The sequence below is a fragment of the Candidatus Arthromitus sp. SFB-turkey genome (assembly GCF_001655775.1).
GTDB lineage: Bacteria > Bacillota > Clostridia > Clostridiales > Clostridiaceae > Dwaynesavagella > Dwaynesavagella gallinarum.
On sequence record NZ_LXFF01000015.1, the window covers coordinates 1 to 57,671 of the forward strand.

General features: G+C 23.8%; 56 protein-coding genes, 7 tRNA genes, 1 other RNA gene and 2 pseudogenes (1 of these 66 running past the window's edge). 30 read left to right on the forward strand and 36 right to left on the reverse strand.

The features are described from left to right. Positions 1-2 precede the first annotated feature (2 nt). From recR to A6P36_RS02355, 5 genes are all read right to left on the reverse strand, one after another. Positions 3-602 carry a recombination mediator RecR gene (recR, locus tag A6P36_RS02335; protein ID WP_066760623.1) on the reverse strand — a complete coding sequence of 200 codons (600 nt, stop codon included), beginning with the start codon at positions 600-602 and terminating at the stop codon, positions 3-5. Positions 603-655: 53 nt separating this feature from the next. After that, on the reverse strand, positions 656-991 hold the full coding sequence (locus tag A6P36_RS02340) for a YbaB/EbfC family nucleoid-associated protein (protein ID WP_066760624.1): 336 nt from the start codon (positions 989-991) through the stop codon (positions 656-658). 64 nt (positions 992-1,055) lie between these two features. Beyond that, complete coding sequence (gene dnaX, locus A6P36_RS02345; protein WP_066760625.1) at positions 1,056-2,546, reverse strand: DNA polymerase III subunit gamma/tau; 1,491 nt, start codon at positions 2,544-2,546, stop codon at positions 1,056-1,058. Between the two features lie 74 nt (positions 2,547-2,620). Next, positions 2,621-2,885, reverse strand: an RNA gene (gene ffs / locus A6P36_RS02350) — signal recognition particle sRNA large type. A gap of 4 nt (positions 2,886-2,889) precedes the next feature. Beyond that, positions 2,890-2,979: transfer RNA gene (locus A6P36_RS02355), tRNA-Ser, on the reverse strand. A 260-nt stretch (positions 2,980-3,239) separates the two neighbouring features. On the opposite strand from A6P36_RS02355, the gene A6P36_RS02360 reads away from it, so the two are divergent. Further along, a complete protein-coding gene (locus A6P36_RS02360) occupies positions 3,240-3,677 on the forward strand; it encodes a nucleoside deaminase (RefSeq protein WP_066760626.1) in 438 nt (145 codons plus the stop codon). Positions 3,678-3,691: 14 nt separating this feature from the next. Here A6P36_RS02360 and A6P36_RS02365 read toward each other — a convergent pair whose 3' ends face one another. The 3 genes from A6P36_RS02365 to A6P36_RS02375 all read right to left on the reverse strand — a co-directional run bounded on the left by A6P36_RS02365 (position 3,692) and on the right by A6P36_RS02375 (position 5,852). Further along, positions 3,692-4,954: an HlyC/CorC family transporter gene (locus tag A6P36_RS02365; RefSeq protein WP_066760627.1), complete on the reverse strand. Its 1,263-nt coding sequence runs from the start codon at positions 4,952-4,954 to the stop codon at positions 3,692-3,694. A 158-nt stretch (positions 4,955-5,112) separates the two neighbouring features. Continuing rightward, positions 5,113-5,187, reverse strand: a tRNA-Arg gene (locus A6P36_RS02370). Between the two features lie 65 nt (positions 5,188-5,252). Beyond that, complete coding sequence (locus A6P36_RS02375; protein ID WP_066760630.1) at positions 5,253-5,852, reverse strand: hypothetical protein; 600 nt, start codon at positions 5,850-5,852, stop codon at positions 5,253-5,255. Positions 5,853-5,951: 99 nt separating this feature from the next. Between A6P36_RS02375 and proS the strand changes: the two genes are divergently transcribed. From proS to A6P36_RS02410, 8 genes and pseudogenes are all read left to right on the forward strand, one after another. Next, positions 5,952-7,391 carry a proline--tRNA ligase gene (proS, locus tag A6P36_RS02380; RefSeq protein WP_066760632.1) on the forward strand — a complete coding sequence of 480 codons (1,440 nt, stop codon included), beginning with the start codon at positions 5,952-5,954 and terminating at the stop codon, positions 7,389-7,391. A 15-nt stretch (positions 7,392-7,406) separates the two neighbouring features. Continuing rightward, positions 7,407-7,892, forward strand: coding sequence for a DUF4358 domain-containing protein (locus tag A6P36_RS02385; protein WP_066760634.1), 486 nt, complete (start codon positions 7,407-7,409; stop codon positions 7,890-7,892). A 55-nt stretch (positions 7,893-7,947) separates the two neighbouring features. Continuing rightward, a complete protein-coding gene (locus A6P36_RS02390; protein WP_066760636.1) occupies positions 7,948-9,093 on the forward strand; it encodes a DUF4358 domain-containing protein in 1,146 nt (381 codons plus the stop codon). 14 nt (positions 9,094-9,107) lie between these two features. After that, positions 9,108-10,481, forward strand: coding sequence for an MBOAT family O-acyltransferase (locus A6P36_RS02395; RefSeq protein WP_066760639.1), 1,374 nt, complete (start codon positions 9,108-9,110; stop codon positions 10,479-10,481). Between the two features lie 120 nt (positions 10,482-10,601). Continuing rightward, a pseudogene (locus tag A6P36_RS08335) lies at positions 10,602-10,742 on the forward strand (DHHW family protein); the annotation flags it as partial. Between the two features lie 9 nt (positions 10,743-10,751). Further along, a complete protein-coding gene (locus A6P36_RS02400; protein WP_242861629.1) occupies positions 10,752-11,630 on the forward strand; it encodes a DHHW family protein in 879 nt (292 codons plus the stop codon). An 81-nt stretch (positions 11,631-11,711) separates the two neighbouring features. After that, positions 11,712-12,182 (forward strand): chromate transporter, encoded by a 471-nt coding sequence (locus A6P36_RS02405; RefSeq protein WP_242861631.1) that lies wholly within the window; start codon positions 11,712-11,714, stop codon positions 12,180-12,182. 78 nt (positions 12,183-12,260) lie between these two features. Next, a complete protein-coding gene (locus A6P36_RS02410; protein ID WP_242861632.1) occupies positions 12,261-12,725 on the forward strand; it encodes a chromate transporter in 465 nt (154 codons plus the stop codon). Between the two features lie 38 nt (positions 12,726-12,763). On the opposite strand, the gene A6P36_RS02415 is transcribed toward A6P36_RS02410, so the two are convergent. From A6P36_RS02415 to A6P36_RS02425, 3 genes are all read right to left on the reverse strand, one after another. Beyond that, a tRNA-Arg gene (locus A6P36_RS02415) sits at positions 12,764-12,840 on the reverse strand. A gap of 47 nt (positions 12,841-12,887) precedes the next feature. Further along, positions 12,888-13,718 (reverse strand): DUF1189 family protein, encoded by an 831-nt coding sequence (locus A6P36_RS02420; protein WP_066760647.1) that lies wholly within the window; start codon positions 13,716-13,718, stop codon positions 12,888-12,890. A gap of 18 nt (positions 13,719-13,736) precedes the next feature. Next, positions 13,737-14,696 carry a 3'-5' exoribonuclease YhaM family protein gene (locus A6P36_RS02425; RefSeq protein ID WP_066760648.1) on the reverse strand — a complete coding sequence of 320 codons (960 nt, stop codon included), beginning with the start codon at positions 14,694-14,696 and terminating at the stop codon, positions 13,737-13,739. A gap of 82 nt (positions 14,697-14,778) precedes the next feature. On the opposite strand from A6P36_RS02425, the gene A6P36_RS02430 reads away from it, so the two are divergent. After that, positions 14,779-15,966 carry a CCA tRNA nucleotidyltransferase gene (locus A6P36_RS02430; protein WP_066760649.1) on the forward strand — a complete coding sequence of 396 codons (1,188 nt, stop codon included), beginning with the start codon at positions 14,779-14,781 and terminating at the stop codon, positions 15,964-15,966. Here the strand turns inward: A6P36_RS02430 and addA are convergent. The 17 genes from addA to dnaA form a co-directional block, all read right to left on the reverse strand. Next, complete coding sequence (gene addA, locus A6P36_RS02435; RefSeq protein ID WP_066760650.1) at positions 15,956-19,576, reverse strand: helicase-exonuclease AddAB subunit AddA; 3,621 nt, start codon at positions 19,574-19,576, stop codon at positions 15,956-15,958. The two genes, A6P36_RS02430 and addA, sit on opposite strands and share 11 nt — an antisense overlap. Positions 19,577-19,578: 2 nt before the next feature. Continuing rightward, positions 19,579-22,959 (reverse strand): PD-(D/E)XK nuclease family protein, encoded by a 3,381-nt coding sequence (locus tag A6P36_RS02440; RefSeq protein ID WP_066760652.1) that lies wholly within the window; start codon positions 22,957-22,959, stop codon positions 19,579-19,581. 57 nt (positions 22,960-23,016) lie between these two features. Beyond that, positions 23,017-23,107, reverse strand: a tRNA-Ser gene (locus A6P36_RS02445). 20 nt (positions 23,108-23,127) lie between these two features. Further along, positions 23,128-23,218 (reverse strand) — tRNA-Ser (locus tag A6P36_RS02450). Between the two features lie 78 nt (positions 23,219-23,296). After that, positions 23,297-24,907, reverse strand: a complete 1,611-nt coding sequence (locus tag A6P36_RS02455) for a hypothetical protein (RefSeq protein WP_066760653.1) — start codon at positions 24,905-24,907, stop codon at positions 23,297-23,299. Between the two features lie 32 nt (positions 24,908-24,939). Then, positions 24,940-26,235, reverse strand: a complete 1,296-nt coding sequence (gene serS / locus A6P36_RS02460; RefSeq protein ID WP_066760656.1) for a serine--tRNA ligase — start codon at positions 26,233-26,235, stop codon at positions 24,940-24,942. A 20-nt stretch (positions 26,236-26,255) separates the two neighbouring features. Next, positions 26,256-26,543, reverse strand: coding sequence for a DUF1667 domain-containing protein (locus A6P36_RS02465; RefSeq protein WP_197487211.1), 288 nt, complete (start codon positions 26,541-26,543; stop codon positions 26,256-26,258). A gap of 10 nt (positions 26,544-26,553) precedes the next feature. Continuing rightward, positions 26,554-27,702 carry a hypothetical protein gene (locus A6P36_RS02470; protein ID WP_066760658.1) on the reverse strand — a complete coding sequence of 383 codons (1,149 nt, stop codon included), beginning with the start codon at positions 27,700-27,702 and terminating at the stop codon, positions 26,554-26,556. Between the two features lie 95 nt (positions 27,703-27,797). Beyond that, on the reverse strand, positions 27,798-28,142 hold the full coding sequence (locus tag A6P36_RS02475; RefSeq protein ID WP_242861630.1) for an HD domain-containing protein: 345 nt from the start codon (positions 28,140-28,142) through the stop codon (positions 27,798-27,800). A gap of 134 nt (positions 28,143-28,276) precedes the next feature. Then, positions 28,277-28,352, reverse strand: a tRNA-Ala gene (locus A6P36_RS02480). A gap of 1 nt (position 28,353) precedes the next feature. Beyond that, positions 28,354-28,430: transfer RNA gene (locus A6P36_RS02485), tRNA-Ile, on the reverse strand. A 73-nt stretch (positions 28,431-28,503) separates the two neighbouring features. Further along, positions 28,504-30,933 carry a DNA gyrase subunit A gene (gyrA, locus tag A6P36_RS02490; protein WP_066760661.1) on the reverse strand — a complete coding sequence of 810 codons (2,430 nt, stop codon included), beginning with the start codon at positions 30,931-30,933 and terminating at the stop codon, positions 28,504-28,506. An 11-nt stretch (positions 30,934-30,944) separates the two neighbouring features. Continuing rightward, positions 30,945-32,861, reverse strand: coding sequence for a DNA topoisomerase (ATP-hydrolyzing) subunit B (gene gyrB, locus A6P36_RS02495; protein WP_066760663.1), 1,917 nt, complete (start codon positions 32,859-32,861; stop codon positions 30,945-30,947). A gap of 34 nt (positions 32,862-32,895) precedes the next feature. Then, positions 32,896-33,153: an extracellular matrix regulator RemB gene (gene remB / locus A6P36_RS02500; protein WP_066760665.1), complete on the reverse strand. Its 258-nt coding sequence runs from the start codon at positions 33,151-33,153 to the stop codon at positions 32,896-32,898. A gap of 13 nt (positions 33,154-33,166) precedes the next feature. Continuing rightward, entirely contained in the window at positions 33,167-34,264 is a 1,098-nt protein-coding gene (gene recF / locus A6P36_RS02505; protein ID WP_066760668.1) for a DNA replication/repair protein RecF, read from the reverse strand. 67 nt (positions 34,265-34,331) lie between these two features. Beyond that, entirely contained in the window at positions 34,332-35,438 is a 1,107-nt protein-coding gene (dnaN, locus tag A6P36_RS02510; RefSeq protein ID WP_066760669.1) for a DNA polymerase III subunit beta, read from the reverse strand. Positions 35,439-35,675: 237 nt separating this feature from the next. Further along, positions 35,676-37,034, reverse strand: a complete 1,359-nt coding sequence (gene dnaA, locus A6P36_RS02515) for a chromosomal replication initiator protein DnaA (protein WP_066760670.1) — start codon at positions 37,032-37,034, stop codon at positions 35,676-35,678. 424 nt (positions 37,035-37,458) lie between these two features. Between dnaA and rpmH the strand changes: the two genes are divergently transcribed. The 7 genes and pseudogenes from rpmH to rsmG all read left to right on the forward strand — a co-directional run bounded on the left by rpmH (position 37,459) and on the right by rsmG (position 42,974). Next, positions 37,459-37,593, forward strand: a complete 135-nt coding sequence (gene rpmH, locus A6P36_RS02520; protein ID WP_066760671.1) for a 50S ribosomal protein L34 — start codon at positions 37,459-37,461, stop codon at positions 37,591-37,593. Between the two features lie 139 nt (positions 37,594-37,732). Beyond that, positions 37,733-38,002 (forward strand): annotated as a pseudogene (gene rnpA, locus A6P36_RS02525) (ribonuclease P protein component); the annotation flags it as partial. Continuing rightward, positions 37,989-38,204: a membrane protein insertion efficiency factor YidD gene (yidD, locus tag A6P36_RS02530; protein ID WP_066760673.1), complete on the forward strand. Its 216-nt coding sequence runs from the start codon at positions 37,989-37,991 to the stop codon at positions 38,202-38,204. The pseudogene rnpA and the gene yidD, both read left to right, overlap by 14 nt. Before the next feature lie 70 nt (positions 38,205-38,274). Continuing rightward, positions 38,275-38,958, forward strand: coding sequence for a membrane protein insertase YidC (yidC, locus tag A6P36_RS02535; RefSeq protein WP_066760675.1), 684 nt, complete (start codon positions 38,275-38,277; stop codon positions 38,956-38,958). 57 nt (positions 38,959-39,015) lie between these two features. Further along, a complete protein-coding gene (gene mnmE / locus A6P36_RS02540; protein WP_066760677.1) occupies positions 39,016-40,386 on the forward strand; it encodes a tRNA uridine-5-carboxymethylaminomethyl(34) synthesis GTPase MnmE in 1,371 nt (456 codons plus the stop codon). A gap of 7 nt (positions 40,387-40,393) precedes the next feature. Beyond that, entirely contained in the window at positions 40,394-42,271 is a 1,878-nt protein-coding gene (gene mnmG / locus A6P36_RS02545; RefSeq protein ID WP_066760679.1) for a tRNA uridine-5-carboxymethylaminomethyl(34) synthesis enzyme MnmG, read from the forward strand. A 1-nt stretch (position 42,272) separates the two neighbouring features. Next, on the forward strand, positions 42,273-42,974 hold the full coding sequence (gene rsmG / locus A6P36_RS02550; RefSeq protein ID WP_066760681.1) for a 16S rRNA (guanine(527)-N(7))-methyltransferase RsmG: 702 nt from the start codon (positions 42,273-42,275) through the stop codon (positions 42,972-42,974). A 30-nt stretch (positions 42,975-43,004) separates the two neighbouring features. Here the strand turns inward: rsmG and A6P36_RS02555 are convergent, their stop codons facing one another. Next, the gene (locus A6P36_RS02555) at positions 43,005-43,715 is read right to left on the reverse strand and encodes an N-acetylmuramoyl-L-alanine amidase (RefSeq protein WP_066760684.1); all 711 of its coding nucleotides are present in this window, start codon (positions 43,713-43,715) and stop codon (positions 43,005-43,007) included. Between the two features lie 135 nt (positions 43,716-43,850). Here A6P36_RS02555 and A6P36_RS02560 point away from each other — a divergent pair, with 135 nt between their 5' ends. Next, positions 43,851-44,249, forward strand: coding sequence for a hypothetical protein (locus A6P36_RS02560; protein ID WP_066760685.1), 399 nt, complete (start codon positions 43,851-43,853; stop codon positions 44,247-44,249). On the opposite strand, the gene A6P36_RS02565 is transcribed toward A6P36_RS02560, so the two are convergent. From A6P36_RS02565 to A6P36_RS02575, 3 genes are read right to left on the reverse strand one after another with little or no spacing between them, the layout of a single operon-like run. Continuing rightward, the gene (locus A6P36_RS02565) at positions 44,246-45,121 is read right to left on the reverse strand and encodes a ParB/RepB/Spo0J family partition protein (RefSeq protein WP_066760686.1); all 876 of its coding nucleotides are present in this window, start codon (positions 45,119-45,121) and stop codon (positions 44,246-44,248) included. The two genes, A6P36_RS02560 and A6P36_RS02565, sit on opposite strands and share 4 nt — an antisense overlap. Continuing rightward, a complete protein-coding gene (locus tag A6P36_RS02570; RefSeq protein WP_066760688.1) occupies positions 45,118-45,894 on the reverse strand; it encodes a ParA family protein in 777 nt (258 codons plus the stop codon). Before A6P36_RS02570 ends, A6P36_RS02565 begins: the two co-directional genes overlap by 4 nt. 54 nt (positions 45,895-45,948) lie before the next feature. Continuing rightward, positions 45,949-47,124, reverse strand: a complete 1,176-nt coding sequence (locus A6P36_RS02575) for an aminotransferase class V-fold PLP-dependent enzyme (RefSeq protein ID WP_066760690.1) — start codon at positions 47,122-47,124, stop codon at positions 45,949-45,951. Positions 47,125-47,185: 61 nt separating this feature from the next. Between A6P36_RS02575 and A6P36_RS02580 the strand changes: the two genes are divergently transcribed. The 4 genes from A6P36_RS02580 (at position 47,186) to rpsR (ending at position 48,533) form a co-directional block, all read left to right on the forward strand. Continuing rightward, positions 47,186-47,419 carry a DUF3343 domain-containing protein gene (locus A6P36_RS02580; protein ID WP_066760692.1) on the forward strand — a complete coding sequence of 78 codons (234 nt, stop codon included), beginning with the start codon at positions 47,186-47,188 and terminating at the stop codon, positions 47,417-47,419. Positions 47,420-47,515: 96 nt separating this feature from the next. Continuing rightward, a complete protein-coding gene (gene rpsF, locus A6P36_RS02585; RefSeq protein ID WP_066760694.1) occupies positions 47,516-47,800 on the forward strand; it encodes a 30S ribosomal protein S6 in 285 nt (94 codons plus the stop codon). An 8-nt stretch (positions 47,801-47,808) separates the two neighbouring features. Next, on the forward strand, positions 47,809-48,243 hold the full coding sequence (locus tag A6P36_RS02590) for a single-stranded DNA-binding protein (RefSeq protein ID WP_066760696.1): 435 nt from the start codon (positions 47,809-47,811) through the stop codon (positions 48,241-48,243). Between the two features lie 20 nt (positions 48,244-48,263). Beyond that, positions 48,264-48,533 (forward strand): 30S ribosomal protein S18, encoded by a 270-nt coding sequence (rpsR, locus tag A6P36_RS02595; RefSeq protein WP_066760697.1) that lies wholly within the window; start codon positions 48,264-48,266, stop codon positions 48,531-48,533. Positions 48,534-48,549: 16 nt separating this feature from the next. On the opposite strand, the gene A6P36_RS02600 is transcribed toward rpsR, so the two are convergent. Together A6P36_RS02600 and A6P36_RS02605 are read right to left on the reverse strand one after the other, a co-directional pair. Next, positions 48,550-49,533: an ATP-binding protein gene (locus A6P36_RS02600; protein ID WP_066760698.1), complete on the reverse strand. Its 984-nt coding sequence runs from the start codon at positions 49,531-49,533 to the stop codon at positions 48,550-48,552. Next, on the reverse strand, positions 49,526-50,515 hold the full coding sequence (locus A6P36_RS02605; protein ID WP_066760700.1) for a DnaD domain protein: 990 nt from the start codon (positions 50,513-50,515) through the stop codon (positions 49,526-49,528). The genes A6P36_RS02600 and A6P36_RS02605 overlap by 8 nt, the downstream gene beginning before the upstream one ends. Positions 50,516-50,661: 146 nt before the next feature. Between A6P36_RS02605 and A6P36_RS02610 the strand changes: the two genes are divergently transcribed. Next, on the forward strand, positions 50,662-51,846 hold the full coding sequence (locus A6P36_RS02610) for a M23 family metallopeptidase (RefSeq protein ID WP_066760701.1): 1,185 nt from the start codon (positions 50,662-50,664) through the stop codon (positions 51,844-51,846). A 27-nt stretch (positions 51,847-51,873) separates the two neighbouring features. Here the strand turns inward: A6P36_RS02610 and A6P36_RS02615 are convergent, their stop codons facing one another. Further along, positions 51,874-53,064 carry a S8 family serine peptidase gene (locus tag A6P36_RS02615; RefSeq protein ID WP_066760703.1) on the reverse strand — a complete coding sequence of 397 codons (1,191 nt, stop codon included), beginning with the start codon at positions 53,062-53,064 and terminating at the stop codon, positions 51,874-51,876. A gap of 74 nt (positions 53,065-53,138) precedes the next feature. Then, complete coding sequence (locus A6P36_RS02620) at positions 53,139-53,645, reverse strand: hypothetical protein (protein ID WP_066760705.1); 507 nt, start codon at positions 53,643-53,645, stop codon at positions 53,139-53,141. A gap of 132 nt (positions 53,646-53,777) precedes the next feature. Between A6P36_RS02620 and A6P36_RS07925 the strand changes: the two genes are divergently transcribed. From A6P36_RS07925 to A6P36_RS02650, 7 genes are all read left to right on the forward strand, one after another. Then, positions 53,778-53,936, forward strand: coding sequence for a DUF1540 domain-containing protein (locus A6P36_RS07925; RefSeq protein WP_082917568.1), 159 nt, complete (start codon positions 53,778-53,780; stop codon positions 53,934-53,936). A gap of 254 nt (positions 53,937-54,190) precedes the next feature. Further along, positions 54,191-55,477 carry a UDP-N-acetylglucosamine 1-carboxyvinyltransferase gene (locus A6P36_RS02625; protein WP_066760711.1) on the forward strand — a complete coding sequence of 429 codons (1,287 nt, stop codon included), beginning with the start codon at positions 54,191-54,193 and terminating at the stop codon, positions 55,475-55,477. Positions 55,478-55,506: 29 nt separating this feature from the next. After that, positions 55,507-56,286: an MBL fold metallo-hydrolase gene (locus A6P36_RS02630; RefSeq protein WP_066760713.1), complete on the forward strand. Its 780-nt coding sequence runs from the start codon at positions 55,507-55,509 to the stop codon at positions 56,284-56,286. A 5-nt stretch (positions 56,287-56,291) separates the two neighbouring features. Continuing rightward, a complete protein-coding gene (locus tag A6P36_RS02635; RefSeq protein ID WP_082917570.1) occupies positions 56,292-56,471 on the forward strand; it encodes a CxxH/CxxC protein in 180 nt (59 codons plus the stop codon). A 24-nt stretch (positions 56,472-56,495) separates the two neighbouring features. Continuing rightward, positions 56,496-56,993: an SEC-C metal-binding domain-containing protein gene (locus A6P36_RS02640; protein ID WP_066760715.1), complete on the forward strand. Its 498-nt coding sequence runs from the start codon at positions 56,496-56,498 to the stop codon at positions 56,991-56,993. Continuing rightward, positions 56,978-57,382 (forward strand): 23S rRNA (pseudouridine(1915)-N(3))-methyltransferase RlmH, encoded by a 405-nt coding sequence (locus A6P36_RS02645; protein WP_066760716.1) that lies wholly within the window; start codon positions 56,978-56,980, stop codon positions 57,380-57,382. Before A6P36_RS02640 ends, A6P36_RS02645 begins: the two co-directional genes overlap by 16 nt. Next, the coding region annotated (locus A6P36_RS02650) for a hypothetical protein (protein ID WP_066760717.1) crosses the window boundary (this coding region is incomplete at its 3' end): on the forward strand, positions 57,382-57,671 show 290 of its 379 nt. The annotated region continues 89 nt past the right edge of the window. The genes A6P36_RS02645 and A6P36_RS02650, both read left to right, overlap by 1 nt.

Genomic DNA, 57,671 nt, shown 5'->3' on the forward strand with positions numbered 1-57,671 from the left:
AATCATATTTTTTGTCTAAAATCTAAAGCTTTACTTAAAGTTATCTCGTCTACATACTCTAAATCACTACCTAAAGGTACTCCATATGCTAATCTTGTTATTTTTAAATTTTCACCAAATAACAATTTAGATATATACACACTTGTTGCTTCTCCCTCTAAAGTTGGACTAGTCGAAAGTATTATTTCTTGAATTTTTTCCTCTTTAATTCTTTTAATAAGATTATCTATATTTAAACTATCTGGTCCAATCCCTTTACTTGGTGAAATAACTCCATGTAAAACATGATAAACCCCATTAAAATTTCTAGTTTTTTCAAAAGCATATATATCTTTTACATCTTGTACAACACAAATAATCGAAACATCTCTAGACTTATCACTACATATAAAGCAAAATCTTTCTTCAGAAAAATTTCCGCACTTTTCACAATATTTTAAATTTATTTTACAATTTTTTATAGCATCAGAAAATTTCATAACATCTTCTAAATTTTTATTTATAACATACATACTTAAACGAACTGCTGTTTTATATCCAATTCCAGGTAATTTTGAAAATTCAGCTATAATATCTTGTAAATATTTTGGATAATCATTCATAATTTAATCTCCTATAAAATTTAAGGCACGGTACAATTTACCATGCCTTTAAACTAAAATCCCGGTATATTAAATCCACCAGTTAATTTAGACATTTCCTTATTACTTTCTTCATCAACTTTTTTATAAGCCTCATTTATACAACTTATTATCAAATCTTGAAGCATTTCAATATCTTCTGGATCAACTACCTCTGGCTTTAAATTTAATTCTAAAATTTCTTTTTTACCATTCATTTTTACAGAAATAACTCCACCTCCTGAAGTTACCTCAAATTCTTTTTCTTCCAAATTTTTCTTAGCTTCTTCCATATCCTTTTGAAGCTTTTGAGCTTGTTTTAAGAGGTTATTCATATTACCTCCACCAAATCCTCCAGGAAAACCTTTCATAAATAACTTCTCCTTATAAAATCTTAATTATTTAAATTATATATAACATTTTAGTTTTAAACAATTATTTATTTTCTATTTCAATATGATCTCCAAAAACTTTTTTAACTCTATCTTCTATAGATTCATCATTTTGCTCCATTTCTGAAAAAACTTCAAAAATTAAAGGCTTACCAAAAAAACTTTTTAAATTTTCCTCAATCTGCTTTATTGTGTTCATATTTTTTAATCTATTCATTATTCCAATAGTATTACATTTAAACAAAACTTTATCATTTTGAAAACTTTGTACACTACCATTTTGAAGTAGGGAATAAAGCACCATAAAACTTGATTTTCTTAAATAATCTAAAAAATCTTTCCAAACATTTAAATCAACCATTTCTTCGTTAGAATTAAAGTTTGGATTTTTATCTAAAACTTCTGGTTTCTCAAAATTATTTTTTATATGTTTTACTTCTGTTAAAAAACTATTTTTACAAAATTTTACCATAAACATTTCCAAATATATTCTGTATTCAATCTCACTAGAAAAACTTCTATCATTTATATCATTTATTTTATCTATTATAAAAGTTAGCTCATCTACATTTACTTTTTCACATAACAGTTTCATTTTATCAATATTTTTATTATTTTTTTCAACTAATAAATCACAATTTATTTTATCGAATTTCAAAAAAATTAAATCTCTTAAAATATTTCTAAAACTATTTATAAACCCTCTTATATCCAGACCATCTTCAAAAATTTCATTTATTAATTTAAGCCCATTATGTAAATCTTTTTCAAAAATAAATTTCAAAAGTTCAAATATAAATTCACTTGAAGTTATTCCAAGTATTTCTCTTACATTTTCAATTTTAATATTTTCTGTATAAAGCAAAACTCTTTCTAAAATACTTATAGAATCTCTCATTGAACCATTTCCCATATAAGAAATAAGTTCAAGTGATTCATTATCTATATTAATTTTTTCACTATCAGCTATGTATTTAAGTCTACTAACAATATCCTGGATTTCAATATTTTTAAATTCAAACTTTTGACATCTAGATACAACCGTTTGAGGGATTTTTTTTATTTCCGTAGTTGATAAAATAAATATAACATTTTTAGGAGGTTCCTCGAGGGTTTTAAGAAGTGCATTAAAAGCATTCATAGATAACATATGAACCTCATCTAAAATATAAACTTTATAACCTCCTACAAAATTTGAATATCTAAGCTCCTCAATTAAACTTTTAATTTGATCAACACTGTTATTAGAAGCTGCATCTAGTTCAATTACATTTAAAATGCTAGTATTTTCCTGATTACACATACTACATTCATAACAAGGATTTCCATCAGTATTATTAAGACAATTTATTGCCTTGGCAAAAATTCTAGCACAAGTAGTTTTACCTGTACCTCTAGTTCCTGAAAATAAATAAGCATGAGTAAATCTTCTACACTTAATTTGATTTTCAAGAATTTCAGATATATATTTTTGGCCATAAACATCATAAAATTTTTTGGGTCTATATTTTGTATATAAAGAATCGTTAACCATAAAAATACCCCTATACAAAAAGCATTCTACAGAAATAGAATGCTTTCAAATACTAATTATTAATTAATTTAAAGTTGTGCATCTCCCGTCGATAAATTTTCCCAAAGCGGAAGAATAAATCTTCAACTCAAATTAAGTGATTCCATATCACTTAAAAGATACTACTTACCGTTGCTATCTTCCGATCCTGGCGGGGTTTGTAGGCTTTTAATGCATGGAGCTTAACTCTCAACGAATCCAATTTACCTCAGACCTTCAGAAAAATAACCTAAGGGAGCCTTCGACTCTGCTGTAGCGGATTGCAGATACAGGGCACCGCTAGTTCCCCATCTAGCACAACAAGTGGCGGAAAGAGAGGGATTCGAACCCTCGATAGAATTTCTCCTATACATGCGTTCCAGGCATGCCTCTTAAACCACTCGAGCATCTTTCCATACATTCAGATTATATATTATACAATTTATATTTGCAACAAATAAACATTAAACATTTTTAAAAATCTAAACAACAAATAAAATAAAAAGCTTAGAATTAAATCCAAGCTTTTTAAAATATTCCTGTAACAGTCTACTTATACACCAATTGTACTATAAAATAAAAAAATATAAGTTTTAAATATAATTTTAAAATTTTATTATGTTATTTTATATGTTATATTTACAATAAAAAAATACAAAAGGAATATTTTTATCTATGAATAAATTTTTTATAAAAGAAACAATTAAGGAAGCTCTTTATTCTTATAAAATAAATGAAATTCCAGTAGGATGTATAATTACAAAAAATGATACAATTATAGCACGAGGACATAATTTAAAAGAACAAACAAACATTTCAACAAATCACGCAGAAATTATTTGCATAAATAATGCGTGTTCTTATTTAAAATCTTGGAAATTAAATAGTTTATCTATGTATGTATCATTAGAACCTTGTATAATGTGTGCAGGTGCTATTTTTGAAAGTAGAATTCAAAATTTATATATAGGAACATCAAACCCCTTTAATGGTTTTTTTTCATGTAATTATCATAAACCTAATTTAAATCTAAATATTACTTGGCTTAATAATAAAACCTGCGAACTTTTAATAAATAAATTTTTCAAAAAACTAAGAAAAGGTCATGAATAAATTCATCACCTTATTTAAACATCATTATCAAAATAAACTCTAAGACCTTTAATTCTATTTTTTCCTATGTTCTCAATTTTAAATTTAACATTATCAACTTCAACAATTTCTCCATTTTGAGGAAGTCTTCCAATTTTTTCAATTATATACCCACCAATAGTCTCAAACTCTGATTCTATATTTATACCTAACATATCATTTAACGTATCTATCTTTAAGGTTCCTACTATCAAATATTCTTTTTCATTAACTACTTGTATTTCTTTATCAACAACTTCATCATACTCATCTTCAATATCTCCAACAATTTCTTCAATTAAATCCTCAATTGTAACAAGCCCTATAGTTCCACCATACTCATCTCTTACAATTGCCATATGATTCCTTTTCTTCTTCATTTCATTAAATAAATCTCTAATTTTTTTATACTCATGAGTTGAATGAACATCTCTTATATATTTATCAATTACAAAATCATCTTCTTTATCTATAAAAAACAAATCTTTTATATTAATAACTCCAATAATATTATCTATATTATCTTTATAAACAGGTACTCTTGAAAATCTCTCGGTTTTAAAAACAGAAACAATCTCATCATAAGTTGAATTTTTAGATAGTGTTATCATATCAACTCTTGGGATCATAACATCTTTTACCTTTAGATCTCCAAACTCAAAAACATTATATATAAGCTTCTTATCTTCTACCTCTAAAACTCCTTCTTCTTGACTAAAACTAACTATAGATTTAAGCTCTTCTTCAGTAATGTTTGTGTGTAATCCTTGTTCTTTTATACCAAGTATTAACATTATAAATTTAGATATTTTGGAAAATATAAACACAATAGGTTTAAGTAATACAAGAACTAATTTCAATGGTTTATATAATGCAAATGCAAGTTTTTCAGCCTTAATTACAGCAATAGTCTTAGGAGTAATCTCCCCAAAAATTAAAATAACTATAGTCAAAACCAAAGTTGACACAGAAGTAGCAACAGCTGTACCAAATCTATCAAGTAAATTTATAAAAATAACTGTAGAAACAGAGGAAGCTAAAATGTTTACAATATTATTACAAACTAGTATTGTACTCAAAGTTTCACTAGGATTATCAGTAATTTCCTGAATTTCCTTAGATCCCTTAACTCCATCTTCAACCAATTGTTTAATTTTAATTTTGTTTAAAGACATAAGCGCTGTCTCAGCAGCTGAAAAAAAACCTGAAAGTAAAATTAGAAATACTAAAAATACCACAAGCCAACCATTCGATTCCAAAAAATAACCACTCCTAAAAATAATCTTGTATAAATCTTTAATTCATACTCTCATCTCATATTATAATATTTTATTTTTTATAATACAAATTCTTTAATACATAAATATTTTTAAATTAAAAAAAATAGTGTCACATAAAACATATGACACTATCTAACTGGCACTCTCAACAGGAATCGAACCTGTATCTACTCCTTAGGAGGGAGCTATTCTATCCATTAAACTATGAGAGCAAATAAATACAACAAACCACACACTAATTCTATTAAATTTTAATAATATTGTCAAACAATATAAATTATATATATTCTTTTAAATATTTGAAAATATTTTTGTGAAAACCACTTTTTACCAATCCATAATTTTTAAACTTAACATAAATTTCTTCAAAATCTTCTATGCAAAATAAAAAAGAATTTATGTTTCTAAGTCTAATATTTTTAATGTACTCATCATTTATCTTCAATCTATCAAAGTTATTAATAATTACTATATTACTTCCTATTTTGTTCAATCTATACTTCAAAACTCTAGAAATATGTTTCGAATTTATTATATCAATTATTGATGTAATAAACAAACTGTTTTTAAACTCATGACTTCCTATTAGTTTATATATATTTTTTAGAGATAAATAATCCCCTTCTATTAAAACTCTGTGTGGTTTATACATATTTATCAAGTAATTAAGTTTTTTTTCATTTATTTCAAAAATTGAGTTAAACATTTTAACTTTTATATATACATTTTTAAACTTGTTTTCTAATTTAGTATTTCCATTCCCAACTATTATTAAAAGTATTCTCTCTTCTTTAACATTAGTTATTTCCAAATACGTATTTAAAAATAATGTTTTTCCACTATGATTTAATCCCATTATTATTTCAACTTCACTCATAAAACCTCAATAAATATAATTATTCCCAAAAATATATATTGATGTTATAATTTATTTATTACAGAAGATTCTTTAAATAAGTTTATAGGAGTTTAAATAATGAAAAACGAAAAAAAATTAGTCAAAGAAATTACCTCAATGAATGATGATTTTGCTAAATGGTATACAGATATAGTTAAAAAATCTGAACTTGTTGAGTACTCAAGCGTAAAAGGATGTATGATAATTCGCCCTTATGGATACAAAATTTGGGAAAATATACAAAATTACTTAGATAAAAAATTCAAAGAAACTGGTCATGAAAATGTATATATGCCTATGTTTATACCTGAATCTTTACTAAAAAAAGAAAGTGACCATGTAGAAGGATTTTCCCCAGAAGTTGCATGGATAACTCATGGTGGAAATGAACCTTTAAATGAAAGACTTTGTGTTAGACCAACTTCTGAAACTTTATTTTGTGAACACTATTCAAACATAATTGAATCTTACAAAGATTTACCTAAACTTTATAACCAGTGGTGTTCTGTTGTAAGATGGGAAAAATCTACTAGACCTTTTCTAAGAACAACAGAATTTTTATGGCAAGAAGGTCACACAGCCCATGAAACAGAAGATGAAGCTATAAAAGAAGCTTTAAAAATGTTAGATGTTTATGGAGATTTTTGTGAAAATGTATTGGCAATTCCTGTTATTAAAGGTAAAAAAACCCAAAAAGAAAAATTTGCAGGTACAAAAGATACATATACAATTGAAAGTATGATGCATGATGGAAAAGCATTGCAAAGTGGAACAACTCATAATTTTTCAGATATTTTTTCTAAAGCATTTAATATAACTTTTTCTGATAAAGATGGACTTCGGAAAAATGTTTTTCAAACTTCATGGGGAGTTTCTACTCGTTTGATTGGGGCAATAATTATGGTTCATGGTGATGATAGAGGACTTTGTCTTCCTCCTAGAATAGCTCCTATTGAAGTTATGCTAATTCCTATAAATACTAAAAATGAAGATGTCATGGAAAAAATTTCATCAATTTATGATTCTTTAAAAAATAATTTTAAGTGTAAACTTGATACATCAAGTAAATCTGCTGGTTGGAAATTTAATGAATACGACATGAAAGGTGTTCCTGTAAGACTTGAGCTTGGAGCAAGAGATTTGGAAAATAACTCTATTACACTTTATAGAAGAGATACTGGTGAGAAAAAAGTTATATCTCTTGATTTAAATTTAGAACATATTATAAAAGAAACTTTAAACTCAATCCATGAAAATTTATTTAACAAAGCATTAAACAAAAGAAATGAAAAAACTTATTCTGCTAAAACAATGGATGAATTTAAAGAGATATACAAAACTAAAGATGGATTTACAAAAGTTATGCTTTGTAGTAATCCTGAATGTGAATTAAAAATTAAAGAAGAAATTGGAGTTTCTTCAAGATGCATTCCATTTGTTCAAACCAAAATAACAAATACATGTATTTGTTGCAATAAACCAACAGATACTATGGTTATATTTGGAAAATCTTATTAGAATTGAGGCTTTTTAGTGAAATTTTTTAAATATATATTTGTTGTTTTTATAATTAGTTTTTTTACTTCATGTATTAATACTGATTATTTAAATACAACTTCCAACTCGAATACCGTAAATTTATCATCAAATGAAATATTTAACACCATAACTAAAGAATTATCACTTCCTAATTTTAAAAGTTTAAATGAAAATGAACTTCTAGACTTATATGCTATTGATCCAAAAATTTTATTAGATTATGTAGCAAATATACCAAACGATAATATTTCAGGTACAGAAATTTCTATATTTAGATTAAAAGATAAATCAAATACTACTGAAGTTGTTTTAGGTATTGAAAGAAGAATCGAAGAATTAAGAAATGATTTTATGATTAACAAACAAAGTGAATACGACTTAATTAAAAACCCTTATATTAAAGTTTTTGATAACTATGTTGTATTTGCATTACATAAAAATACAGACACAATAGATAAAATTTTAAACGAGATATTTTAAATTTAACCGGAGGATATTTTATATATTCTCCTTGTATTTTATTTAGGAGGTTTATATGAATAAATTAAATAAACTATACGTTACAATTTCTTCTCTACTTTTAATTAGTTTAACTTCTTGTACAAATTCAAATAACAAAAATTCCACTTCTCCTGAAGATACAGAACAAAATATATATACAAGTACAAGAACAATATCAGAAAATGATACTGTAAACATTATTAATGAAGATTTTTCTTCAAAAACATATGACCATACTTCAGGTGTTTCTACATATCCTCCAATTGGAGAAATTAAAGAAAATGAAGAAATTTCTAGTGATACTAATCAAAATGAAACCTTATTTACATTAAAAGATGTTCAGCAAATTACTAATGATTTAGCTAATGAATACAATTCTCACCTAGAAGCCACATCGAGTGAATACGAAAATTATATAAGTGCTCTAACTGAAGATTACGTAGCACTTGAAAATGATTATATTGGACTTTTAAATGATATTTCAAGTATTATTGATCTTTCTGAACCTGAAATTGAAAACAATAACACAAATACATCTGAACAGCCTGAAAATTCTGAGAATATTTCTCAAAATACAACAAATAAAGAAGATAGTTCTCAAAATACAAATAATGAAAATAATTTTGAAGAAAAACCTGAAAATATTCCTCAGACAAGAGAAGAAGAGGTTGATCTTATATATAACAAAGCTTTAGATACTGCTTCTAAAAACCTTGATGAATTCGAACCAATACAAGGACAAGCTCCAAATGTTACAAATGAACAAATTAACAATTCAACTGAAACTCCTCAAAATAATGAATCTGAAAAAATAGACGCAGAAACTATTTTTCAAATAATAAAAGAAAATGTTTCACTTCCTAGTTATTCAAATAAAGATATTAATTTTTTAACAACTAACTATAATTTAACCTCAGATAAAGTTAATGATTTTAAATTAGTATCATCGGATTCTTCTCAAAATTTCTTTGAAATGCTAATAATAAAAACATCTAACATAAGCGAAGAAGATTTAATAAATAAAATACAATTAAGAGTTGATAACATTTTAAATAATATTTCAGAAATTGATAATACTAATATTAATGATAAACTACTTTTAATTAATATTGATGATTACATATTATTTTGTTTTTCAGATATAAGTATGGATATATTAAATTTTCTTGAAAGTATATAAAGGATGAATATTAAATGGTTTTTTCTAGTTTACTATTTCTCTTTTTTTTCCTACCTCTGGTTTTAATAATCTATTATATATCTCCAAAAAATATTAGACTTGCTATATTATTCATAGCAAGTTTAATATTTTATGCTTGGGGTGAACCAGTATATATTATCTTAATAATATTTTCAACACTTGTAGATTATTGTATTGGTTTTCTCATATATAAATTTTCCAATTCAAAATTCAAAAAAATATTTCTTTTAATTGTTTCAGTAACAATAAATTTATCTTTATTGGGTTTCTTTAAATACTCAAACTTTCTTATAAATATCATCAATTATATTTTTAAAACTAATTTTAATATGCTTGATATTTCTTTACCTATTGGAATTTCTTTCTACACTTTTCAAACATTATCATACACAATAGATATTTTTAGAAATAAATTTAAACCTCAAAAAAACATTATAGCATTTGGTGCATATGTATCTTTATTTCCTCAATTAATAGCAGGTCCAATAGTTACATATGAAAGTGTAGAAAATGATATAAACAATAAAAATCGTGAAAATATTTTGAAATTCAATGAAGGTGTTTGTAGATTCATTGAAGGTTTATCAAAAAAAATAATACTAGCAAATAATTTAGGGTATTTATTTGAAACTTTAAAATCTTCTGATTTAACAACTATGTCTACAATGACATCATGGCTTTGTATATTATCATATTTTTTTCAAATATATTTTGACTTCAGTGGATACTCTGATATGGCAATAGGACTTGGAAAAATGTTCGGTTTTAATTTTAATGAAAATTTTAATTATCCCTACATTTCAAGAAGTATATCAGAATTTTGGAGAAGGTGGCATATATCTCTTGGAAGTTGGTTTAAAAACTATTTATATATACCTTTAGGTGGTAATAAAGTAAAATTCAAATATTTAAACTTATTAATCGTTTGGATATTTACAGGACTTTGGCATGGTGCTAACTTAAATTTTTTACTTTGGGGACTATACTTTTTTATAATAATAATGATCGAAAAATTATTTTTAATTAAATATTTAAACAAGTACAATATACTATCTAGAATATATACTTTATTTTTAATTTTAATTGGTTGGTGTATTTTTGTATTTGAAGATATAAATTATTTAATTTTATTTTTGAAAAAAATGTTTTCAGTTAATTTATTTATAGATAATTATTTCCTATACTATTTTAAAAATTTTTTATTATATATTTTAATTGCATGTTTATTTTCTACTCCTATTATGAAAAACCTAAAACTAAAACTTCCCCAATTTATATCAAATACATTTTTAATTTTAATTTTTATAATAAGTATATCTTTTATAGTTAATTCTTCATTTAACCCATTTTTATATTTCAGATTTTAAAAATTTAGGAGGTGGATATCTATTTTTAATAAAAAATATTTTATAACATACCTATTCTTATTAATAATTTTTTTATTTCCAATACTTCATATAACAATTAAAGACAATGATTTTTCATTAATTGAAAATAGATATTTAGAAAAATTTCCAAAATTTACTTTAGATAATTTTTTATCAGGAAATTTTTCTGAAAAATTAAATAACTATCTTGAAGACCACTTTCCTTTTAGAAATCAATTTGTATCTTTAAATTCTTATTTTGAAATTATTATGGGAAGAAACGATATTAATGAAGTGTATTTAGCTAAAAATAACTACTTAATTGACATGTTTAACAAAATAGATTTAAATATTACAGATAGAAATATTAATCTAATAAATAAATTCTCCAAAAATATGAATGTAAGCCTTATGCTAATTCCTACTTCTACGGAAGTTTTAAAAGATTATCTTCCAAAATTTTCTGTAAACATAAATCAAGAAGAATATTTAAATTATGTAGAAACCAATCTTAATAAAAATATTAACTTTATTAATCCCTTGCATATTTTAAAATCTAAAAAAAATGAGTATATCTACTACCGTACAGATCATCATTATACAACCTTCGGTGCATACTACTCTTACTTAAAATTTTGTGAATCTTATAACTTAACTCCTCTTAAAATAAATGACTTTAAAATAACACAAATATCAAATGATTTTTTAGGATCACTTTTTTCAAATGTTAATCTAAATCACCAAAAAAAAGACTCTGTATACATTTTTGAACCATTAACCAAAAATGATTTAACAGTTTATTACGGTGACAGAGTAACAAACTCCCTTTACGAATTTTCACATTTACAAAATAATAGAAGTCACTATAATATTTTTTTAGATAACAATCATCCTTTAATTAAAATAAAAACATCTATAAAAAATGGTAAAAATATAGTAGTTATAAAAGATTCTTATGCAAATTCTTTCATACCATTTTTAACAAAAAATTTTGAGGAAATACATGTAATAGATTTACGATTTTACAATTCAAATATAAATGCTTACTTAAATGAAAATAATTTAAAAGATATACTATTTTTTTATAATGTTAAAAACTTTTCAGAAGAAAACAATTTAATTTTTATAAACAAATTAGAGGAGGATTAATTTTTGAAAAACAAAAATTTAATAATTCTTTTTAATACATTTTTTAAAATTGGTTTGTTTACTTTCGGTGGAGGATATTCTATGATACCTTTTATTGAAAAGGAGATAACTCAAAAACATAAATTCATTACATCAGATGAACTTTTAGATATTTTTTCAATTTCGGAATGTACTCCCGGTCCAATCTCTATAAATTGTGCAACTTTTATTGGATATAAAGTTTGTGGTTTTTTAGGTTCTTTAATATCAACCCTTGGAATTGTATTACCATCATTTATTATAATTTTAATTCTTTCATTATTTTTTAATTCCCTAAAAGAGTTTTCAATAATAGTTAAATTTTTACAAGGAATTAAAGTCGGTGTTGTTATACTTTTAATTTCTTCAATTATAAAAATAAATTCCAAATCACAAAAATCAAAATCCTATTATGTAATAATATTTTCAGTCCTTTTGTTATGCCTCTTAACAAACATTAGTACTATAACAATTTTATTTTCTTCAATACTTCTATACTCTTTGATATTTACCATAAAACAAAAAAGGAGATAAAACAACTTGAATATATTCTTTACATTATTTATAACATTTTTCAAAATCGGTCTTTTTACAATAGGTGGAGGATATGCCATGATTCCTCTAATAAAAGAATATATTTTTAAATATTCATGGGCCACCAATGAAGAACTTTTAGAATTTATTGCAATTTCTGAATCAACTCCTGGACCATTTGCAATTAATATTAGTACATTTATTGGTTTTAAAACTGGAGGATTTTTAGGAGCTCTCCTATCAACTCTCGGGGTTGTATTACCTTCATTTATAATTATTTTAATAATCATAAAATTCTTAAACAAATTCAAAAAAAATAAAACATTACAATATGTTTTACAAAATTTAAGACCAATTATTTTATCTCTTTTAATTTACTCTGTATTAACTATATCTTTTAAAGTATTCTTTAAAGACAACATTATAAATTTAAAACACATTTTTATATTCTTAATATTATCAATATTAAATTTAAATTTTAAATTTTCTCCAATAAAACTTATTTTAATTTCTGGTTTTCTAGGGGTTTTATTATTAAATTAAAAAAAGAGCTTTTATTTTAAAAATAAAAGCTCCTTTTTTGGTGCACAGGAGAGGATTCGAACCCCCGACCAACTGGTTCGTAGCCAGCTACTCTATCCAACTGAGCTACCTGTGCACATCAATTACATTCTACCAAATCAATGAAATTTTTTCAATTAGTTTTTATCTTCTATTATTTAAACTTTTCTTGATTTTATCTTTTTTAATTGAAAATATACTTATTAAAAATACCATTAATGTTAAAAACTCAAGTATATGTGATGGGAACAATACACTAACATTATTAAATTTAGCTATTATCTCAAATATAGAAATTATTAAAAATGGAATTCCTTGAGCAAACAAAATCATTTTATAAACCTGACTAAATTTCACTTTAAATCTAGTAATAATTGAACAAAAAAATGCAAAGAATGAAGTTAGAAATGCAAGAAAGAAAAAATTAAATATCATAAATAATGGTAAAATTACATACACCAAATATTTAAAAGTGTTTGTAATTGAATCTATAAACATAAATATTATATCTTTATTAAGTACACTATCTTTAACAACTAAATCAATCATTGAAAAATCAGAATACTTAATCTCAAATTCTTTAAGGTTATTTTTTAAAATAAAAGAATTCTTTAGTAAAACAACTGAAGTTTTATAATTATCGTATTCACTAAATTCATTTATATTAAATTCTTCCCTAGTATCTCCTATTAATAAAAAATCTCCACTTTTAAATATAACAGGTGAATTTTGTATATGAAGTGTGCCATTTGAATAACTAATATCTTCAAATATTTCATATTTACTTTTATTAAAATCATTTAAAATTTTTATATCTCTATTTAAAAAAAGAACATAAAATAAACTTATTAAAAAAACAAACAACACTCTATTTAAGGTAACTTTTAAAAAAGGCATATCAATAAATTTTCCATAGGATTTAAAATCAAAAGCTGATATACGCAGTGTTTCAAAAAAACCTAATTCCTTTTTCAAAAAAATCACACTCCTAATTTAAAATTTAGGTTTATATACTTTTCTATTATTAAGTGAAAAAATCCTCTCAGAAAAATTCCCCTCATCTACTCCATCTAAAATCTTTTTCATATCATACATTCTAGCATCTATTACATCTATATAATGAAGAAGTTCCGCTTCAATTATCATAGGTTTAATTGGACTTCCATACTCAGGTTCATAATGATGAGAAAGAATCATATGTTGAAGAAGCATTCTAATTTCACTAGAAGCCCCAACCTTACTAGACACCCTGTCTACCAAAGTAATACCTTGTATTAAATGAGAAAGTAGTTGTCCTTCAACTGTATATGTACTTACTATTCCTAATTCACTAGAATTCATCTCTTCGGTTTTTTCAATATCATGGAGTATTATTCCTGCAAAAAGTAATTCTTTATTCACAATGGAGTATAGTTCACATATTTTCTCTCCAAGCTTTATCATACTTAAAATATGATATAAAAGCCCTCCTTTTATTGAATGGTGATTACTTTTAGCTGCTGGATAATACAAAAGTTTTTCCTTTTTAATACTGAGTATTTCAAGTAAAATATTTCTTATATCATCATTTTTAAAAGATGAAACAATTTTATGAAGTTCATTAAACATTTCATTTGAATCAATTGGAGCGCACTTAACGTAATCGGAAATATTTATATTTTCTCTATCAAAATCATTTGAAATACTCTCAAGCTTAAGTTGCATAATACTTTGCCAACTTAACACGCAACCTTTTACACAAACTAAAGTATTTTCTACAAACTCATTATTATTAAAATCCTCTTTTAAATCCCATAACTTTGCATTAATATCACCTGTTTTATCTGAAAGAGTAATATCTAAATATTTTTTATTATTAGAATTAGTAATTTTAACAGCTATACTTTTTATAAGATATACTCCCTTTATTCTCTGACCAACTTTAAAATCTTTTATATTTACATACTCTAACATTAAACACCTCAATTATGTAATAAATACCTACTCTAAATTATTTTATATAAAAATGAAAGGAATTACAATTATAATAATTAATATGAATATTTTTTTACCTAAACAAATAAAAAAAATAATTAAAATTTTTGAAGATAATAATTTTAAATGTTACGTAGTTGGTGGCGCTATTCGTGATAGTTTACTTAATTTAACACCAAATGAATTTGATATATCCACAAATGCTCTTCCTTGTAATATAAAATCCTTATTTAAAAAAGTTATAACTATTGGAGAAACTTATGGGTGTATTAAAATATTTTTTGAAAACACATGGTTTGAAATAACAACTTTTAGAATTGAAAATAATTACACAGACTTTCGGCATGCAAAATTTATAAAATTTATAAACTCTCCTAAATTAGACGCATTAAGAAGAGACTTTACTATAAACTCAATTTACTTTAATGGAAAATCCTTAATAGATCCTTTTAATGGAATAGAGGATTTAAATAAAAAAATCATACGTTTAATAGGAGATAAAAATTTAAAATTTTATGAAGATCCTTTAAGAATCCTCCGTGCTTTAAAATTTAAATCAAAACTTAATTTTAAAATAGAATTTTTAACACTACTTTCTTTAAAAAACAATTTTTATTTAATAAAACACCTAAGTAAATACAGAATACATGAAGAATTACATAAAATATTTGAAAATTTATATTCTTATGATTCTATGAAAATTTTTTCAATACTAAATGGATTTCAAATTATTTTAAACTCTAAATTTAAAATTTTTAACTTTGAAAAAATACTTAAACTAACAAATAAATTTCATATAAGACTTTTTTGTATACTATATTTTCATTCTGACATAAATAAACTTTTAATTCCTGAGATACTAAAAAATCATTTAAATTTTAATAAAACAGAATTATACGAAATTAATTTAATTTTTAAAATTCTTCAGGAAAAACTTTTTGAAAATAACAAAGGTTTTATTAAATTTTTAATTTTCAATTATGATTATAATTCTACTTTTTTTATATTAAATGTATTAAATACTTACATACCTTCATGTACAGATATTTTAAATAAATTTTTTAAAATCAAATGGGGTTATGAACCTATAAAAATAAAACATTTAAATATACAATTAAGAAAGATTTTAAAAAACAAAAAAAATGTTACCAAATACAATAAATATTTGATAACACTTGTTCATATAAATCCAAAATTAAACAAAAGAGATTTATTAATTCATTTATTAAAAAATAAATTTAAATTCTAATTTCTTCTGATATTTCAAAAGAATATATATATTTTTCCTTAACTTCTTTTTTAAATATTTTTTCAAGTGCAAGTTTATAATACTTAAGTTGTTCTTTATATTTTAAAGGAATTTGTTTATTATTTTTAAAAATCATTTTGTCTGTTTTATAGTCTACTAAAATTAATTTATCATCTTCAAAGAAAAATAAATCTATTATACCTTGAATTCTAATACTTTCATTTTTACATATTTTATCAACTTTATGTTTCATTAAAAACTCAAATTCTCTATAAATTTTATTTTTGTTATCATTTAAACATTTAATTAATCTAATTCCAAGATTAGTGTTAAAAAATTTTAATATTTTATGAGGATTTAAATAATTTAAATCTTCATTTTCTAATATTTGAGTATTTATCATTCTATTTATTTCACTATTTATATAATCAATATCTATTTTAGATTTTAATTCCATATTTTGCATAAACAAATGATATAAATTACCTATATCAATACTTGTATAAATTTTTTTATTATCCTCATTTAAAAAATTCGGCTTTTTAAAAAATACATTTACATCATTCTTATGTTCATATGATAAAATTTCTGAAACTGAAACATTCATTGGAGTATCTATAACATCTTGAAATTTATAGTTAAAATTCAAAATTTCTTCAACTTCCTTTAAATACTTTGAATCTCCATTTAAAATATTTTTAAAATCATTAATATCACTTACTTTTAACTCTTTATCTTCACTAATTAAATCCATAGAATTAAAAATTTCAATAAAAACTTCACACTGATTTTCTAAAACTTTAAAATCCTGTTTTTCACTTTTATCTCTAAAATAGTTTCCCTCTTTATGGCTCATTAAAGCATTACATATAAAATCTAAATAACTTTTACATTTATAAAGATCATAAACTCTTTTAAAAACCCTCTCATCTTTATAAGTTCCTGTTATAAATAATTTTTCCTTAGCTCTAGTAAGTGCAACATATAAAATTCTTAATTCTTCAGAAACAATACTTCTTTTTAATTTGTGTTTAATAGCTATTTTTATTAAACTATCTATCTCTAAATTATTTTCATAATCTATATAATTAATTCCAATTCCTATTTCATCATCTAAAACAATAGGAGAATTTAAATTTTTCATATTAAATGAACTTGAGGTATTACAAAGAATTACAACTGGAAATTCCAGTCCTTTACTTTTGTGAATACTCATAATTCTAACTACATTTTCATTTTTAGAAATATTTTTAGGAACTAATATATCATCTCCAGATTTCTTAGAATTTTTTAAATATTCTATAAAATTAAATAATCCTGAAAAACTAGCTATTCTAAATTCTTTTGCTTTATTAAATATAAGTTTTAAATTATTTTGACGATTTAATCCATCATCTTTAATAGATACATTAAAATAATAATTAGTATCTACATACAAATACCATATAAAATCATCAATTTTCATAAAAAGAGATTTTTCTCTATACTCATTTACTTTATGTAAAAAATTTTTGCATTTATTATATAAATCAAAAAACTCTTCATAATTTAAAAAGAACTCTTCATTTAAATAAAATTTTTCATTATCATTTACATTAAAATCACAAACAAATTTAATGTTATTATATAAATAATCTTCATTATTTATAATTCTTAAATATGCTAAATCATTTTCAGAAAATTTAAAAATATCACTTCTTAAAATAGTTAACAAATCAATATCATCTAATGGATTATCAATAACTTTTAATAAGCTAACAACAACCATAACCTCTATTGAATCAAAAAACGTATCTCCCCCATCAAAATAAACAGGTATATTATTTTTAAGTAAAACTTCTTCTAATGTAGAAGACTTTATAGAAGCTTTAACATTTCTCATTAAAATTACTATATCTCTATATTCAATTTTTCTATATTGTTTTATATCCTTATCAAAAATTTTGTGTTCAATATCATTTGAGGAGATTAAATCTTTTATGTACTTAACAATTAAATTACATTCTCCTTCATCTATCTCATCTATTATAACCTCATTTTCATTTAACTCTTTAAAATCTTTACCCTCTTTAAGTACAACTCCAAGTTTCACTTCTCCAAAATAAGATTCACCATTTTCTTTAGATGTTTCATAATCACCCATATAATTTAAATGCTCTTCTTCTGTATACTCTATATCCGAAATATCTTTAACCATTACATTTCTAAAAATATAATTAATAAACTCTATTATCTCTTTTCTACTTCTGTAGTTATCATAAAGTAAAATTTTATTTTCTCTATCATTACATTCATTTAAAGAATTCACTTTGTTAAAAAGCTTATATTTTTTATGAAATAAATCTACCTTAGCTCCTCTAAAAGAATATATACTTTGTTTAATATCTCCAACCATAAATACATTTGGTTCATCATGTCTTTTTATTTTATTAATCAAATGTTCTTGAATATAGTTTGTATCTTGATACTCATCTATAAAAATATATTTAAACTTATTTCTAAAGCTCTCTGACACAAATTTATCTTCTAAAAGTTTTAAAGTTAAATGCTCCATATCATTAAAATCTATTAAATTTTGATTTCTTTTCTTTGAATCAAATACATTTTTAAACTCATATACAACTTCAATAAGCGTATTAATTACTTTATATAATTCTTTTATATTACTTCTTACTACTTCTTCTCCATTAAAAAATATATCTTTTTTAAAAGTTTCAAATACTTTTTTAAGTTTTACTCTATAATCTTTATACTCCTCAAAATCATCACCTAATTTTGATGGAAATCTTAAAAATTTAACTTCTTCTAAAAATTTACTACATTCTTTATATCCCTTATTTATTTTATAAATAAATTCCTCAACTATGGATATATCATTCGAAATAACCTCATATACTTTTTCTTCTCTATTTATTAATTCTATAAAATTAAGAGCATAATTTTTAAATTCTAAAATCTGAAAAATACACTCATTTTTCAAAATATTTCCCCAAAAAGTATTTAATATTTCTTCATTATCATTTAATTTATATGTATTTAAGATTTCTTCTTTAAACTCATCCATATTAGGCTTTGTTTGTATAAAATTATAAATCAAAATTATAAATTCTCTTAATTTTTCATCTGAATATTTACCACCGTATTTATTTACAAGAGATATAAATTCTTCATGATTTTTCTCATAATAACTTAGAAAAACTTCCTCAATTACCTCATTTATTAAAATTTTTCTTTGACTATCTTTTAGTATTTTTAAATTCCCACTTAAATTTAATTTATAATAATTATTTTTCAAAATTTCTAAGCAAAAAGCATGAAATGTTTGAATATTAGCATTTGATATTAAAAACATTTGCTCTTCTAACAAGCTTTTATTTTCATCATTTATTTTACTTTCAATAACATTTAAAATTCTTTCACTCATTTCAGAAGCTGCAGCATTTGTAAATGTAATAATTAAAATTTCATCAATAGATACTCCATGATTTAAAATTAAATTTATTATTCTTTCAACTAATACTGCTGTTTTTCCTGATCCAGCTGAAGCTGAAACTAATAAATCTCCCTTAATTAAATTTATAATGTTTTCCTGATTAAAACTCCAATTCACAATTAAGTTCTCCTCTTTATTAAATCAAAAAATCCTATTTTATCTAAATCACTTAACACTTCAAAAGAATTTATATTTTTTGAAAATTTGCATACTCCTAAATAATCACAATTGGTACACTTTTTAGAAGAGTAAGTTTCAAGAATAGGATAAACATAAAAATCTCCACTAAAAATTTTCTTAAGTTTAGCCTTTATAGAATTATTTACAAACTCTAAAAGGTCACTAAATTCATCATCATTTAAAATTCTATCTGAAGAAGCATTTTTATAAAATTCACCATTTTTATTAACCTTTAAAGGTAAAATATTTGAAGTATTATCAAATAAATTCTTATCAATTAACATTAATTTGTTTATATCATTTGTAAAAATTCCCTCATATTTATAATTTTTTTGAATTTCACTATGTAAATCTAAATTATATTTATTTTTAATATTTGGACTATGTAACGTAAAATAAAATATACCACAAGGGATAATACTTTCTTCATAAATATTTTTATAAATTTCCAAAATATATTTCATATAGGCAATTGTTTGTATATTTAAATTTTGATATATTTTTCCATAATCAAAACTTCTTACACTTGATTTATAATCAACTATATTTACAAAAGTTTCTCCATTATGGGTGCAAAAATCAACCCTATCAATTTTTCCTACAAACTCAACTTTTTTCCCTTCAAAAACCTCTATTTGAATTTTTGATTTTTTGTTTCCAATTTCAAATTCATAAAACTTATGAAAAAATTCTGAATTAAGAAGATGTCTCGCAGTAAAAAATATTGAATCATTTATTATCTTTTTTATTTTGACTCCAAATACTTTAAATTTAAAACTGGTATTTAAAATATAGTTTTCATTTTCATCACAAAAAATATTTTTTTCAAAATAAGAATCTACAAATTTTTTTATTTCCTCTCTAGATGCATTTTTAAAATCATACAATTTATTTATATCTTTACATATATTTTCCATTAAAAAATGCATAAAATTACCACAATCAAGAGGATCAAAAGAATATATTTTCCTTCTTTTAACTCTTATTATGTAATCTATAAAATATTTAAAAGAACATTTAGCGTATGTCTCTATACTAGAAATTGAAAATTTTGAATTATAATATAAATGGTCTATTAACTTGGTGTTTAACTTCTCACAAGAATTCATAAAATTTAGATTATCAAAAAAAACATCCATATTTTTACTATATTTGTCATGATTTTTATAAAAATTATATAAACTAATTAAAACTTCATTACTTTTATTATTATTAAAATCTTCTCTAAGCTTCACCACTAAATTATTTAATGTAGCTTTTTTAGATGATATATCTTCTAATGAAAATTCCTTTGAGATAATATTAGAATTTTTTTCAATTAAATGAGGGAAAATATATTTTATTTTAGAAATCATTATGGAAGGAGATAAAGACATACTATTCATATCAGAAATTGGATAACTTAAATACAAAAATTCTCTAGATATATTAATAATAGAGTACATCAAATACCTTTCCGATAAATTTTTATCTACATTAGTTCCTGATAATTCTATTCCCTTATTTCTCAAATATTTTTTATCCATATCACTTAAAAGATCTTCTTTTTTATAACTTTTAGGAAAGTTTGATGATATACATCCTATAACAAACAAAGCTTTATAATCACCAATCATTAACCTTGAAACATCCCCAATCATAACTTCATCTACTCTCATAGGAACGTGAGATATTTCAATTTTTGAGATTGAATCCATTAAAATTTCTCCAAACTCAGAAAAACTCATTACCTCATCTTTAAAAACATTATTTATTTCATCAAATACATTAAAAATATCATTAATAGTTTGGTTAAGCTCATCTGCATAAATAAAATTCTTCTCTTCATTAAATTTTTTACACATATCATATAAATTTTGTACAATAGAGTTGTTTTCAAGAAAATTATAAAATTCAATTATAAAATAATTTACATTATTTTTATCTTTGACTTTATTAAATAATTTTAATAATGGAGAAACAATTCTATCTCTAATTGAATTTATATAATCTAATTCCTCATCAAAATCATTTTCTAACTTTTTCATGGAATATTTTATCTTTGTATTTTTCTTAAACTCTTCTTTCCATTTATATCCTGTTATACCATTTTCTAAAGCAAAATTTTCAATTAGAAAAATTTCATCAAAAGTCAAATTAATAAGACCACTTTTTATATATTTAAATAAAGAAACATAGGAAAAATTATAATTAAATATTTCAAATATGGAGGTTAAAAAAATTACAAAAATATTAGATTTTATATCATTTTTTTTATCTATAAAATATGGGATATTAAATTCATCAAAAGAAACTCTTATAAAATTCTCATATGAATCAATATCCCTACATAAAACACCAATATCTTTATACCTATATCCTCTTTGTCTAACAACCCTTCTAATATTTTTACAAAGTTCTTCCACCTCATAAAAATTATTTAAACATTTATTAATGAAAATATTTTTAGGCTCATCTTTATATGTTAAACATTTATAATCCAAATAATTTTCATCTAAATATTTAAGTTCCTTATCTTTATTTACATTCTCTAAAAAAATCTCTTCTATATCGTAACATTTTTTATCAAACAATATTTTTAATATTTTATCTTTTATAGTTTTTATATGAGAATAAATCAAACTATCTTGATTTTTATCTAAAGTTAAGGACAAATTTATTTCTCTTGTTCTTTCAATAATTATTTTTAAAAATTCATATTGGTAATAAGTTAAAATTTCAAATCCATCTATGTAAAATTTATATCCTGAAAATATATTTTTATCGTTTTTTATAATAGAATTAACAATAATCATTTCATCTAAAGGATCTAAGTATTTTTCATTTAAATATTTTTCATATATATTATTTATAAACTTAAAATCATGTAATTTTTTATACAACTCATTATTTTCTTCTAATTCATGTAAAACTTCATTAATCATTGAATCTTTAAAATTAAAATTCTTAAAATCTATTAACATCGATAATATATCATCAGAAAAATCAAATCTATTATTAACATTAAAATATTTTAAATTCTTATTATTATTTCTTAAAATATAATTAATCAATAAATTTTTTCCAATGTCTGAAATTCTTTTAGTTTTAAAGCCTTTATATACATTAAGCAGTCTTGAAGTTAATTTTTTAAAATCCATAACTTCAACTCGTGAAAATATTTCTTCTCCAAAATAATCAATCAATCTATTTTCAATCATAAACGTATTATGACTAGGAACAAAAATTATAATATTATTTTCAAATGACTTAGAAATATCTTCGAAAATATATTTTGTTTTTCCATAACCTTTTTTAGAATGAATAAATTTAAATTTCAACCTTATAATCTCCTTAAAATTATAAAAAAAATACCTAGTTAAAACTAGGTATTAAACTGGCGGAGAAAGAGGGATTTGAACCCTCGCACCGGTTTCCCGGTCTACGCCCTTAGCAGGGGCGCCTCTTCAGCCACTTGAGTATTTCTCCAAAAATATACTTATATAAAATGGCGGAGAGAGTGGGATTCGAACCCACGGTACGCTATCAACGCACGCCGGTTTTCAAGACCGGTGCCTTAAACCACTCGACCATCTCTCCATAATTACAGAACTATTATATCAGTAGTATGCTTAAATGTCAACATTTTTATTCTACTAAATATAATAGTTTTTAAATTTAATTAATTATAGATTTCACTTTAAGTATATAACTTTGATCAAAATAATTTTCACTATATTTTTCTCTATAATGTCTCTGTTTTTCTATAGGTATTAAAGTAAAATTAAGCTGTTCAATCATAATATTTTTCATTTTATCTTGTAAATTTAAATTTGTATCTTTTATAATTTGTTCAACTTTTTTAATGTAAATTTCTCTAAAATAATCACTAAAAATATTATCTAAAACCTCTTTATTAAGTGCAAACTCTTTAAGGGAATCAATATCTTTTATTTCATCATACAAAAAACCATAATATCCTGGAGCATACTTTATTCTTTCATTACTTTCCTCTAAAACTTCAATCTCTCCATATTTTTCCCTCATTTTTTCTAACTGCAACTCATCTACAACAACAAATGCATTTTGAATTTCAACAATCATATCATTTTTCTTCTCATAATCAATATCTGAATCATTAATTATTATATTTACAAAATTTTCGTAAACATTTTTATATCTCTCAGGAATGTTATATAAAAGATCATCTTCATAAAAAGCCAAAGAATATAAATTAGCTGGATAATTAAACAAATCAAATAAAAATTCATGATTTATTCTAAAAGTTTTTCTATTATCATTAATAATATTTAAATTTTTAATTCTCTCTATCCTTAAAGCAAAATCTTCCCTTGAAGTTGGTTTATACTTAGAATATAAAATTTGTTTTAAAAGTATAACCTTATCTTTTAATGAATACTTTTCATTATTTATAATATTAAATACATCCTTAACATAACTTTTATATAAATCTTGAGAAATTTCCTGAAGTATAAAATCATGAAATGCAAAATCAATTAAATCTTCATTACTCTCTATCTTATTATACAAATATCCATAATCATCGCCTTTATATATGTAATAAGATACATTTTTCTCAATATTTTCATTTTGCTTAAATTCATTAGCATAATAAATATTATCTCCAAATTTAATAACAAAATCATTATTCTTAGTTCTATAAATCCTAATTTTTATATAAATATCCTCATATATCTTATTAGGTATTCTTATTTCATAAGCAAATTCAGACAAATCATGTTTTACCCCATCATAAATTCTATCTTCTGAATTATTTCCCAAAACTATATCTCTAATAATTTTGCTTTCATTTTCAGATAATGTAAAACTTTTAGGTTCAACATTTTCATCACTGGATATTTCCTTATAATACTCATTAAAATTAAAAGTACTTAAAAATTCCTTATAATAAGCTTCCTCTACATATATTCCTCCATATATGTAAATTTCTTCCTCATTTTGATAATATTGAAACGGATCTATATAAATTACTTTATCTTTATCTACATTATAAATTTTTATATTATCTTTAAAATAATTATTTTCATTTAAAAAAGCACTATTTTCATAATTACTGGTATTTAAATTTATAAAACTAAAATCCTCATTATAAAGTTTAGTATATTTTAAATTTTCTATATTAATTATTCCTTTATTATAAAAATATACATCCTTTCTTAAATCATCTAAGTTCCATAAAACTGATAATATAATAAACACAATAACTGTTACTATAATTATCAAAATATTTATAGTACTTTTTTTCATTACATAAAAATCCTCCTTAATAATATAAATAATTATTTTTTAGATTGTACCTTACTTAACCCTCCAAAATACTTTCTTAAAACCTCTGGTATTATAACACTACCATCTGGTTGTTGAAAATTCTCAAGTATAGCAGCAAAAGTTCTACCAACCGCAAGTCCAGATCCGTTTAACGTATGTACAAACTTAGGTTTATCATTAATTTCCTCTTTATATCTTATATTACAACGCCTACTTTGAAAATCTTCAAAATTACTACAACTTGAAATCTCAACATATCTTTTATAACTAGGCATCCAAACTTCTATATCATACTTAAATGCTTGAGAAAATCCTAAATCTCCCTTACAAACTTTTACAACTCTATATGGAATACCCAATTCAATAAGTAACCCCTCTGCATCATTAACAAGTTTTTCTAATTCACTATAAGAATATTCCTCTTTACAAAATTTAACAAGTTCAACCTTATTAAACTGATGTTGTCTTATAAGACCTCTAGTATCTCGTCCAGCAGATCCCGCCTCAGATCTAAAACATGCACTATAAGCAACAAATTTACAAACAGGATTTTCAATACTTAAATTTATAATTTCACCTCTATAAAAATTAGTTATAGGAATTTCAGCAGTTGGTATTAAAAAATAATTACTATCCTTAATTGAAAATGCATCATTTTCAAACTTTGGCAACTGTCCAGTTCCTGTAAAACTATCTCTATTGGCTAAAAAAGGAGGAAAAATCTCAGTATATCCATTTTCTGTTGTATGTTTATCTAAAAAATAATTTATCAAAACTCTCTCAAGTTTGGCTCCCATACCTTTATAAAATACAAATCTAGATCCCGTAACCTTAGAGCTTCTCTCAAAATCTAAAATATCCAAATCTTTTGCTATATCCCAATGAGGTTTAATTTCAAAATCAAATTCTGTAGGAGTACCCCACTTTCTAACTTCCACATTCGAACTTTCATCTTCACCTTCTGGAACATTATCATTTGGTATATTAGGTATTCTTAACATAATATATTCTATCTTTTCATTTAAACAATTAATTTCATTATCAATTTTTTTAATCTTTTCTCCAACTTCTCTCATATCATTAAATAAATGTTCTACATTTTCACCTTTTTTCTTTAATAGAGGTATGAGTGAAGATGTTTCATTTCTTTTCTTTTTTAACTCTTCTACATCTAAAATATAACTTTTCTTCTTATTATAAAGCTCTACTACCTCATCTATCATATTTATGGAAAACTTTTCACCTCTATTAGTCAATTTTTTTTTGACTAACTCTTTATTAAAAGCAATAAATTTTAAATCTAGCATAAAAATCTCCTCCTTAAAATTTAATTTTTGTTGAAATTATATGCATTTATAAAAATTATATCTGCCCCAGAATTAATAATGTTTTTACAAACTATCTCTCCAAATTTAATATTATCACTAACAAAAATTCTTCTTATTGCCTTAGAACATTCAAGTAACTTATGAGAATTTATTTTTATATTTGTTTTAACAGGAATAACTTTTCTAAAACTATCTCCCTTAAACTTAACAACCGAAATAAAATATTCGTTATCAATACAAAAATACATTTTATAATTAGAATATAATTCAAAATATTTATTATACAATAATTTTTCCTCAAATCTCATTAAAATTCTTAATTCTTAAAACATTCTCATCTAAAATTTGATATATGGATCTTCCTGTATACTCAACTAATATATTACACATTTTATCATAACAATCAACACAATTATTAAACCTACATTCAATCCTACACAGCAATTGCTCTAAAGTATTTATACTGCTTTTCTCTAGAATTTTCATAATATCACCTTTTGATAACAAATTACAATAACATACAATATCATTAAAAAATTTCTTATCAATGCTTCTTTCCAAAGAACACTCCTTATAATCTTTGTAAGAATCTCTTTTTCTTAAAGAAAGCTGATTTTTTAACTCTTTACAAATTTCCTGAACAGAATAAAAAATACCATTAAATCCTAAATAATTTTTATTTAACGCCAATTCATTAAAATTAAACTTATCAAATAAAGAAAACTTCAAATATTCAACTTGTTTTATTATTATAAAATTAAAATCAATATCTGAAATAAATTCTTTAATTGCTTCCATATGATTAATATTTAAATTTATATCATGTATAATATCGACCTTAATATTTCCTATAAAATTTTTATAAAATAATATATCATAGCCGTCTTTTTTTAAATAAATAAATTTATCAAAATACTTATTAAACTCTAAATTTACATTATAAGTGGTTAAAACATACTTATAATTTCCAAAATTTCTAGTATCTATACATATTTTCCCTCTTAAGTCTTTCTCTTTTCCATTTACACAAAACTCATTTTTTATTTTTACAACATCTTTAAATCCTTCATCAAAAACAAAATTTACAGAGTTTTTAATTAAAAAATTATATAGTACGTCTTTAATATTAGCTAAATTTAAAATAATTGAATCACGTAAAATAAAATTTTTATCTTTAGTAATAAATTCAATATCATTTAATTCGTTTTTCAAATTAAATTCATTGCATATTTTTTTTACAAACTCATAGCAACTATTATCTTTTAATTTCTCATAATTAAAATATGAGACCCCATTATAAACTATAATAGAGTCTTTATCTAAATAATTTTTACTATAACCTATATATTTATCTGCAATAACAAACTTCACATCATACTTAATCATCTCATAAGCCAATAACAAACTAAATTCATTAAATCCAAATATAATTAAATCAAAATTCATTGCATACCTCTTAATACTCTTAAGCTTTATAAATATTTTTCAAACTACAAAATCTACAACTAACATATATTCCAAATAAATTATAACTTTGTAAATCAAGAAATATTATCACAATACTTCAAAAGTCTTATATATTTACTATCTACTATATTTCTACTAGAATGATGATACTTTATAGAATTTAATATATCTAAAGAATAATTTAAGGTTTTCAAAATTTCAAAACTATATCTTGAATGATTAAAATATTTACAAACCTTCTCTCTATCCAAAAAAAAGAAAATTTTTCTAAACCTTTTCTTATATGAAATAAATACAATAAATGGTTTTAAAAATAAATTTATACCCGAATAACTTTTTCCAATATCATGCAATAAACACATCTTAACTACCAAATTAATTTCTTCATCATATATTTCAAAATCTTTACAAACATTCAAACACTTTTTTGCAACTCTAATAGAATGTTGTTTTTCAGTTTTTATTTACAAATCTATTATTCTTACTATACCCTTAATACTAAGATAAAATACAAATAAAAAAGTACGTAGAAAACCACGTACTTCTAAAAATATGGTGGAGATAAAGGGACTCGAACCCTTGACCCCCTGCGTGCAAGGCAGGTGCTCTCCCAACTGAGCTATACCCCCATGGTGGATCTTCAGGGACTCGAACCCCGGACCAACCGGTTATGAGCCGGTTGCTCTAACCAACTGAGCTAAAGATCCTAAACACATAACAACTTACATACTAATTATATATTTAAATATATAAGTTGTCAATACATTTTAATTTATTTTTTTAATCTTTTATTTTTCCTACAGCAATTACTTTTTCACTAACATTTGTTTTCATTAATTTAACTCCAAGAGAACTTCTTCCAATTCTTGATATATCCTCGGTTTTAATTCTAATTCCAACACCATTTGAATTAACAAGCATTATATCATTATTTTGATTTACAACACTTGCACAAGAAACTTTTCCTGTTTTTTCAGTTACTTTATATGTTTTTATTCCTTTTCCACCTCTATTTTGAATAGGGTACTGTTTTAAATCTGTTCTCTTTCCATATCCATTTTCACTTACAATCATAAGATCCTCACCTTGTGTTGCAATATCTAATGCTATTAAAGAATCTCCACTTCTTAAAGTTATGGCTTTAACTCCACTTGCACTTCTTCCCATAGCTCTAATGTTTTTCTCATTAAATATTATTGCATATCCATCACTTGTAATCATTACAATATTAGCATCCCCTCTGGTTTGCTTAACATTTAACAACTCATCTTTATCTCGTATTCCAATAGCAATAAGTCCGCTCTTTCTTATTTTACTAAATTCAGAAATAGCTGTCTTTTTAATAAGTCCAAATTTAGTTGCCATTAAAATATATCCTTCTTCATTTAAATTCTCAAGACATAATACAGCTTGAACTTTCTCATCACTATTTATTTGAATTAAATTAACTATATTTATTCCTCTTGCAACTCTAGATGCATCAGGGATTTCATAAGCTTTTATACTATAAACACGCCCTAAATTTGTAAAGAATAATAAATTATGATGAGTTGTTGTATGAAAAATCTTTTTAATAAAATCATTTTCCTTAACTGACATGGCTTGCATACCTCTTCCGCCTCTTCTTTGGCTTGAATAAGTATTAGATGCCATTCTCTTTATGTACCCATCATGAGTTAACGTAATTACAATATCTTCTTTTTGTATAAGATCATCTTTATTAACATCTCCCTCAGATGTTAATAAATCTATTTGAGTTCTTCTCTCATCCCCATATTTTTCTTTAATTTCTATTAACTCTTCTTTAATCAAGTTTAACAATACATGTTCATCATTTAATATTTCTTGAAGTTTATTAATAAGCTCAATTTTTTCTCTAAGTTCCTCATCTATTTTATCTCTTTCAAGAGCAGTAAGTCTTCTAAGCCTCATCTCTAAAATAGAATTAGCTTGAATTTCGCTAAAATTAAACTTTTCTATTAAAGTATCTCTTGCAATTTCTATTGTTTTTGATGACTTTATAATTTTAATTATTTCATCAATATTGTCTAATGCAATTTTATATCCTTCTAAAATATGTTTTCTTTGTTCAGCTTTATTTAAATCATATTTCGTCCTTCTAGTTACAACATCTTTTTGATGAAGTAAATAATAATTTAAACTCTCCTTTAAATTTAGAACTTTAGGCTCATTATCAACAAGAGCAAGCATTATAACTCCAAAACTATCTTGAAGTTTGGTTAACTTATATAATTGATTTAATAAAACATTTGGATTAGCATCTTTCTTAAGTTCAATTACTATTCTAATACCTTCTCTATCAGATTCATCTCTTAAATCACTTATCCCAACTATTTTTTTATCTCTTATAAGTTCTGCAATATGCTCTATTAATCTCGACTTGTTAACTTGATAAGGAAGCTCTGTTACAATAATGTTGTTTTTATTGTTTATCTCCTCAATTAAAACCTTAGATCTAACAACAATTTTTCCTCTCCCTTTTTCATAAGCTTCTCTTATACCAATATTTCCAAGTATAACTCCTCCAAGTGGAAAATCAGGACCTTTAATGTAATTCATTAAATCATTTGTTGTTGTATTTTCAAAACCATTTTCAATTATGTGAACTACTCCATCTATAACCTCACCTAAATTATGAGGGGGAATATTAGTTGCCATACCAACTGCAATTCCTGATGATCCGTTTACTAAAAGGTTTGGAAATCTACTTGGAAGTACAACAGGTTCTTTTTCAGATCCATCATAGTTATCCATAAAATCTACTGTTTCTTTATTTATATCTCTAATCATTTCAACAGTAATTTTATTCATTTTAGCTTCTGTATAACGCATTGCAGCTGCTGAATCACCATCAATTGATCCAAAGTTCCCATGTCCATTTACAAGAGGACTTCTCATTGAAAAATCTTGTGCCATACGAACAAGAGCATCATAAACAGAAACATCCCCATGAGGGTGAAAATTTGCTAAAACATCCCCAACAATTTTAGCACTTTTTCTATATGGCTTATCAGGATATAAAGACAAACTATGCATTGAATATAAAATTCTTCTATGTACAGGTTTTAATCCATCTCTAATGTCAGGTAGTGCTCTTCCAACAATTACACTCATGGAATATTCCATATAACATTTTTTCATTTCACTACTTATATCAACCGGTAATATTCTTCCCTGATTATTTTCCATATTTCCTCCTTTTAGATGTCTAAGTTCATAACACTTCTAGCGTTATTCTGTATGAAATCTCTTCTAGGTTCTACCTTATCTCCCATCAAAATTGAGAAAATTTCATCAGCATAACTTGCATGCTCTATAGTTACTTTCATTAACGTTCTAGTTTCTGGGTTCATTGTTGTTTCCCAAAGTTGACTAGGATTCATTTCTCCAAGCCCTTTATATCTTTGAACTATTACATTATCTTTTCCAATTTCTTCAAGTTTTTTGTTAAGCTCTTCTTCAACATAACAATAATACTCATTTTTTCCTTTAGTAATTTTATATAATGGTGGTCTTGCAATATAAACATACCCTTCCTCTATTACTTTTGGAATATATCTATATAAAAACGTAAGAAGAAGCGTCCTTATGTGAGATCCATCTACATCAGCATCAGTCATAATTATAATTCTATGATATCTAATTTTTTCAATATCAAAATCTTCTCCAATCCCACATCCAAAAGCAGTAATCATACATTTTATAGAATCTGAACCTAATATTTTATACATTCGTTGTTTTTCAACATTCATTATTTTACCTCTTAAAGGTAAAATAGCCTGAAACTTTCTATCTCTTCCCTGTTTTGCAGATCCTCCAGCCGAATCACCTTCTACTATATAAATTTCGCATTCTTGTGGATTTTTAGATGAACAATCAGCAAGTTTTCCTGGAAGTGATGTTCTATCTAAAACTGATTTTCTTGTTGTTTCTCTGGCTTTTCTAGCAGCTTCTCGAGCCTTAGCCGCAAGAATTGCCTTATCACATATTATTTTTCCTATATTAGGATTTTCATTTAAAAACTCTGAAAAATCATTAAAAAATAAATTATCTACAATTCCTCTAACTTCACTATTTCCTAACTTTGTTTTAGTTTGTCCTTCAAATTGAGGATTTGGTATTTTAACTGATAAAATACATACAATACCTTCTCTTATATCTTCTCCAGTTAAATTTTTTATTTCATCCTTACCATCTTTTATGTAATTAAACTTTTTTGCATAATCATTAACACACCTAGTTAAAGCTGTTTTAAAACCTACTAAATGTGTGCCACCTTCTTGAGTAAAAATATTATTTACATAAGTTAAAATATTTTCATTATAAGCATCTGTATACTGTATAGCTATTTGTACATCTATATCATTTTTATTTGATTCAAAATATACAACTTGATCAAATAAACTTTGTTTGCCTTTATTTATGTGAGTTATAAACTCTTTTACACCACCTTTATAATAAAACTCTTCTGTTTTATCATTTCTAAGATCTTCAAGAGTAATCTTTATTCCAGCATTTAAAAAAGCTAATTCTCTAAATCTTTGACCTAAAATTTCAAAATCAAATTCTAATGTATCTTTAAAAATTTCTTCATCAGGTAAAAAATATGTTTCAGTTCCAGTTTCTTCACTAGTTCCAATTTTTTCAACCGCGTTAATAGGTTTACCTTTTTCATATTCTTGAAAATAAATATATCCATCCCTTTTTACTTTCACAGAACACTTTTTTGATAACGCATTTACAACTGAAGCACCAACTCCATGAAGTCCTCCTGAAATTTTATATCCTCCACCATTAAATTTTCCTCCAGCATGAAGCACTGTCATTATAACTTCAAGGGTCGATTTCTTTAATTTAGGGTGCTCCCCAACAGGTATACCTCTACCATTATCTACTACTTTTATAGAATTATCTTGATTTATAGTCACACTAATTTCTGTACAAAATCCAGCTAAAGCCTCATCTATACTATTATCTATAATTTCATAAACTAAATGATGGAGTCCTTTTTTAGATATATTTCCAATATACATTCCAGGTCTTTTTCTAACTGCTTCAAGTCCTTCTAATACCTCTATTTGACTTTCATCATATTGACCATAATTGTTTTCTTTCAACTAAATTCCTCCAAACATATTATATATTTGAATTTTATTTTTTTTCATCACAAATTCTTTTAATAAGTGTAGTAGGTGAAATAGAAGATAAAAATATTTTACTGTTTTTATCAATCTCTGTTAATATAACAGACTTTCCCATATTCTCACACAAATCAAAAACAAAACCATCTTCATCTGAAATTTTTAAAAATTCATTACTATCTGCACAACAAAAAGTAGTATTAAAAGAAAATATTCCTATTATATCTTTAACTCTAACACTAGTTTCAGCTCCCAATTGTAAATACATATTTAAAATCTCCTTACAAAACTTTACCATTGTAAATATTAAAAACTTTATGAGAGTCAACTATACTCTCATATAAATCCGTTCCTGTTATAAATGTTTGAGCATTTTTTATAAAATTTAATATAAAATTCCTTCTATTTTTATCAAGTTCTGATAATATATCATCAAGTAATAAAACAGGATATTCTTGAGTCAAACTTTTAATTATTTCTATTATTCCAAGTTTTATAGAAATAACCGCACTCCTTTGTTGTCCTTGTGATGAGTAATTAGAAATCTGTTTATTGTTCATCCAAATTATAAAATCATCTTTATGTACACCTATTGTCGAAAATTTTTTAAATTTATCTATTTTCCTATTTTCCTTAAGTATATCAAAAATATTATTCTTTATATCAATGTTATCATTTAAATTTTCAAAATCCAAATTCAAAAAATTTTTATATGTAATATTTAATTTTTCATAGTAATTTGAAATATCATTATGTAATTTAACACAAAAATATTTTAACTTATTTAAATACATAAACCTCTTATTTATTATAACATCACTATAAAAAGCAATTTGTTCATCATATACATCTAAAAGCATATCATCTATTTTTTGTTGCTTTAATAAATTGTTTTTCATATTTAAAATTTTATTATAATTAATTATTGAATTTAAATATTTTTTATCTATTTGAGATATATTCATATCTAAAAATCTACGTCTTATAGAAGGTGATTCTTTAACTATTTTTAAATCTTCTGGAGAAAACATTACAACTTTTATACATCCAATAAAATCCGAAATTTTTTGAATTTTCAATTCGTTAATAGATATATTTTTCTTCCCATTGTTGTTTAAAATAATATCTGTATTTATTATCCTACCTTTATCAGTCTTACATTTTATATTAACATTAAATTTTTCCTCACCAAATTTTATCAAATCTACTATTTTATTACTTCTATGAGATTTTAAAATAGATGAAAAAAATATACCTTCTAATATATTTGTTTTGCCGTATCCATTTCCTCCAAGAAAAATATTTAATCTTTCATGAAATTCAATATCCAGTTCTTTATAATTTCTAAAATTTTTAAAATATAACTTTTGTAAATACATTTTTTCTCCAACAAAATATTAAGATCATTTACAAACATTATAAATGATCCTAATTACTACTTAAATATTAAATAACAAATCTAACAGGTAACACCATATATTTAGAATTTTCATTTTTATTACTCTTAATAATACATGGTGTTATATTATTATTAAACTCAATTTTTATTTCCTCATCTTCAATAGCTTTTACTGCATCCATTAAATACCTAGAATTAAAAGCTATATCTAAGTCAATACCTTCTTTTTTAATATAAATTTCTTCCTTTAATTGTCCAAATTGTGAATTAGATTTAAGTATAATTTTATCATCTTTAATTTCTAACTTAACTAAATTGGTATTTTTATCTTTTGTTAAAAGAGTAGATCTTTCAAGTCCATTTATAAATTCATACTTAGATAAAACCACAGAAAGTTTATTTTCTTTGGGTATTATAGTTTCATATTTTATAAAATCTCCTTGAAGTAATCTCAAAACGATTTTATCTTCATTAATTTTCAACATTACAAAATTATTTGTAATGTATATATCTATTAACTCATCATTTTCTTTTAAAATTTTATTTATTTCATTTAAGGTTTTTGCTGGAACAACAATGTTCACATTACAATTATTATCTATAATTTCACTTTTTAAAGCAAGTCTAAAACCATCTAAAGCAACAAAAGTTAAAATGTTATTTTTAATATTAACAAGCACACCTGTTATCACTCCCTTTGATTCATCAAAAGAAGCTGAAAAAGTTGTACTTTTTATCATATTTTTAAAAACATTTTGTTTTAAAGAAATTTTATTATTTGAATCAACTTTTGGAATTTTAGGATATTCCTCTGAATTTAAATTAATTAAACTAAATTCTGTATTTCCACTAGAAATAATTATATTATTTTCATCTTCTTTATCATTTTTTATTTCAATTTTTTCTTCAGGAAGTCTTTTTATTATTTCTCCAAATAATCTTGAATCTAATAATAATTTTCCTTTTTCTAAAACTTGAGCAGAAACTTTTGTTTCTATAGATAAATCAGTATCTATACCCATCATTGTTAAAATATTATCATCAATTTGTATAAATATACAACTAAATATTGGTGAATTAGATTTATTAGTAATAGCTCTTTGAACAATATTTATTTTTTCAACTAATTCATTTTTATTACAATAGAATTTCATAATAAACACTTCCTTATAAATATAAAAAAAATTTTTTAAAAGTATAATAATATTAGTAATAGGTGTTGTTAATATTGTTGAAATTTATGTAATGCAGTAATAATAAAAATTTTAATAAAAAAACATTGTTGATAATTTTTATAAAAACAACAATGTTTTTATGGAAAATAATATATAAAAGTACACAAAAAGATTTTTAAACAAAAAAAATAATAGTTATTAACAAAAAAATAAAAACTATCTATTATTTAATATTTTATTTGATAATTCATTGATTGTATTATTAAAATCTTGATCAGATTCTATTTTGTTTAATATTTTTTCATAAGCGTGTATAACTGTTGTGTGATCACGACCTCCAAAGTTTTCTCCAATTTTAGGGAGAGATGAGTCCGTAAGTTTTCTACATAAATACATAGCTATTTGACGTGGAAATGCAATATTTTGAGTTCTTCTTTGGGATTTTAACATCTCTATATTTAAATCAAAGTAATTTGCAATAGTTTCTTGTATATATTCTATTGTTATTGTTTTTGAATTTTTAGTATTTATTAAATCTTTTAATGCTTCTTTTGCTAAATCTAAAGATACATTACTATTGGTTAAATTTGTATAAGCAACAACTCTTAACAAGGCACCTTCTAATTCACGTATATTAGATTTTATCTTCGTTGCTATATATATTAAAACTTCATTAGGTATATTTAATTTATCAACATCTGCTTTTTTTCTAAGTATTGCTATTCTTGTTTCGTAATCAGGTGGCTGAATGTCTGCAATAAGTCCCCATTCAAACCGTGAACATAAACGTTCCTCAAGAGTTTTAATTTCTTTAGGTGGCCTATCACTTGATAAAATTATTTGTTTGTTTGATTCATGGAGAGCATTAAATGTGTGGAAAAATTCTTCTTGAGTTCTTTCCTTTCCAGCTATGAATTGAACATCATCTATTAGAAGAACATCAACATTTCTATATTTATTTCTAAACTCTATGTTTTTGTCGTCCTTTATTGCACTTATTAATTCATTTATAAATTTTTCAGAAGTTATATATACAACCTTTAAATTTTTATTATTTTCATTAATTAAATGTCCTATGGCATGCATTAAATGCGTTTTACCAAGACCAACACCGCCGTATATAAAAAGTGGATTATATGCTTTTGAAGGAGATTCTGCAACAGCTAAAGAAGCTGCGTGAGCAAACCGATTACTGTTTCCAACAACAAAAGTTTCAAAGGTATATTTATTATTTAAATTTGTACTAAAATTATTTGAGATTTCTTTATTTGAAGATGAAACAGTCAAATTTTTAGTGTTAGAGGGTGTGTGATCTTTTTTGAAATCTTCTTTTAACATAACTTTTATTTTATAGTTTTGATTTGTTAAAGAGTAAGTAATGTTATTTAAAGTATCTATGTATCTTAAATTTATTGTTTCAAGTATTAAGGAGTTATTACAACCAATAATAATTTTTGAATCTGACATAGATAATATTTCAGTATCAGAAAACCAAGTATTAAAACTTATATCAGATAGTGTTTTTTTCAATTCAGATAAAATATCAATCCATAAATCTTTATAGTTAGGTTCCACGATAATTACCTCCAAAGAAATACAAATTTTAAAATAAACAAATTAACATTAATTTATAAACAGACATTTAACGCTTAATATGTAAAAAATAATCTATGTTTAAAAATAAGAAAAAGTAGTACTTATTAACAATAATATTTTTTATAAAAAATAAGCAAAATACTTATAAAATAGGATTTACAGATATCTATCAACAGAGATATAAACATAAAAATATATGTAGATATTTTTGTTTATAAGTTTAAAAGTTATCAACAGTTTAAAAACATAATATCATAAGAAAAGTTAAATATCCAATAAATTTTATAAAATTAAAAATGTGATAAAAAATAGTGAATTTTTTGTATATTGACATATGAAATTTAAGAATATATAATTGATTTAAAATATAAATTAGAAAATTAAATTATAATGGGGTGATTACATGTTTATGACATATCAACCAAAAAAGAGACAAAGGAAAAAGGAGCATGGATTTAGAAAGAGAATGAGAACTGCTTCAGGAAGAGCTGTCATAAAAAGAAGAAGATTAAAAGGAAGAAAAAGACTAACTTATTAATTAAAGAGGCACTTTATTTTGTATGTAAATGTGCCTCTTTAAACTTGTAAAGGAGTTATTTCAAAAATTAATTGTGTTATGAAGGTATGTAAAATACACAAAAATTATGATTTTAGAATTGTTTATAATAGAGGAAANNTTTGTTATTTATGTGTACAAAAACAAAAAAAATATTGACTTTAATAGATTAGGAATTAGTGTAAGTAAAAAAGTTGGAAAAAGTGTTGTGAGAAATAAAGTAAGAAGACGTGTTTATGAAGTATATAGGCTTAATTTGTGTAAATTAAAAAGTGGGTATGATATAGTTTTTGTAGCTAGAAGTAATTCTAGGGATAAGTCATATGCAGATATAGAAAATAGTGTAGTTAAATTATTAAGAAAGAGTTCTTTATATTATGAAGAAAAATAGTATTCCAATAAAGTTAATAAAATTTTATCAGAGATATATATCACCACGTTCTTTACCTAGGTGTAAATTTTATCCAACATGTTCTAATTATGCTAGACAAGCTTATGAAAAATATACATTTTTAAAAGCTACAATTTTAGTAATAATAAGAATATTAAAGTGCAATCCTTTTTCAAAGGGAGGATATGATCCTTTGAAATAAAAATGTACTTTTTATGTTTTTTATATTAAAATGGTAAAGATAGTAAAAATTTAAGGGTAGGGGGATTATTTTGTTTGATAGTATAATTAACTTATTAATTAAGGGTTTTGAAGGATTACATGATTTGGTTTTTAAAGTTATTCCAAATGTTAATTTATCTTATGGAATAACTATTATATTAGCGATAATAATCGTTAAGGTAATTACATTACCATTACATATAAAACAAGTTAAAACAACTAAAATTCTTCAAAAAATCCAACCAGAGCTTCAAAAAATTCAAGCAAAGTATAAATCAGATCCACAAAAACAACAACAACAAATATTACAGTTGTATAAAGATTATAAAATAAATCCATTATCTGGATGTTTACCTACTTTTATACAATTACCAATACTTTTATTGTTTTTTCAGTTGTTCTTGAGATTACCAGGTCTTCAAGAAAATACCATTTCATTTTTATGGATTCCTAATTTAGCAGCTAAGGATCCATACTTTATACTTCCTATATTAGCTGTTGTTACTGGTTTTTTACAAGGAAAGTTAAGTATACCAGTTTCAGATGATAATAAAGCTCAGGCACAACAAAATAGAGTAATGAATATTGTTTTATCAGTTATGCTTGGAGTTTTTACAATATCTGTTTCATCAGCAGTTGGGATATATTACGTATTTAGTAACATAATTTCTATTATAATAAGTTTTACAATAAATAAAGTATTGTTGAAAGATGAAGAAGTAACAAAAAAATAAATTTTAAAAATGTGGGTTGTTGAAAACAGCCCATTTTTTTATTGGAGGTGTTGATAAATGAATACAATAGTTGGTTTAGCCACAAGTATTTCAAATAGTGCAGTAAATATTATAAGAATTTCTGGAAATCAAAGTGTGAATATCATAGAAAAAATTTTCCACACAAACACAAAAAGTAGTTTAAATCCAAATGAAATAAAACACGGCTTTATAAAGTATAATGAGGAAGTATTTGATGAAGTATTAGTTAGTTTTATGAAAGCACCTAAAAGCTATACGGGAGAAGATGTTATTGAAATAAATTGTCACGGAGGGATACTTGTTACAAATAAAATTTTAAATTTAGTTATTAGTTTAGGTGCAAAATTAGCAGAACCTGGAGAATTTACTAAAAGAGCTTTTTTAAATGGAAAAATAGATTTAACCAAAGCAGAAGCTATTATAGATTTAATTTATGCAAAATCAGATTTAGAATTAAAATGTGCAATTAATCAAACTACGGGTAAATTATATAAGAAATTAAATTTTATAAAAGAGAAAATTGTTAATATTTTATCTCATGTAGAAGTTATTATTGACTTTGAAGATGAAGTTGAAGATGTTTATAAAAGTGATATAGAAAATGATATTATTAAAATAATAAATGAGGTTCAAGAAATTTTAAAATATAAAGATCAAGGTGTTTTAATAAAACAGGGAATTAAAACATGTATTGTAGGTAAGCCAAATGTAGGAAAGTCATCTTTATTGAATTATTTATGTAATGAAAAAAAAGCTATAGTTACAGATATTCCAGGAACAACTAGAGATATAATTGAGGAAAAAGTAGATATAGGAGGGATTATATTAAATTTATTTGATACAGCTGGAATTAGAGAAAGCAGTGATGTTGTTGAGTCTATAGGAATTAATATGGCAAAGGATAAAATAAAGGAAAGTGATTTAATATTTTTTGTTTTAGATTTAACAAGAGATTTAGATGAGGAAGATTTTAGGATTTATGAATTAATAAAAGATAAAAATATAATATTTTTATTGAATAAATGTGAAGAAATTAATATGTTTGATACCAATGAAATATTTACACAGTTTAAAAATAGTAACGAGGATAATTTAGCTAAAATATCAATTAAGGAAAATTTAGGATTTGATAAGTTAACAAATTTAATTAAAGATAAGTTCTTATTAAGTGATTTAAGTTTAAACACAGAAAGTATAATTTTAACTAATAATAGGCATACTGAAGCATTTAATAATTGTTTAGAATGTTTAAATGATTCACTAAAATCTTTGAAGGATTTAATGCCTTTAGATATTGTTTCAATAGATATAAGAAAAGCATTAAAATATATAATGAATATAACTGGTGAAGATATAAATGAAGTTATTGTAGATAATATTTTTTCTAAATTTTGTATTGGAAAGTAGGTAGAATATGTATTATTTAAGAGGAGAATTTGAAGTTATAGTAATTGGAGGTGGTCATGCAGGTATTGAAGCATCTTTAGCATGTGCACGAATGGGAATAAAGACATTATTGGTTACATTAAATCTTGACTCAATTGGATTTATGCCATGTAATCCAAGTATTGGAGGTACTGCTAAAGGGCATTTAGTTAAGGAAATAGATGCTTTAGGTGGACAAATGGGATTAACAGCAGATGAATGTGTAATTCAGGGAAGAATGTTAAATACTTCTAAAGGTCCAGCAGTACATTCTTTAAGGTTTCAGGTTGATAAATTAAAATATCAAAAATTTATGAAAAATATTTTAGAGAATCAAGAAAATTTAACCTTAATTCAAGGAGAGGTAAAGGAGATACATATTGAAAATAGAGTTGTCAAAGGTATAATACTTACAACTGGAGGATATTTTAAAACTAATGCGGTTGTAGTTTGTACAGGAGTATATTTAAACTCTAAGGTTATAATTGGTGAAAATATATTTGATTCAGGACCAAATGGATTATCAAATTCAAAATTTTTAACTAAAACTTTTTTAGATTTAGGGGTAAGTATAAGAAGATTCAAAACAGGAACACCAGCTAGGATTAATAAACAAAGTGTTGATTTTTCAAAAGTAGAAAAGCAAGAAGGAGATATAGATATAACACCATTTTCATTTCTTAATAAAGCATTAAAAATTGATCAAGTAGAATGTTATTTAACTTATACTAATGAAAAGACGCATAATATTATAAAAAATAATATAGATAAATCACCAATGTATAATGGATCAATAAAAGGAATAGGACCGAGATATTGTCCATCAATTGAAGATAAAATAATGAGATTTGGAGATAAGAGTAGACATCAAATTTTTATAGAACCAGAAGGTTTACATACAAGTGAAATGTATCTACAAGGAATGTCTTCTTCTCTTCCAGAGAATATTCAAATAGATATGATTAAAACCATAAGTGGACTTGAAAATGTTGAAATTATGCGTACGGGATATGCAATTGAGTATGATGTTTTTGATACTCAAGAATTAAAATTAACGTTAGAATTCAAAAATATTAAAGGATTATTTTCAGCAGGTCAAATAAATGGAACATCTGGATATGAAGAAGCAGCTTCACAAGGATTAATTGCAGGTATAAATGCTGCACTTTATTCAAAGAAAAAAGAACCATTTATTTTAGATAGAAGTGATGCATATATAGGCGTGTTGATTGATGATTTAATAAATAAAGGAACAGATGAACCTTACAGAATTATGACCTCTAGAGCTGAATATAGATTATTACTTCGTCAAGATAATGCAGATTTAAGATTAACACAAAAAGGTTATGATATTGGAATTGTTGATGAAAAAAGATATAAGATTTATAAAGATAAAAAAAATAAAATAGATAATGAAATAATTCGAATTAAGAATTTGATTATAAATAATTCTAATACAACAAATAAAATTTTAGAATCCATAAATTCAGTACCATTAAAAAAGCCTATAACATTATATGAATTAATAAAAAGGACTGAGCTTGATTATTATAAAGTTAAATTATTAGATGAAGCCCGAATGGAATTAGATCCAGACATATGTAATCAAATTAATATAATATCAAAATATGAAGGATATATAGAAAAACAAAAAGATGAAGTAAAGGGATTCAAAAAAATGGAAAACAAATTAATTCCTGAAAAGATAAATTATAATGATATAAAAGGATTAAGATTAGAAGCTATACAAAAATTAAATAAAATTAAACCTAGAAGTTTAGGTCAAGCTTTACGTATACCAGGAGTATCATGTGCAGATATAACTGTTTTAATGTTATATATAGAAGCGCTAAAAAGGAGTAATTAATATGAAGTATTTTTGCTTAATGAAAAATTTTTGCGACAAATTAAATATAAAATTTGATGAGAACATATATGAAAAATTTATGATTTATATGAAGGAGTTAATTGAATACAACAAAAAGATAAATTTGACATCTATAACAAATGAGGATCTCATTATAAATAGACATTTTTTAGATTCTATTTCTATATTTAATTATAAAATAGAGGAAAATGCAACAATATGTGATATTGGAAGTGGAGCAGGATTTCCGGGAATACCAATGAAAATAATTAGAGATGATTTAAAGATTGATCTTGTTGAATCAACTAATAAAAAAGTTGAATTTTTAAAATACATAGTAGATATTTTAAATATAAAAAATATAAATATTATTAATAAGAGGGTTGAAAATGTTTCACATGAAACATTTTATAGAGAAAAATATGATTATGTTGTATCTAGAGCTATGGCAAGATTAGATAAATTGTTAGAAATGTCATTTTCATTGGTAAAGATTAATGGTAAATATATAGCTCTAAAAGGTAAAAAAAGCGATGAAGAATTGGAAAAAGCATATAACACTATAAATAAAATGGGAGGTGTTTTAGATACTAAGATATATTTAAAAGAATTTGATAGTAATTTAGTTATTATAGATAAAATTTATAAAACTCCAGAAATATATCCAAGAAAATATAATTTGATATTAAAAAAACCATTATAACGAAAGCTTAACAGCTTTCGTTATTTTTATTTATATATAAGAATTTTTTAATTCAATAAATTCACTACTATTCATAACAGAATTAACGAAATCTTCTAAAGATGCTTGTTTTGATTTTATTTTATTATACCAAAAACTTTTTCCCTCATAATCAGGTGTTCTATTGAAAAAAGCTATATATACATTATCGATAAAATTACTTATTTTATCATAAATAATAATTTCATTATTATTTGTACTTTGATCAGATTCATTTATATAATAGCGATTAACTTTAGTTAAAAAATCATCCCAAAGCATCCAATTATTTTTACTCATGGAATTAGGACAAATTTTTCTACTTGCATCATAATGTCTGACTACATTTTCTAAAGGTATGTTATATTTTTTCATAAGGAAAGATGTTAATTCAGCAGCTTTGTCAAAGGCAATATTAAAATTACCATTCATATTTATACAAATTTCTATACCTAAACTATTTTCATTTGTTATTCCATATTTACCATTACCATCTCCACAATGCCAAGCTTTATCAGAATCTTTTATTATTCTTAAAACTTGAGTATCATCTACAAAGTAATGAGCAGATGATTGCCTATCGGCTGAATTAAAGAATGAAAAATGAGCATTCGCATCAGCACCTTTAGAAGTATTTCCAGTGTCATGAATTACAATATATTTTATAGAAGTTCCTTTTCTAGATGAAAAATTATATTTTACTAATTTTTCATTTATTTCCATATAAAATCTCCTTTGTAAAAATTTACTATTTAGAATATGAAAAATAGAGCCTTACTGTGAATGAAAATTCGTAGAATAATAAAATTTTTATTAGGAAAAATATTTTGTATTAATTTATTTGTGGAGGAGAGTTTAATGAAAAATTATATTATTAGGTTTATTTGCATTGTATTTTTTATGTGTTTTATAACGAATATTACACAAGTTAAATCAAATACAAATTTAAATAATTGTAAGTTTTTTTTGAGAGTAAGTGAGAAATATGATAATGAAAATAAAAGTAAATGGGAAAAGATTATAGAGGAAAGAAATAATATATTAAAATATGTAAAAGGTAATGATAAATATGAGGAATATAAGAGTTATATAAATAAGAATAAAAAATTAATTCATGTAAAAAGAAAATATGTAAATAGGCTTAATTATAGCATGGAAAATTTTAATGAATATAAAATAAAAAGATATTTAAAAGTAATTTTAAATATCTTTGAAGAAGAAAATGAAAATTTAAAAAAATATTTTAATATAAATTAATTAGTTTCATTTAAATAAATAAGACCAAGTATTCGATTTAAATCTTCTGGAGAGTAATATTCTATTTGAATATTACCTTTATTTTTTTTATCATTAATTGAAACTTTGGTACCAAAATAATTTTCAAGCTTTGTTTTTAAACTGGTTATATAAGTGTTGTTAATTTTATTTTTAGGTTCTTTTTTAGAAGTATTATTATTTAGCATTTGAATTAATTTTTCTGTTTGTCTCACATTCAAACATTCATCTATAATTTTATTTGAAATCTCAATTTGTAAATTTTCATCTTTTATACCAACTAAAATTTTAGCATGACCTTCTGAAATTTCTTCATTTAATATATAGTCTTGAACAACATTTGATAATTTGAGTAATCTTAATTTATTTGTAACTGAACTTCTAGATAATGATAATTTTTTAGATAAAGCTTCCTGAGTTATATTAAAATTATCAATAAGATTTTTAAATGCATGAGCTTCTTCAATTGGATTTAAGTCTTGTCTTTGAATATTTTCTATTAATGATATTTGTAAAATTTCTTCATCAGATTTTTCAACAATTAAACAGGGAATTTTACTTAAATTAAGATGTTTAGCAGCTCTATATCTTCGTTCTCCAGCTATTATCATGTAAAATTTATCTTTTTCACTTACGATTAATGGTTGAATTATACCATGAGTTTGTATAGATTCGGCTAAAGATATAATACTATCCTCATCAAAAAATTTTCTGGGTTGATTTGTATTTGCTTTTATTAAATTTATATCAATATCTATATAATTATTTTTATTTGTTTTAGAAGTATTATTATCTATGTTTTCATAATTTGGTATTAAAGAACTTAGTCCTTTACCAAGTACACTTTTTTTCATAAACCACTTCTCCTTTGTTTTGATATAAATTCTTTTGATAGGTTTTTATAAGATAATGCTCCTTTACATTTTTCATCATAAAGCATTATTGGTAGACCGTAACTTGGAGCTTCTGCGAGTTTTATATTTCTGGGAATAATCGTATTAAAAACTTTATCTCCAAAAAAATTTTTAACCTCTATAACTATTTCATTACTGAGTTTTGCTCTTGAATCATGCATACTAAGAATTACACCTTCTATGTATAAATCTTTATTTAGAGAGTTATTCACCAAATTAACAGTATGTATTAATTGACTAAGTCCTTCTAGTGCGTAAAACTCACATTGTATTGGTATAATCAAACTATCACTAGCAACGAGAGCGTTGAGAGTTAAAAAACCTAAAGAAGGAGGACAATCTATAAAAATAAAGTCAAAACTATCATTTAATTTACATAGGGCATTCTTTAAAATAAATTCTCTTTTTTTAACATTTGATAATTCCACTTCAGTAGCAGCTAACTCAACAGAAGATGGAATAATATATAAATTTTTAATTATTTCACTTTCTACGATTAATGAATTTATATCTAAATTTTCAACAAATAAATTATATATTGAGTAATTGAGTTTTGATTTATCAACCCCTAAACCACTTGTAGTATTCCCTTGAGGATCTATATCTATTATTAAAACTTTAAAACCTTCTAAAGCTAAATAACATGAGAGATTTATATTGGTAGTTGTTTTACCAACTCCCCCTTTTTGATTAAAAATGCAAATTTTCTTCATACACTTTTAAAGTTGCACCACCTTTTAAATTTTAAATAAGTTTCACGTGAAACGTTAGTAATAATTATTTTTAGATATTTTATATAAGCTTGAAATTAAAAAGTTTATATCATCTTGAGTATTAAAAATACTTGGACTAATTCTGATACATCCATAAGGGAAAGTTTTTATAAGTTTATGAGTGTTTGGAGCACAATGTAGGCCAGCTCTTACACTTATGTTAAAGTATTTATCTAATATAAAAGCTACTTTATCTGGAGATAAGTTTTTATAATTTATACATAATGTGGAATTTTGATTGGTTAAATTAACGTTATTGAGTATTATTATATCATTAATATTTTTGATTTCATCATAAATGTTTTTAAGAATTTGTTTTTTGTGATTAAAAATATTGTTAATACCAAATGAATTAATAAAATCTATACCGCTAAGTAATGAAGAAATTCCAATCATGTTTTGTGTTCCAATTTCAAAGTAATCAGGCATATTAGTTTTTGATACCAAATTTGAGCTTTCACTACCGGTTCCACCTAAGAAAAAATTTTCACAATTGTTTAATAAATCATCTGAAATTATAAAACCACCTATACCTTGAGTAGAAAATAAATTTTTGTGGCCTGTAAATATTATTGCCGAAAAATATAAATTACTCAAATCAATATTAACAATTCCACCACTTTGTGCTATATCTATTATGAAAAATATATTGTTTTCTTTGCAAATTTTAGATAATATATTTAAATTTTGTATATTACCTATAACGTTTGACATATGAGAAATTATTAAAAATTTTGTATTATATTTAATTTTATTTTTAAAATCATCTATATCTAAAAAATTATTACCAATACAATTAATAAAGTCTAATTCTATTTTTCCTTTGTTTTTCAAATTTATTAGTGGACGAACTGTTGAATTGTGATCTAAATTAGAAATTAATATATGAGGTTTATTATTAAATAAATCTGAATTAATAAAACTGCTTAAAATTAAATTAAAAGCATAGGTTGCGTTATATGTAAAAACTATATTTTCACTTTTATTGTAATTAAATAATGAACATAAAGCTTGTTTGCATTCAAATAAAATTTTATTTGAAGTCATAGAAAGTTTATAACTACCTCTACTGGAACTTGCACCTATATTTGAAATAAAATTATTGATAGATTCTATTACATTATTAGGTTTTGGAAAACTAGTAGAACAGTTATCAAAATATAAATTCATAAAATCACCCAAGAATAATATATCAAAAAAATTTTTTGTTTAATAGTTTAAGGAGTTAAAAATGGATTACATATTAATTTTTATAAATACCCATAATGCACTTTTGTGTGAAAAAATATTAAAAGATATGGAAATAGATGTAAATATACTACCTACACCTTCACATATATCTAATAGCTGTGGTATTAGTATAGGTATAAGTAATAATGATTTTGATAAAATTAACGATTTGATTTTAAATAATAAAATTTTTGTTAAATTTATATACGATGTTAAGAATAATTGTCAAATTTAAATAATTTTGATTTTTCTGAATTAAAGTGTTATAATGTGTCTTAACGTTGCCCTGCTACTTTTGTAGCCGTGAGTCCGGAGGGAGGTGAAATATAATATGAGAAAATATGAAACTGTATTTGTACTTAGTCCAGAAATAATTGAAGATCAAGTTAATTCAACAGTTGACAAAGTTAAGTCTATAATTGAAAAGTCAAATGGGAAAATTGAGAACGTTGATTTTTGGGGAAAAAAGAAGTTAGCTTATGAAATTAATAAGAAAAATGAAGGATATTTTATTTTAATTGATTTCTGTAGTGATGAAGATTTTCCAAAAGAGTTGGATAGAAATTTTAGAATTATGGATTTGGTTATTAGACACATAATAGTTAAAAAAGATTAGAGGAAAATATGAATAAAGTAATTTTAATTGGTAGACTTACCAAAGATCCAGAATTAAGATTTACACCAAGTGGTATAGCGGTTTCAACGGTTGTATTAGCTATAGATAGAAAAATTTCTTCTAAAGATCAAGAAAAAAGTACAGATTTTATTCAAGTTATAATATGGGGGAAACAAGCAGAAGCAACGGCAAATTACATAAGTAAAGGATGTAAGTTTGGAGTTTGTGGAAGAATTCAGACTAGAAATTATAACGATAAAGATGGAAACAAGAAATATGTAACTGAAGTTGTAGCTGAGGAAGTTTCTTTTATTGAATGGGGAAATAAGAACGATAGACGTTCGCCTGAAATGGGTAATAGCAACTTTGATACTAATGTTAATTATGGTAATTTACCAAATGATGATATGACTTTAATCGATGATGAGGATGTACCATTTTAAGAAGGGAGGGATAGAGTTATATGAACGGAAATACTACAAATAAGACACAAGAAGCGAGAAAAAATAACTTTAGAGGAAGAAAAACAAGAAAGAAAGTTTGTTCTTTTTGTGTTGAAAAATCAACAAGTATAGATTATAAAGATATAAATAAACTTAAAAAATTTATAACTGAAAGAGGTAAAATTTTACCTAGAAGAATTTCGGGAACTTGTGCTAAACATCAAAGAGAAGTTACTAAAGCTATAAAAATTGCAAGGAATATAGCGTTACTTCCATTTACAACAGATTAAGAATAAGAGAGTGTGATTAAAACACTCTCTTATTCTTAATTTTTTTTTGTATTCTAATGTCTTGATCAACAAAAAAATTAAAAATTAGAAAATCTCCAAAAATTCTTGAGGATATTCTATCTGAATAATTTTGTTGAAGCGATTTTAATGTAAAATTTGTAGATATTAATAATTTTTTATTTAAAATAATTTTTTTGTTTAAAAAGTTGAAAAAGTACGAGTAATAAAAATTATTAGGAGTTTCAGTACCTAAATCATCTATTATTAATAGATCGCATTGCATTAAAATAGAATCATCTATTTTATTTGAATTATCGTTTTTAAATGAATAATAGTTATTAAGTTCATTAAATAAATCTTCAGAAGTTTTATATATAACTAAATATCCTTTTTCTAAAAGTTCCTTAGCTATACAGTGACTTAAAAATGTTTTTCCGCTTCCACATTCCCCAGTAAATAATAAATTTGTATTTGTAGATTCAAAGGTTTTAATATAATTCAAAATATTTTTATATATATTTTTAATATTCTCATCAGGTGTAGTAGAATGGTTTCCAATGTGATTTTTAGAATAGAAATTAAAATCAAAATTTTCAAAATTATTTTCCTGTATTAATATTTTAAGTTCAGAATCATTTAAATAGAGAGAACTTAAATTTTTAAAAAAACATGAGCATTTTTTATTTAATATGTAACCAGTATCTTTACAATTTTTACAATCGTAAATGTTGTCTAAGTAATTTTCAGGTAAATTTATAGATATAAGCATATTATTTTTTTTTGATCTTAAGGAAGATATTTTTAATTTTAATTCATTTATAGAAGATTTATTTTTACATTTAATCATATTTAAATAAATAGTTGCTATATTTTTTTCAATATCTAATATCTCGGGGTGTATTTTTTTTATATAATCTCTTCTTTTTATCAGTTCGTTTAAATTAGTTTGTCTAATGTTTTTGTAAAGATTTTCTATTTTTTCACCATATCCTTTAATCATTAGAATTGTTTCCTTCATCATCATTTTTAATTAAAAGTTTTTCAAGTTTATCGTAATCATATATTCTTTGGGGGAAATTTGAAAAATTATTTTTTGATTTGGTTTTAGAAAATCCTTTTATAAATGAATTCTTATTATTTTCATACTTCTCAAAATCTTGGATAGTTAAAATTTTTGAATTTTTAAAGTTATTTAAAATTCCATCAATGTAATTAAAATCAGTTTTTGAAAGCTTAGAAAAACATATATCACAAGCTTTGTAAATAAGCTCAATAGGCATATTGTAAGCTATAAGCCATTTATTAAAAAGATCTTCTTGAGGTTTTCCAATTTCATTATCAGACATTCCTAGATAGTTAAGTATTTTTCTATAATTAACGAATTGCTTTTCACGTTTTTCAGTGTAAATCATTGCCTCATCTAATGTTTTAATATTTAAATCAGACCAAGCTATTGCTACTTTTTCAATATATCTAAAATCTTTTTTATTTTTATTTACGCAATAGCTTATTAAATAAAGAATTAATTCATATGAAAAATTAAAAATTTTAGTCCAATTTATGTAAGTTTCCATTTCCTTTTGTGAAAGAGGTCTACCTATTATCATTTCAACTTCTTTAAAGAAATCAATTAAATTATTGTCGTTAATTTCATTTATTAAATTTAATGAAGATGTAACAGAAGATGATTCTGAAAGTTTTAAAAATTCTATATTTGAAATTTTATCATCTATAGTTGTGAGTTTTATAACTCCCATATCGTTCCAGTAATTAAGGGCATTTTTTATATCTGATTCTAATAAGTTTAAATTTTTAGCGAGGAACGATGAATCAAAACCTACTTCTCCACAGGAAGCGTATTTAAGAATAAGTATAAATATTTTTACATATTCTCCTCTAGCTTTTGGAAGAAAATTGTCAATAAAATTGTTATCTAAAAGAGTGTAATTAAAAAAAGGAGTATTTAATTTATATAAACTCATTTAATTTAACCTTTCAAAAAAATTTTTATATAAAATTATAACATTTTTTTATTTAAATAAGTATAAAAAAGGAATAATTTATCAAAAATGGATAAATAATAACTCCAAATATATTTTTTTCATAGAGGAGATGACTTAAAGGTACTATGTATAGATTTAAACACAAAATGTCTATATCAGTAATTTTAATGATTATTAATTTTGTTAGTATAATTTTAATAATTTCATATTTATCGGGAAAAACTCTGGGGTATGAAATGATAATAAATGATGAATTTAGTACATATGTTAAAGATAAAAAAATATTGAATGAATATTATTTTGAAAAACTACACAATACTAGTAGTGAATCAAGAAAATTTGTAAAAAGTGATTCAATTAATTTTAATTTAAAATTGATTGATAAAGATGAGTATCTTGAAACAAATGAAGCAATTGAGTTTTTAGATAAAAATATTAATCTATATGTTGAAGGATACAACTTAATTCTTGATGGTAAAAAAATTGCAAACATAGACGGAAAAGAAGTGTTTGATAATGTGAAGGAGAGATTAATTAAGTATTATTTGAAAGAGCATAATTTAGAAAATTCTCAAATTAACTGGACGAAAATAAAAGAAGATGTAAAACTCGAGAAAGATGTAATAAATTTAAAGAGTTTACTTTCAGAAGATGAGCTTTATGATTTTATCATAAGTAATAACAAAAATAACAACACAATTGCTACAGTCGAAATAGTAGCGAGGAAAACATATTTAGAAAACAATTTAGGAAACAAAATACAAGTGGTGTCACTCTCTAGTCAAAGCAATCAAAAAGAGCAATATAATAAGAAAAATTTTGATCGTGAAGTTGTTAATGAGATTACTTATAATAATGATAAATACATTGGTATGAGAAGAGTATCATCTAAGACTTTAAAGCCTTCTTTAAGTGAGGTTCAGGGAAATGAGCTTTTCTATTTAAATAATCCTTCTAAAAATAATGTTATAACTTCTCCATTTGGGTTAAGATGGGGAGGAGAAAAACATCATGGGATTGATATTGCAGGAAATATAGGAGATCCTATATTTGCAGCAGAATCAGGGTTTGCAAGTTTAGTATCTTACAATAGTATATATGGAAATTATATGAAGCTTAATCATGGAAAAGGAGTTGAAACTTTATATGGACATTGTGATGTTATGTTTATAAAGGAAGGGGAATATGTTACTAAAGGACAAATAATAGGTAAAATAGGAAATACAGGGAGAAGTACCGGACCCCATTTGCATTTTGAAGTTAGGGTAAACGGTAAAGCAGATAATCCGTTGAATTATGTAGCTTATTAGAATAAACAAACAACAAGAGTTGTTTATTTATTCTAGTAATTGATTCACGTTAACTGTACCTAAACCTTGTATTGAAGTATCTACATCCTGTATTTTATTACAACACAATTTCAAAAGCGATAATGAGTCACGTATATTTATGGAAATATTTTTCTGTTTTAATAAAGCTAATAAGCTGCAAATATAAGCACATGAACATGAAGTTCCAAAATATTCAACAAATGAATTTTTAATTTTAGGTGGATATATATATTGATTATTTCTTTCAGGTACATATTTAGGATCTATATTTGATAGATAGATATTTTCATAAATAGATATTAGTGTAGGTTTTAGTAATTTCTTATTTGAAATACCACAGGAGGATTCATTTAAATTTAATCCTCCTACGGTTATACAGTTATTCAAAAGAGAAAGACCTTTTAAAGAAGTATAATTACTTGAATTATTACCCAGTGGAATCGTTATAATAATGTTTTGTTTTGAAAGTTCATCGAAGAAATATTGAAAAATAGTTAGGATAAATTCGTTAAATTCATTAAGTTCAAATGGAAGACATAATAATTGGAGATTTAATTTAGTTGAGTTTTCGTATAATAGATCAAGTGCTTTGAAAATTAAAGAGCAGTAAGATTTATTGTACTTATCAAAAGCTTTTATAACACAAAAATCACATTCAGATGCATTTTTAATAATGTTATTTTTGTAAATAAATTTATCTCCTATTATAGTACACATAGCGGTTCCGTGCCCATTATCATCGTATGGGTATATATAATCATTTATTAAGTCTTTAAATAATTTAATTCTATTTTTAGGTTTTGTAAAACTTTCAAGGGGATATATTCCAGAATCTATTAATCCAACTGTTATATTTTTTCCAGTTAGATTTGAATTATATGAAATGACTTTTGAATCTGGTGTTTTTACACTTGATAGTGTTTTATTTGCACATAAAAAAATTTCAGCATCTAGGGATATATAATCGATTTCTGGATATTCAATGAGGTTTGATAAAAGCCTATGAGTTATTATTAAGCAAAGTATATTGATATGTTCTAGTATGTGTATAATTTTACATTGAGTAGAGTTTTTAAGTTTTTTTATTAATTTTGGGGAGGGAGATTTTAATTTAATTATTACTCTATAATTTGTGAGTATATTTTTTTTAAATATGTTTAAAAGATTGGAATGTAATTTTTTTTTAAAATTAATCATAAAAAGTCACCTAAAAAATTTAATGTAGCTATATTAATTAGTTTATTACATTAAAAATTTTAGGTGATTTTTTATTATATATTTTTAAATTGAATAGAATCTATTAGATTATTTTTTTTATGATTATGTTTTAATATGTTAAGTGAATTAATTTTTATATAATTTGGAAATAAGATGTTGTTTAAGTTAATATTAATTTTATTAAATGACATGTAATCTATATAAAAATAATTCCATTTATTTAATTTTTCATAATTTTTTATATCATTTAAGATCAATTCTTCTTCTAATATTCTCTGTATAGTTGATAAAAATCCTTTAGGCTCTATTAATAAATAAATATTTTTGGTTAAATCTTGTTTTATATTTGATATATTTACTCTAAAAGTTTGAATTTTTGAAAGATTTTTAAAAATAGAATTTTTAATTTTAGTATAGTGTTCATAATTTAATGAAAGTATAGGAATAAAAAAATTTTGCTTTGATTTTAAATTTTTAAATGATTTTATATTTTGAGATTGAAAATAGTTTAGGTTTTCAATGGATTCATCAGTTAAGTTACAACTAATTAAATATTTCATTTAAAATATTGGTTATATAACCAAAATCCTCCTTTAACTTTAATAACAAAATTATAGCATAATGGAGAATAAAAAAATAATAAGAATTAATAATAAGTATGTAGATTTTATTAAAAAGGTAGAGGTAAGTTTATGGTAAAAAATAATAATATACTTTGTAATGTTACAGAATGTAAATTTAATGATAAAAATCAAAATTGTACGTTAGAGCAAATTAAAATAACAAAACATGAAGCTATTGCTAAAAATATAGAATCTACAGATTGCGCGAGTTTTCAGTCTATGAAATAAATAGAGTATTCCATTTTAATTTTTGGAAAAGTTGAAATGGAGTACTCCATTTTTTATATATGAATAAAAAGTTTTAATTAAAGGAATAATAACAACTAAAATTTAGAAAAATATTATGTTAATTCTTAAGAATGTTGACAATGAAGATTAATAAAATTAGAATATTTAATAGCGACTTTTAAAATAGTTTAAGGAAGATTATTTATGAAATAATTTTTAGATATATTTAAACTTAATCTAAGTAGGGAGAAGAAATGGAAAAGATTATTATAAATGGATCTAATCCGCTTTATGGAAGTGTAGAAATTAGTGGAGCTAAAAATGCAGCAGTTGCAATAATACCAGCGGCTGTTATGTGTGGTTTTGGCAAATGTGTGATAGATAATATTCCAGACATAGAAGATGTAAATAAATTAGTTAGAATATTAAGAGATCTTGGAGCTAGAGTTACCAGGATAAAGAATACTTTAATAGTAGATAGTTCTAATATTAAAAGTTATATAGCTAATGGTGAAGATGTACATAACATGAGAGCATCTTATTATTTAATAGGGGCATTACTTGCAAGATTTAAGAAAGCTGTTGTAGATCTTCCGGGAGGATGTAGTATAGGAGATAGACCAATAGATCAACATATAAAAGGATTGGAAAAGTTAGGAGTAAATATAAAAATACAACATGGTTCAGTTGTAGCTGAAGCAGATAAGTTAGTTGGAGATAGTATTTTTTTTGATGTAGTTAGTGTTGGAGCTACAATTAACGTTATGCTTGCTGCTTGTTTTGCTGAAGGAGTTACTATACTTGAAAATGTTGCTAAAGAGCCACATGTTGTTGATGTTGCTAATTTTTTAAATTTAATGGGAGCAAATATAAAAGGTGCTGGAACAGATATTATAAAAATAACAGGTGTTAAGAAATTAAAGGGATGTAATTATTCTATAATACCAGATCAAATTGAAGCATCTACCTATATGATGGCTGTTGCAGCATGTAAAGGAGAAGTTTTAATAAAAAATATTATTCCTAAGCACTTAGAATCTGTAACTGCTAAGCTCATAGAAATGGGTGTTACTATTTGTGAATATGATGATAGTATAAAAATAAAAAGTAATGAGAGATTAAGGGGAGTTAATATTAAAACTTCACCATATCCAGGTTTTCCCACAGATGTTCAGCAAATAATTGGTGTTTTAATGAGTGTTTCTCAAGGAACTAGTATAATTAGCGAGAGCATATTTGAAAACAGATTTAAATATTTTGATGAGTTAAAGAAAATGGGTGTAGATGTAAAAATAGAGGGAAGAGCTGCCATCATAAATGGAGTAAGTAGATTAACAGGTTGTAAACTAAAGGCAACAGATTTAAGAGCGGGAGCTGCTATGATTATAGCTGGTCTTGTTGCAGAAGGAGAGACTGAGATAACTTCTATTGAACACATAGATAGAGGATATCCGGATATAGAGGAGAAATTTAGACAATTGGGAGCTAATATATATAGAACTTTAAATAGTGATATTAAAGAGTTTAAGAATATAATATAGTTTAAAAGTTTATTTTGGAGATATAATTAATGTATTTTTGTTCCATAAGTAGTGGAAGTTCGGGAAATTGTATTTATGTTGGAAGTTATAAAACTAAAGTCTTAATTGATGCTGGAATTTCCAAAAAAGCTGTTACAAGTGCTTTACAGCTTATAAAAGTTAATCCTAAATCAATAAATGGTATATTTATCACTCATGAACATTTAGATCATTATAAAGGAGTTTGTACTTTATCTAGGGGTTTTGATATACCAGTTTATTTAAATAAAGCTACTTATGAGGCTTTAAAAGATAAAAAATTTGATGTTAAAAAGGTTAATATACTAGAAAATAATGAATTTACAATTGGGGATTTAGATATAAAAATGTTTAAATTACCTCATGATGCTGCTGATCCAGTAGGATATAGTATTATGAATAATAAAAAGAGAATAAGTATAGCCACTGATATGGGATATGTATCTAAAGAAGTATTTGAAAATTTAAAAGATGCTGATGTTGTTTTGATTGAAAGCAATTATAATGAGGAAATGGTAAAAATGAGTGCGTATCCTTATTTTTTAAAGCAAAGAATATTAAGTAATTTTGGACATTTATCTAATGAACAGTGTGCAAAGATAGTAGTTGAATTAGCCAAAATTTCTCCTAAGAAAATAATTTTGGGACATTTAAGTAATGTAAATAATTTTCCTGAACTTGCTTATAAGACAGTGGAAAAGGCACTTTGTATCAATGGTTTTAAAATTGGGAGTGATTTAGAATTAACTGTTGCACATAGATCTTTGCCAAGTAATTATATGAGGATTTAAATTTTGTGGTGTTTAAAAAGTGTGAGTTTTATGCATGTGAAAGTCATGTAGAGTATGTTATTGATGATTTTATAAATTTATATGGTGTGACTCCGGATTTGAATTTCAATGATAATATTAATGAGGTTTGTTGTGAGTATTGTCATGAATTTGCAAAATATGTATTGAGGTTTATTGAAGATTGATTATATTTTGAAGAGGTGTTTTTTATGAATTTATATGAAAAATGGACTAATATGGTTACTGAATTTGTTAAAACTAAAGGTGAAATTGCTTTTTGGAATGAATATAAAAATGTTGAGTTAAAAATTTATAAAGATATATTGGGAAATAAAAATTTTTCTTTTAAGTCAAGTGTATTAGATTTATCAAAAAAGTATGATATAAATGAAGATTTTATAGTTGGATTTGTTGATGGAATAAATGAGAGTTTAAATAAACAAATTGACGTTGAAAATATAACTGTTGAAGAAGAAATTGAATTTGAAATTGATGTTGAAAAATTATATTTTAATATGTTAGATGCTAAGGCAGATTATTTATACAATTTGAAAGAGTGGAAAGAAATTTTATCAAGTGAAAAAATAAAAAGTATTACAAGCAATTGGAGAAGTTCAAAAATTGTATTGAATCCAGTTAAAATAGGAAGAAATGAATTATGTACTTGTGGAAGTGGGAAAAAATATAAGAAGTGTTGCGGAAAATAAATCTTATTTGTGTTGGTAATTTAAAGAAAGAATATTTAAAAAATTTAGAAAGAAACTATTTGAGTGATATAAATTTAATTGTTATTAAAGAGAGTAATAAGGAAATTGAAAGTAATGAAATTTTAAATATTTTAAATAGATTTAAAGAGAAATTTTGTGTTTTATTTGATTTAAAAGGTAAATCAGCTAATTATTATGTTAATAGAATTTCAAATGAATTTTATAAGGGATTGAATGTATTTTTTATAGTTGGTGGAAGTTATGGAGTTAATTATAACTTAAGTAAAAATTGTGACTTGGTTTTAAAAATTAGTGATTTTACATATTCTCATCAAATTTTTAGAATAAGTTCAATTTTATTTATTAGAAAGATTTTATTTAATTTGTAATGAAAGTTAATATATTTTTAAATGAAAAGTTTATTAAAAATAGATATATAAAAGAGAGTATAAATGATTATAAAAAAAGATGTAGTAAATTTGTTATAGTAAATTTGTTGTATAAATTAGATTTAGATTTGTTTTTAGAAAGTACAAGTTATAACATAAATGTTACTGAAAAGGGTAGGTATGTAAATTCAATATCCTTTAGTGAAATCATAAATAATTGCTCATTAAATAGATTTAAAAATATAAATGTAGTTTTTGATTATAAAAATTTAAATCTTAAAGATGATAT

Coding starts and splice junctions, on each gene's coding strand:
- recR (WP_066760623.1), bottom strand. CDS start 602: ATGAATGATTATCCAAAATATTTACAAGATATTATAGCTGAATTTTCA.
- A6P36_RS02340 (WP_066760624.1), bottom strand. CDS start 991: ATGAAAGGTTTTCCTGGAGGATTTGGTGGAGGTAATATGAATAACCTC.
- dnaX (WP_066760625.1), bottom strand. CDS start 2,546: ATGGTTAACGATTCTTTATATACAAAATATAGACCCAAAAAATTTTAT.
- A6P36_RS02360 (WP_066760626.1), top strand. CDS start 3,240: ATGAATAAATTTTTTATAAAAGAAACAATTAAGGAAGCTCTTTATTCT.
- A6P36_RS02375 (WP_066760630.1), bottom strand. CDS start 5,852: ATGAGTGAAGTTGAAATAATAATGGGATTAAATCATAGTGGAAAAACA.
- proS (WP_066760632.1), top strand. CDS start 5,952: ATGAAAAACGAAAAAAAATTAGTCAAAGAAATTACCTCAATGAATGAT.
- A6P36_RS02390 (WP_066760636.1), top strand. CDS start 7,948: ATGAATAAATTAAATAAACTATACGTTACAATTTCTTCTCTACTTTTA.
- A6P36_RS02395 (WP_066760639.1), top strand. CDS start 9,108: ATGGTTTTTTCTAGTTTACTATTTCTCTTTTTTTTCCTACCTCTGGTT.
- A6P36_RS02400 (WP_242861629.1), top strand. CDS start 10,752: ATGGGAAGAAACGATATTAATGAAGTGTATTTAGCTAAAAATAACTAC.
- A6P36_RS02405 (WP_242861631.1), top strand. CDS start 11,712: ATGATACCTTTTATTGAAAAGGAGATAACTCAAAAACATAAATTCATT.
- A6P36_RS02410 (WP_242861632.1), top strand. CDS start 12,261: ATGATTCCTCTAATAAAAGAATATATTTTTAAATATTCATGGGCCACC.
- A6P36_RS02425 (WP_066760648.1), bottom strand. CDS start 14,696: ATGTTAGAGTATGTAAATATAAAAGATTTTAAAGTTGGTCAGAGAATA.
- A6P36_RS02430 (WP_066760649.1), top strand. CDS start 14,779: ATGAATATTTTTTTACCTAAACAAATAAAAAAAATAATTAAAATTTTT.
- A6P36_RS02455 (WP_066760653.1), bottom strand. CDS start 24,907: ATGAAAAAAAGTACTATAAATATTTTGATAATTATAGTAACAGTTATT.
- serS (WP_066760656.1), bottom strand. CDS start 26,235: ATGCTAGATTTAAAATTTATTGCTTTTAATAAAGAGTTAGTCAAAAAA.
- A6P36_RS02470 (WP_066760658.1), bottom strand. CDS start 27,702: ATGAATTTTGATTTAATTATATTTGGATTTAATGAATTTAGTTTGTTA.
- gyrA (WP_066760661.1), bottom strand. CDS start 30,933: ATGGAAAATAATCAGGGAAGAATATTACCGGTTGATATAAGTAGTGAA.
- remB (WP_066760665.1), bottom strand. CDS start 33,153: ATGTATTTACAATTGGGAGCTGAAACTAGTGTTAGAGTTAAAGATATA.
- recF (WP_066760668.1), bottom strand. CDS start 34,264: ATGTATTTACAAAAGTTATATTTTAAAAATTTTAGAAATTATAAAGAA.
- dnaN (WP_066760669.1), bottom strand. CDS start 35,438: ATGAAATTCTATTGTAATAAAAATGAATTAGTTGAAAAAATAAATATT.
- rpmH (WP_066760671.1), top strand. CDS start 37,459: ATGTTTATGACATATCAACCAAAAAAGAGACAAAGGAAAAAGGAGCAT.
- yidD (WP_066760673.1), top strand. CDS start 37,989: ATGAAGAAAAATAGTATTCCAATAAAGTTAATAAAATTTTATCAGAGA.
- mnmE (WP_066760677.1), top strand. CDS start 39,016: ATGAATACAATAGTTGGTTTAGCCACAAGTATTTCAAATAGTGCAGTA.
- mnmG (WP_066760679.1), top strand. CDS start 40,394: ATGTATTATTTAAGAGGAGAATTTGAAGTTATAGTAATTGGAGGTGGT.
- rsmG (WP_066760681.1), top strand. CDS start 42,273: ATGAAGTATTTTTGCTTAATGAAAAATTTTTGCGACAAATTAAATATA.
- A6P36_RS02555 (WP_066760684.1), bottom strand. CDS start 43,715: ATGGAAATAAATGAAAAATTAGTAAAATATAATTTTTCATCTAGAAAA.
- A6P36_RS02560 (WP_066760685.1), top strand. CDS start 43,851: ATGAAAAATTATATTATTAGGTTTATTTGCATTGTATTTTTTATGTGT.
- A6P36_RS02565 (WP_066760686.1), bottom strand. CDS start 45,121: ATGAAAAAAAGTGTACTTGGTAAAGGACTAAGTTCTTTAATACCAAAT.
- A6P36_RS02570 (WP_066760688.1), bottom strand. CDS start 45,894: ATGAAGAAAATTTGCATTTTTAATCAAAAAGGGGGAGTTGGTAAAACA.
- A6P36_RS02575 (WP_066760690.1), bottom strand. CDS start 47,124: ATGAATTTATATTTTGATAACTGTTCTACTAGTTTTCCAAAACCTAAT.
- A6P36_RS02580 (WP_066760692.1), top strand. CDS start 47,186: ATGGATTACATATTAATTTTTATAAATACCCATAATGCACTTTTGTGT.
- rpsF (WP_066760694.1), top strand. CDS start 47,516: ATGAGAAAATATGAAACTGTATTTGTACTTAGTCCAGAAATAATTGAA.
- A6P36_RS02590 (WP_066760696.1), top strand. CDS start 47,809: ATGAATAAAGTAATTTTAATTGGTAGACTTACCAAAGATCCAGAATTA.
- rpsR (WP_066760697.1), top strand. CDS start 48,264: ATGAACGGAAATACTACAAATAAGACACAAGAAGCGAGAAAAAATAAC.
- A6P36_RS02600 (WP_066760698.1), bottom strand. CDS start 49,533: ATGATTAAAGGATATGGTGAAAAAATAGAAAATCTTTACAAAAACATT.
- A6P36_RS02605 (WP_066760700.1), bottom strand. CDS start 50,515: ATGAGTTTATATAAATTAAATACTCCTTTTTTTAATTACACTCTTTTA.
- A6P36_RS02610 (WP_066760701.1), top strand. CDS start 50,662: ATGTATAGATTTAAACACAAAATGTCTATATCAGTAATTTTAATGATT.
- A6P36_RS02615 (WP_066760703.1), bottom strand. CDS start 53,064: ATGATTAATTTTAAAAAAAAATTACATTCCAATCTTTTAAACATATTT.
- A6P36_RS02620 (WP_066760705.1), bottom strand. CDS start 53,645: ATGAAATATTTAATTAGTTGTAACTTAACTGATGAATCCATTGAAAAC.
- A6P36_RS07925 (WP_082917568.1), top strand. CDS start 53,778: ATGGTAAAAAATAATAATATACTTTGTAATGTTACAGAATGTAAATTT.
- A6P36_RS02625 (WP_066760711.1), top strand. CDS start 54,191: ATGGAAAAGATTATTATAAATGGATCTAATCCGCTTTATGGAAGTGTA.
- A6P36_RS02630 (WP_066760713.1), top strand. CDS start 55,507: ATGTATTTTTGTTCCATAAGTAGTGGAAGTTCGGGAAATTGTATTTAT.
- A6P36_RS02640 (WP_066760715.1), top strand. CDS start 56,496: ATGAATTTATATGAAAAATGGACTAATATGGTTACTGAATTTGTTAAA.